55 protein-coding genes (2 of these 55 cut by a window edge) are annotated in these 54986 nt (G+C 68.8%); 34 read left to right on the plus strand and 21 right to left on the minus strand.

All coding sequences use genetic code 11. The features are described from left to right. Window positions 1–899, minus strand: the 5' portion of a protein-coding gene (locus tag RQG82_RS04045; protein ID WP_311257852.1) for a D-arabinono-1,4-lactone oxidase. The gene continues 361 nt to the left of window position 1, outside the view; only the first 899 of its 1260 coding nucleotides appear in the window; it begins with the start codon at window positions 897–899; its stop codon lies off the left edge, out of view. 78 nt (window positions 900–977) lie between these two features. Here RQG82_RS04045 and RQG82_RS04050 point away from each other — a divergent pair, with 78 nt between their 5' ends. The 5 genes from RQG82_RS04050 to RQG82_RS04070 all read left to right on the plus strand — a co-directional run bounded on the left by RQG82_RS04050 (window position 978) and on the right by RQG82_RS04070 (window position 6943). Beyond that, window positions 978–2024 (plus strand): LacI family DNA-binding transcriptional regulator, encoded by a 1047-nt coding sequence (locus tag RQG82_RS04050; RefSeq protein ID WP_311257853.1) that lies wholly within the window; start codon window positions 978–980, stop codon window positions 2022–2024. A 146-nt stretch (window positions 2025–2170) separates the two neighbouring features. After that, window positions 2171–3508 carry an extracellular solute-binding protein gene (locus tag RQG82_RS04055; RefSeq protein WP_311257854.1) on the plus strand — a complete coding sequence of 446 codons (1338 nt, stop codon included), beginning with the start codon at window positions 2171–2173 and terminating at the stop codon, window positions 3506–3508. Then, a complete protein-coding gene (locus RQG82_RS04060; protein WP_311257855.1) occupies window positions 3505–4455 on the plus strand; it encodes a sugar ABC transporter permease in 951 nt (316 codons plus the stop codon). Before RQG82_RS04055 ends, RQG82_RS04060 begins: the two co-directional genes overlap by 4 nt. Continuing rightward, window positions 4455–5360 carry a carbohydrate ABC transporter permease gene (locus tag RQG82_RS04065; protein ID WP_311257856.1) on the plus strand — a complete coding sequence of 302 codons (906 nt, stop codon included), beginning with the start codon at window positions 4455–4457 and terminating at the stop codon, window positions 5358–5360. Before RQG82_RS04060 ends, RQG82_RS04065 begins: the two co-directional genes overlap by 1 nt. Window positions 5361–5419: 59 nt before the next feature. After that, window positions 5420–6943, plus strand: coding sequence for an alpha-N-arabinofuranosidase (locus tag RQG82_RS04070; RefSeq protein WP_311257857.1), 1524 nt, complete (start codon window positions 5420–5422; stop codon window positions 6941–6943). A gap of 193 nt (window positions 6944–7136) precedes the next feature. Here RQG82_RS04070 and RQG82_RS04075 read toward each other — a convergent pair whose 3' ends face one another. After that, window positions 7137–9290, minus strand: coding sequence for a S1 family peptidase (locus RQG82_RS04075; protein ID WP_311257858.1), 2154 nt, complete (start codon window positions 9288–9290; stop codon window positions 7137–7139). Between the two features lie 340 nt (window positions 9291–9630). On the opposite strand from RQG82_RS04075, the gene RQG82_RS04080 reads away from it, so the two are divergent. Next, window positions 9631–10056, plus strand: a complete 426-nt coding sequence (locus RQG82_RS04080; protein WP_311257859.1) for an META domain-containing protein — start codon at window positions 9631–9633, stop codon at window positions 10054–10056. 75 nt (window positions 10057–10131) lie between these two features. Here the strand turns inward: RQG82_RS04080 and RQG82_RS04085 are convergent, their stop codons facing one another. From RQG82_RS04085 to RQG82_RS04105, 5 genes are all read right to left on the minus strand, one after another. Continuing rightward, window positions 10132–11265: a bifunctional 2-methylcitrate synthase/citrate synthase gene (locus RQG82_RS04085; RefSeq protein ID WP_311257860.1), complete on the minus strand. Its 1134-nt coding sequence runs from the start codon at window positions 11263–11265 to the stop codon at window positions 10132–10134. A 2-nt stretch (window positions 11266–11267) separates the two neighbouring features. Then, complete coding sequence (prpB, locus tag RQG82_RS04090; RefSeq protein WP_311257861.1) at window positions 11268–12170, minus strand: methylisocitrate lyase; 903 nt, start codon at window positions 12168–12170, stop codon at window positions 11268–11270. After that, the gene (locus tag RQG82_RS04095) at window positions 12170–13696 is read right to left on the minus strand and encodes an MmgE/PrpD family protein (protein WP_311257862.1); all 1527 of its coding nucleotides are present in this window, start codon (window positions 13694–13696) and stop codon (window positions 12170–12172) included. Before RQG82_RS04095 ends, prpB begins: the two co-directional genes overlap by 1 nt. Beyond that, window positions 13693–14361, minus strand: a complete 669-nt coding sequence (locus tag RQG82_RS04100) for a GntR family transcriptional regulator (protein ID WP_311257863.1) — start codon at window positions 14359–14361, stop codon at window positions 13693–13695. The genes RQG82_RS04095 and RQG82_RS04100 overlap by 4 nt, the downstream gene beginning before the upstream one ends. A gap of 307 nt (window positions 14362–14668) precedes the next feature. Then, window positions 14669–15649 carry an EamA family transporter gene (locus RQG82_RS04105; protein ID WP_311257864.1) on the minus strand — a complete coding sequence of 327 codons (981 nt, stop codon included), beginning with the start codon at window positions 15647–15649 and terminating at the stop codon, window positions 14669–14671. A gap of 39 nt (window positions 15650–15688) precedes the next feature. Between RQG82_RS04105 and RQG82_RS04110 the strand changes: the two genes are divergently transcribed. From RQG82_RS04110 to RQG82_RS04145, 8 genes are all read left to right on the plus strand, one after another. Beyond that, window positions 15689–16225 (plus strand): CGNR zinc finger domain-containing protein, encoded by a 537-nt coding sequence (locus RQG82_RS04110; protein WP_311257865.1) that lies wholly within the window; start codon window positions 15689–15691, stop codon window positions 16223–16225. Window positions 16226–16270: 45 nt separating this feature from the next. Next, entirely contained in the window at window positions 16271–17254 is a 984-nt protein-coding gene (locus tag RQG82_RS04115) for an acetylxylan esterase (RefSeq protein ID WP_311257866.1), read from the plus strand. A 147-nt stretch (window positions 17255–17401) separates the two neighbouring features. Next, on the plus strand, window positions 17402–17992 hold the full coding sequence (locus RQG82_RS04120) for a glucose-6-phosphate isomerase family protein (protein WP_311257867.1): 591 nt from the start codon (window positions 17402–17404) through the stop codon (window positions 17990–17992). A 9-nt stretch (window positions 17993–18001) separates the two neighbouring features. Beyond that, complete coding sequence (xylB, locus tag RQG82_RS04125) at window positions 18002–19504, plus strand: xylulokinase (RefSeq protein ID WP_311257868.1); 1503 nt, start codon at window positions 18002–18004, stop codon at window positions 19502–19504. Continuing rightward, window positions 19504–20460 (plus strand): NAD(P)-dependent oxidoreductase, encoded by a 957-nt coding sequence (locus RQG82_RS04130; RefSeq protein WP_311257869.1) that lies wholly within the window; start codon window positions 19504–19506, stop codon window positions 20458–20460. Before xylB ends, RQG82_RS04130 begins: the two co-directional genes overlap by 1 nt. A gap of 9 nt (window positions 20461–20469) precedes the next feature. Beyond that, the gene (locus RQG82_RS04135; RefSeq protein WP_311257870.1) at window positions 20470–21420 is read left to right on the plus strand and encodes a shikimate dehydrogenase; all 951 of its coding nucleotides are present in this window, start codon (window positions 20470–20472) and stop codon (window positions 21418–21420) included. After that, entirely contained in the window at window positions 21420–22388 is a 969-nt protein-coding gene (locus tag RQG82_RS04140; protein WP_311257871.1) for an aryldialkylphosphatase, read from the plus strand. Before RQG82_RS04135 ends, RQG82_RS04140 begins: the two co-directional genes overlap by 1 nt. Window positions 22389–22413: 25 nt before the next feature. Beyond that, complete coding sequence (locus RQG82_RS04145; protein WP_311257872.1) at window positions 22414–22710, plus strand: putative quinol monooxygenase; 297 nt, start codon at window positions 22414–22416, stop codon at window positions 22708–22710. A gap of 63 nt (window positions 22711–22773) precedes the next feature. Here the strand turns inward: RQG82_RS04145 and RQG82_RS04150 are convergent, their stop codons facing one another. From RQG82_RS04150 to RQG82_RS04165, 4 genes are all read right to left on the minus strand, one after another. Beyond that, the gene (locus RQG82_RS04150) at window positions 22774–23775 is read right to left on the minus strand and encodes an ABC transporter substrate-binding protein (RefSeq protein WP_311257873.1); all 1002 of its coding nucleotides are present in this window, start codon (window positions 23773–23775) and stop codon (window positions 22774–22776) included. Between the two features lie 44 nt (window positions 23776–23819). Next, on the minus strand, window positions 23820–24854 hold the full coding sequence (locus RQG82_RS04155) for an ABC transporter permease (RefSeq protein WP_311257874.1): 1035 nt from the start codon (window positions 24852–24854) through the stop codon (window positions 23820–23822). Then, window positions 24854–26356 carry a sugar ABC transporter ATP-binding protein gene (locus RQG82_RS04160; protein WP_311257875.1) on the minus strand — a complete coding sequence of 501 codons (1503 nt, stop codon included), beginning with the start codon at window positions 26354–26356 and terminating at the stop codon, window positions 24854–24856. Before RQG82_RS04160 ends, RQG82_RS04155 begins: the two co-directional genes overlap by 1 nt. Window positions 26357–26557: 201 nt before the next feature. Beyond that, window positions 26558–27427 (minus strand): sugar phosphate isomerase/epimerase family protein, encoded by an 870-nt coding sequence (locus tag RQG82_RS04165; protein ID WP_311257876.1) that lies wholly within the window; start codon window positions 27425–27427, stop codon window positions 26558–26560. A 224-nt stretch (window positions 27428–27651) separates the two neighbouring features. Here RQG82_RS04165 and RQG82_RS04170 point away from each other — a divergent pair, with 224 nt between their 5' ends. Further along, window positions 27652–28653: a LacI family DNA-binding transcriptional regulator gene (locus RQG82_RS04170; protein WP_311257877.1), complete on the plus strand. Its 1002-nt coding sequence runs from the start codon at window positions 27652–27654 to the stop codon at window positions 28651–28653. Between the two features lie 28 nt (window positions 28654–28681). Here the strand turns inward: RQG82_RS04170 and RQG82_RS04175 are convergent, their stop codons facing one another. Further along, window positions 28682–29662 carry an aldo/keto reductase gene (locus RQG82_RS04175; RefSeq protein WP_311257878.1) on the minus strand — a complete coding sequence of 327 codons (981 nt, stop codon included), beginning with the start codon at window positions 29660–29662 and terminating at the stop codon, window positions 28682–28684. Next, window positions 29649–30944, minus strand: a complete 1296-nt coding sequence (locus RQG82_RS04180) for an L-fuconate dehydratase (RefSeq protein WP_311257879.1) — start codon at window positions 30942–30944, stop codon at window positions 29649–29651. The genes RQG82_RS04175 and RQG82_RS04180 overlap by 14 nt, the downstream gene beginning before the upstream one ends. A 134-nt stretch (window positions 30945–31078) precedes the next feature. On the opposite strand from RQG82_RS04180, the gene RQG82_RS04185 reads away from it, so the two are divergent. Continuing rightward, the gene (locus RQG82_RS04185) at window positions 31079–31939 is read left to right on the plus strand and encodes a fumarylacetoacetate hydrolase family protein (protein ID WP_311257880.1); all 861 of its coding nucleotides are present in this window, start codon (window positions 31079–31081) and stop codon (window positions 31937–31939) included. Further along, window positions 31921–32694 carry an SDR family oxidoreductase gene (locus RQG82_RS04190; protein ID WP_311257881.1) on the plus strand — a complete coding sequence of 258 codons (774 nt, stop codon included), beginning with the start codon at window positions 31921–31923 and terminating at the stop codon, window positions 32692–32694. Before RQG82_RS04185 ends, RQG82_RS04190 begins: the two co-directional genes overlap by 19 nt. Before the next feature lie 129 nt (window positions 32695–32823). On the opposite strand, the gene RQG82_RS04195 is transcribed toward RQG82_RS04190, so the two are convergent. Then, entirely contained in the window at window positions 32824–33804 is a 981-nt protein-coding gene (locus RQG82_RS04195; protein ID WP_311257882.1) for an amidohydrolase family protein, read from the minus strand. A gap of 46 nt (window positions 33805–33850) precedes the next feature. Here RQG82_RS04195 and RQG82_RS04200 point away from each other — a divergent pair, with 46 nt between their 5' ends. After that, window positions 33851–34528, plus strand: a complete 678-nt coding sequence (locus RQG82_RS04200) for a FadR/GntR family transcriptional regulator (RefSeq protein WP_311257883.1) — start codon at window positions 33851–33853, stop codon at window positions 34526–34528. Between the two features lie 12 nt (window positions 34529–34540). Here RQG82_RS04200 and RQG82_RS04205 read toward each other — a convergent pair whose 3' ends face one another. After that, window positions 34541–35203, minus strand: coding sequence for a transaldolase family protein (locus RQG82_RS04205; RefSeq protein WP_311257884.1), 663 nt, complete (start codon window positions 35201–35203; stop codon window positions 34541–34543). A gap of 107 nt (window positions 35204–35310) precedes the next feature. On the opposite strand from RQG82_RS04205, the gene RQG82_RS04210 reads away from it, so the two are divergent. From RQG82_RS04210 to RQG82_RS04240, 7 genes are all read left to right on the plus strand, one after another. Then, complete coding sequence (locus tag RQG82_RS04210) at window positions 35311–36261, plus strand: ribokinase (protein ID WP_311257885.1); 951 nt, start codon at window positions 35311–35313, stop codon at window positions 36259–36261. Between the two features lie 18 nt (window positions 36262–36279). Beyond that, on the plus strand, window positions 36280–36684 hold the full coding sequence (gene rbsD, locus RQG82_RS04215) for a D-ribose pyranase (RefSeq protein ID WP_042541360.1): 405 nt from the start codon (window positions 36280–36282) through the stop codon (window positions 36682–36684). A gap of 1 nt (window position 36685) precedes the next feature. Then, window positions 36686–37489, plus strand: a complete 804-nt coding sequence (locus RQG82_RS04220; RefSeq protein ID WP_311257886.1) for a GntR family transcriptional regulator — start codon at window positions 36686–36688, stop codon at window positions 37487–37489. Window positions 37490–37565: 76 nt separating this feature from the next. Next, window positions 37566–38441 (plus strand): hypothetical protein, encoded by an 876-nt coding sequence (locus RQG82_RS04225; protein ID WP_311257887.1) that lies wholly within the window; start codon window positions 37566–37568, stop codon window positions 38439–38441. A gap of 20 nt (window positions 38442–38461) precedes the next feature. Then, window positions 38462–39520: a PLP-dependent cysteine synthase family protein gene (locus RQG82_RS04230; protein WP_311257888.1), complete on the plus strand. Its 1059-nt coding sequence runs from the start codon at window positions 38462–38464 to the stop codon at window positions 39518–39520. 108 nt (window positions 39521–39628) lie between these two features. Further along, the gene (locus RQG82_RS04235; protein ID WP_311257889.1) at window positions 39629–40144 is read left to right on the plus strand and encodes an ACT domain-containing protein; all 516 of its coding nucleotides are present in this window, start codon (window positions 39629–39631) and stop codon (window positions 40142–40144) included. Window positions 40145–40154: 10 nt separating this feature from the next. Then, on the plus strand, window positions 40155–40598 hold the full coding sequence (locus tag RQG82_RS04240) for a GNAT family N-acetyltransferase (RefSeq protein WP_311257890.1): 444 nt from the start codon (window positions 40155–40157) through the stop codon (window positions 40596–40598). 30 nt (window positions 40599–40628) lie between these two features. Here the strand turns inward: RQG82_RS04240 and RQG82_RS04245 are convergent, their stop codons facing one another. After that, complete coding sequence (locus RQG82_RS04245; RefSeq protein WP_311257891.1) at window positions 40629–41342, minus strand: FCD domain-containing protein; 714 nt, start codon at window positions 41340–41342, stop codon at window positions 40629–40631. Between the two features lie 164 nt (window positions 41343–41506). Here RQG82_RS04245 and RQG82_RS04250 point away from each other — a divergent pair, with 164 nt between their 5' ends. The 4 genes from RQG82_RS04250 to RQG82_RS04265 all read left to right on the plus strand — a co-directional run bounded on the left by RQG82_RS04250 (window position 41507) and on the right by RQG82_RS04265 (window position 45998). Then, the gene (locus RQG82_RS04250; RefSeq protein ID WP_311257892.1) at window positions 41507–42742 is read left to right on the plus strand and encodes an aminotransferase class V-fold PLP-dependent enzyme; all 1236 of its coding nucleotides are present in this window, start codon (window positions 41507–41509) and stop codon (window positions 42740–42742) included. 86 nt (window positions 42743–42828) lie between these two features. Further along, entirely contained in the window at window positions 42829–44142 is a 1314-nt protein-coding gene (locus tag RQG82_RS04255; RefSeq protein ID WP_311257893.1) for a sugar ABC transporter substrate-binding protein, read from the plus strand. Between the two features lie 3 nt (window positions 44143–44145). Beyond that, the gene (locus tag RQG82_RS04260) at window positions 44146–45096 is read left to right on the plus strand and encodes a sugar ABC transporter permease (RefSeq protein WP_311257894.1); all 951 of its coding nucleotides are present in this window, start codon (window positions 44146–44148) and stop codon (window positions 45094–45096) included. Then, a complete protein-coding gene (locus RQG82_RS04265; RefSeq protein WP_311257895.1) occupies window positions 45093–45998 on the plus strand; it encodes a carbohydrate ABC transporter permease in 906 nt (301 codons plus the stop codon). Before RQG82_RS04260 ends, RQG82_RS04265 begins: the two co-directional genes overlap by 4 nt. A 62-nt stretch (window positions 45999–46060) precedes the next feature. On the opposite strand, the gene RQG82_RS04270 is transcribed toward RQG82_RS04265, so the two are convergent. Next, window positions 46061–47074, minus strand: a complete 1014-nt coding sequence (locus RQG82_RS04270; RefSeq protein ID WP_311257896.1) for an aldo/keto reductase family protein — start codon at window positions 47072–47074, stop codon at window positions 46061–46063. 117 nt (window positions 47075–47191) lie between these two features. Beyond that, window positions 47192–48658, minus strand: coding sequence for a PLP-dependent aminotransferase family protein (locus RQG82_RS04275; RefSeq protein WP_311257897.1), 1467 nt, complete (start codon window positions 48656–48658; stop codon window positions 47192–47194). A gap of 52 nt (window positions 48659–48710) precedes the next feature. On the opposite strand from RQG82_RS04275, the gene RQG82_RS04280 reads away from it, so the two are divergent. Then, on the plus strand, window positions 48711–49046 hold the full coding sequence (locus tag RQG82_RS04280) for a hypothetical protein (protein WP_311257898.1): 336 nt from the start codon (window positions 48711–48713) through the stop codon (window positions 49044–49046). Between the two features lie 17 nt (window positions 49047–49063). Here RQG82_RS04280 and RQG82_RS04285 read toward each other — a convergent pair whose 3' ends face one another. Beyond that, a complete protein-coding gene (locus RQG82_RS04285) occupies window positions 49064–50701 on the minus strand; it encodes a DUF4407 domain-containing protein (protein ID WP_311257899.1) in 1638 nt (545 codons plus the stop codon). Between the two features lie 88 nt (window positions 50702–50789). Next, a complete protein-coding gene (locus RQG82_RS04290) occupies window positions 50790–51359 on the minus strand; it encodes a TetR/AcrR family transcriptional regulator (protein ID WP_311257900.1) in 570 nt (189 codons plus the stop codon). Between the two features lie 66 nt (window positions 51360–51425). On the opposite strand from RQG82_RS04290, the gene RQG82_RS04295 reads away from it, so the two are divergent. Beyond that, complete coding sequence (locus tag RQG82_RS04295; protein WP_311257901.1) at window positions 51426–52067, plus strand: NAD(P)H-dependent oxidoreductase; 642 nt, start codon at window positions 51426–51428, stop codon at window positions 52065–52067. On the opposite strand, the gene rlmN is transcribed toward RQG82_RS04295, so the two are convergent. Beyond that, window positions 52016–53305 carry a 23S rRNA (adenine(2503)-C(2))-methyltransferase RlmN gene (rlmN, locus tag RQG82_RS04300; protein ID WP_311257902.1) on the minus strand — a complete coding sequence of 430 codons (1290 nt, stop codon included), beginning with the start codon at window positions 53303–53305 and terminating at the stop codon, window positions 52016–52018. The two genes, RQG82_RS04295 and rlmN, sit on opposite strands and share 52 nt — an antisense overlap. Before the next feature lie 70 nt (window positions 53306–53375). Here rlmN and RQG82_RS04305 point away from each other — a divergent pair, with 70 nt between their 5' ends. The 3 genes in view from RQG82_RS04305 to RQG82_RS04315 are tightly spaced (at most 53 nt apart) and all read left to right on the plus strand, a layout consistent with a single transcriptional unit that may run on beyond the window. Continuing rightward, a complete protein-coding gene (locus tag RQG82_RS04305) occupies window positions 53376–53930 on the plus strand; it encodes a ribosomal protein L7/L12 (RefSeq protein ID WP_311257903.1) in 555 nt (184 codons plus the stop codon). Window positions 53931–53983: 53 nt separating this feature from the next. Then, entirely contained in the window at window positions 53984–54622 is a 639-nt protein-coding gene (locus tag RQG82_RS04310) for a bifunctional 4-hydroxy-2-oxoglutarate aldolase/2-dehydro-3-deoxy-phosphogluconate aldolase (RefSeq protein WP_311257904.1), read from the plus strand. Window position 54623: 1 nt separating this feature from the next. After that, window positions 54624–54986: the beginning of a sulfite exporter TauE/SafE family protein gene (locus tag RQG82_RS04315; RefSeq protein ID WP_311257905.1), read on the plus strand. The gene runs 387 nt beyond the window's last position; 363 of the gene's 750 nt are visible here — the first part of the coding sequence; its start codon is at window positions 54624–54626; its stop codon lies beyond the right edge, outside the window.

The following is a 54986-nucleotide window of genomic DNA, read 5'->3' on the forward strand; positions in this document are numbered from 1 at the left end:
TCAGCGCGGGGCACGAGGTATTCGCTCTGGATCTCGGCACCGGCCGACGGCGTGAACTCGAGCTTGAAGTGCGCGAGGCGCTCGAACCACGGCCCCGGCTCACCGAGCTGCTCGGTGCAGGCGACAGGATCGACGCCGATGATCGGATGCCGCTTGGCGGTCGCCGGCTCCGCCCCCAATCGGGCGAAGAGGTCGTCACGGGCGAGCTCCCGGGCCTCGGGCTGGCGCTGCTTGACCCAGATCTGGTCGGCGAAGTCGGTGTGCTCCCAGCGCGAGAAGATGCTGACGCTCGTGCCGATGCTCGTCACCTCGTCGAAGTCGGCGAGGATCGCATCCCACGACGGATGCTCGAACACGTGCTGTGCCACCTCGTAGGTGGGCTCGACATCGAGCGTGACGTCGACGACCGCACCCAGCGCACCGAGGCTGACGACCGCGCCGTCGAAGTCGTCGTCACCGCGGGCGAGGGTGCGCGTCTCCCCCGCCGGGGTGATGATCGTCAGCGCGCGCACCGCCGAGGCCAGCGAGCCGATCGCGTCACCCGAGCCGTGCGTGCCGGTCGCGACCGCGCCGGCGATCGAGATGTGGGGCAGCGAGGCGAGGTTCGCGAGGGCGAGCCCCTCGGCGTCGAGCAGCGGAGCGAGGTCGCCGTAGCGCAGCCCACCCGAGACGCGCACCGCGTCGCGCGCCTCGTTCACCTCGAACACCACGGGCAGCCGATCGAGGGCGATGAGCAGGCCGTCGGTGTCGGCGATGTCGTTGAAGCAGTGCCTCGATCCGAGGATGCGCACTGCTCCGCCCCGGCCGAGCAGATGCCGCAGCTCGTCGATCGAGCCGGGGTGCTCGACGGCGGATGCGCGGTAGGTGAGGTTGCCTGCCCAGTTGCGTTCGATGGTCATCGGGCCATAGTAGCCAGCGAGTGCGGACACACGACGATGCGGTGGGCTCACGGGCGAGGCGATGGATAGGCTGACCGGATGACAGCGATGCCGCCGCCGCGCGCGACGATGAAGGACGTCGCCGCACTCGCGGGCGTCTCACCCAAGACGGTCTCGAACGTCGTCACCGGCACCGTCGCCGTGCGCGAGGAGACCAAGCTCAGGGTCGAGGCCGCGATGACGCAGCTCGACTTCGTGCCGAACCTCAACGCCCGAGGACTCCGCAAGGGCCGCTCGGGCATCATCGCCGTCGCCCTGCCCGACCTCGCGACCGCGTTCTCGGCCGAGCTCATGCACCGCATCGTCGACGCCGCGCATGATCGCGGCCTCGCCGTGCAGATCGAGGAGACCGCGACCGACCCCGAACGCGAGAGGGAGCTCGTCTCCCGGGCTCGCGCGCACCTGGTCGACGGACTGATCCTGAACCCCATCCGCCTCGAGGACAGCGTGCTGAAGTACGCCGACCGGCTGCCCCCTCTCGTCGTGCTCGGCGAGGTGGAGCAGAACAGGGCCGACCATGTGCGCATCGACAGCCGCCGAGCCGCGGCCGATGTGACCAGGCACGTGCTGTCGCGCGGAGCGACGCGCATCGCCGTGATCGGCGCCGACGACGACCCGTCGGTCGCGACCGCGACGGGCCGTCTGCGACTCGAGGGCGTGCACGACGCGCTTCGGGAGGCCGGCATCCCCCGTGACACCGCCTTGGAGATCAATCCGATGCCGTGGTCGATGACGGGTGGGGCGGATGGCGTGCAGACGCTGTTCCGGCGTGGCGTGGCGTTCGACGCGATCATCGCCTTCACCGACTCGCTCGCGCTCGGAGCGCTGCACGCCCTGCACGATCAGGGCGTGAGCGTGCCGGACGACGTGATCGTGACGGGCTTCGACGACGTCGAGTTCTCGCGCTACACGTCTCCGTCGCTCACGACGATCGCCTTCGACCGCCGCGCGTTCGCCGATGCGGCGCTCACCCTGCTCGAGTCGCGCATGGATGACCGCTCCACCCCGCCGCGGGCTCTCACTCTCTCGCACCATCTGCTCGAGCGCGACAGCACGCGGGGCCGCCCGCGCGGCCACCGCCCCTGACGCGCACCGCCTGACGCGCTCCCCCGCGCAGCATCAGCCCCGGTCGCCCTCGCGTCGCGCGGGCTCCGGCACTTCGCTCTTGCGCCGTCGATTACATCGATGTAATGATGAGTCCCGACCCCGCCCGCTGTCACGAAGGAGTGACGATGACGCCCCCGCTCGATCTGTCTCGGCGGCAGTTCCTGACTGCCGCCTCCGTCACGGCCGCCGCCGCGCTGCTCGCCGGCTGCGCCCCCGGCACCGTCCCCGGCTCGAACGCCACCACCCTGCAGTTCTGGCATCTGCTCTCGGGCGGCGACGGCGTGACGATGTCGCAGTTGCTCGACACCGCGAACGCGGCGCAGAGCGACTACCGCATCCGCCCCACCGTGCTCGCCTGGGGCACCCCGTACTACACGAAGCTCGCCATGGCTGGCGCCGGTGGGCGGGCTCCGGACGTCGCGATCATGCACGCGACGCGCACGGTCGGCTGGGCACCCGGCGGCCTGCTCGACACCTGGGACCTCGACCGACTCGCAGACCTCGGCGTCGACGCCTCGACGTTCCCGAAGCCGATCTGGGAGAAGGGTTTCGTCGGCGAGAACATGTACAGCATCGCGCTCGACGCGCATCCGTTCGTCGCGATGTTCAACACCGACATCTGCGACGCCGCCGGTGTGCTCGACAGCGACGGACGCCTGCAGGAGACCTCGTCTCCTGACGAGTTCCTCGACCAGCTGCGCGCCATCGGCGGCCAGGCCGAGGGGCACGCGCTCTCGTACGGCTACCTCGGCGACGGCGCCCAGATGTGGCGCCTCTTCTACACGTTCTACTCCCAGCACGGCACTGCGATGGAGCTGCCGGCCGGCGGCAAGGCCGTGATCGACAAGGATGCCGCGGTCGAGTCTCTGACCCTCATGCGCACCCTCCTCGACGGAGAGATCGCCCTCGCCCAGGCCGACTACGGCAGCGCGGTGGCCGAGTTCGCCACCGGCAAGAGCGGGATGCTGTTCACCGGCGTCTGGGAGCTGCGCACCATGCAGGCGGCCGAGCTGCCCCTGGATGCGACGATGATCCCCACGCTGTTCGGCACACCGGCGGTCTACGCCGACTCGCACTCGTTCGTGCTGCCGCATCAGACCAACGCCGATCCCGCGAAGCGCGACCTGACCTACCGGTTCGTCGCCGACATGCTCAAGGGCTCGTTCGGCTGGGCCGAGGCCGGGCACATCCCCGCATTCCTCCCGGTCACCGAGTCGCCCGAGTACGCCGACCTGATTCCCCAGGCCCACTACGCCGAAGCCGCGCAGCACGTGGTCTACGACCCCACCGCGTGGTTCACCGGCTCAGGGTCGAACTTCCAGGCCGAGTTCGGCGCCGCCGTGCAGGGAGTGCTGCTCTCGGGCGACGACCCCGCCGCGGCCATCGACCGGTTCGAGGCTCGCGTCAACACGCTCCTCCGACAGCCCAACCCGGCCGACCCCGAGGGGACGTTCGCATCATGACCACCGCAACGGACTCCACACGCACCATCGTCACCGGCTCGAAGTCGGCGGTGCCCGCTCGACGCGCCGGCTCCCGCAACCGCGAGCAGCTCATCAGCTGGGCGTTCCTCGCTCCCTTCCTTCTCGCGTTCGTGCTCTTCCTCGCCTGGCCGATCGTGCACGGCATCATCCTCAGCTTCACCGACCAGTCGCTCACCGGGGCGGGCGGCTCGTTCATCGGCTTCGCGAACTACGCCGAGGCGCTCACCGATCCCAAGATGTGGCAGTCGATGGGCAACACGGTGTGGTTCACACTGTTGTCGACCGTGCCGCTCGTCGTGATCGCGCTGCTCATGGCGGCGCTCGTCGACCGCGGCATCCCCGGTCAGTGGCTGTGGCGGCTGTCGTTCTTCATGCCGTATCTGCTCGCCTCGACCGTGATCTCGCAGATCTGGGTCTGGATCTTCAACCCGCAGATCGGCGCGGCCAACAACATCCTCGAGTTCTTCGGCCTCGAGCCGCTCGCCTGGCTGCAGAACCCCGACACCAACATGCTGTCGATCGTCATCGCCACCATCTGGTGGACGGTCGGATTCAACTTCCTGCTCTACCTCGCCGCCATGCAGAACATCCCGCCTCAGCAGTACGAGGCGGCATCGCTCGACGGCGCAGGCCCGTGGCGCCAGTTCTGGTCGATCACGCTCCCCCAGCTGGGGCCGGCGACCGTGCTGATCCTGATCCTGCAGATCCTGGCATCGCTGAAGCTGTTCGATCAGGCTTACCAGATGCTCGGCGGGGTGGCGAGTGACACCACCCGCTCGATCGTCCAGTACATCTACGAGGCCGGCTTCGTCAGCTACCGATTCGGCTACTCGGCCGCGATCTCCTACGTGTTCTTCGCTCTCATCGTCATCATCGGCGTCGCGCAGGCTCTGATCATGCGCAGCCGGAAGGAGTCGCAGCTGTGATGTCCACCGCCACACTCACCGAGACCATCACCACGACCAAGCCGGCGCGCGCCCGTCGCTCGCACCTGCCGGGTCAGAGGCCGTTCGGTGCGCTGCGCATCAGCGCCCTCGTCGTCCTGATCGTCCTCGCGATCGGCTGGCTGCTGCCGTTCCTCTGGGCGATCGCCACGGCCTTCAAGACCGAGACGGATGCCGCCAGCGGCGACCCGTCGTGGATCGGCGCCTCGGGGCCGACGATCGAAGCGTTCACGGCGATCCTGTCGCAGGGCAACGTCTACACCTGGGCGTTCAACAGCCTGTGGACGTCGGTCGCGGTGACCCTGATCACCCTGACGATCTCGGCGCTGGCCGCCTATGCGTTCTCGCGGCTCGACTTCACCGGCCGCAAGTGGCTGTTCGTCGTCATCATCGCCTCGATCGTCGTGCCGCCGCAGGTGCTGATCATCCCGCTGTTCTACGAGATGCTCGCATTCAACATGATCGACACCTACTGGGGTCTGATCCTGCCGCAGGTCGTCGCCCCGGCGATGGTGTTCATCCTCAAGCGCTTCTTCGACGCCATCCCGATCGAGCTCGAAGACGCGGCCCGCGTCGACGGCGCCAGCCGCCTGCGCATCTTCTGGTCGATCGTGCTGCCGCTGTCGCGGCCGATCCTGGCATCCGTCGCGATCTTCGTCTTCATCGGTGCGTGGAACAACTTCCTCTGGCCGTTCCTCGTCATCAACGACACCACCCTGATGACGCTGCCGGTCGGCCTGCAGACGGTCATCAGCGCCTACGGAGTGCAGTACGCGCAGGTGATGGCTCAGGCCGTGCTCGCCGCGCTGCCCCTGATCATCGTGTTCATCATCTTCCAGAAGCAGATCGTCAAGGGCGTCGCGACCAGCGGCTTCGGCGGTCAGTAATCCCCCACCCGGCCCCCACCCGGCCCCACCCGGCTCGAGAGCCAGAACCTAGGAGAGCAATGTCTCAGGCCCGCATCACCATCGATCGCGACTTCACCATCGCCGACGTCCCCCGGAGGCTCTTCGGGTCGTTCGTCGAGCACATGGGGCGCTGCGTGTACACCGGCATCTACGAGCCGGGGCACCCGCAGGCCGACGAGCGCGGCTTCCGTCAGGACGTTCTCGCCCTGGTGAAGGAGATGGGTCCGACCGTCGTCCGCTACCCCGGCGGCAACTTCGTCTCCGGCTACCGCTGGGAAGACGGAGTGGGCCCGGTCGAAGACCGCCCCGTGCGCATCGACGGCGCGTGGCACACCATCGAGACCAACGCGTTCGGACTGCACGAGTTCATGGACTGGGCGAAGGAAGCCGACGTCGAGGTCATGGAGGCCATCAACCTCGGCACCCGCGGCGTCGAAGAGGCGCGGTCTCTCGTCGAGTACGCGAACCACCCGAGCGGCACCTACTGGTCTGACCTGCGTCGCAAGAACGGCGCCGAGAAGCCGTTCGACATCAAGCTGTGGTGCCTGGGCAACGAGCTCGACGGCCCGTGGCAGATCGGCGGCAAGACCGCGACCGAGTACGGTCGCCTCGCGCAGGAGTCGGCCAAGGCCATGAAGCTCGTCGACCCGACGATCGAGCTCGTCGCGGTCGGTTCGTCTGCACGGTCGATGCCGACGTTCGGCACGTGGGAGCACACGGTGCTCACGCACGCCTACGACGAGGTCGACTTCGTATCGATGCACGCCTATTACCAGGAGCACGACGGCGACGCCGAGTCGTTCCTCGCCGAGTCGGTCGACATGGATGCGTTCATCGACGGCGTCATCGCGACGATCGACGCCGTCAAGGCCGCAGGCAAGCACACCAAGCAGGTCGACATCTCGTTCGACGAGTGGAACGTGTGGGATCAGGTGAAGTACAACGACGTCGAGGCCGGCGAGGTCGCGAAGTCGGGCTGGCGGGAGCATCCTCGTCTGATCGAAGACACCTACAACGTGACGGATGCCGTCGTCGTGGGCACGCTGCTCAACAGCCTGCTGCGGCACGGCGACCGCGTGAAGATCGCCAACCAGGCGCAGCTCGTCAATGTGATCGCGCCGATCCGCTCGGAGGAGAACGGTCCGGCCTGGCGCCAGACGAGCTTCTGGCCGTTCGAGCGCATGGCTCGTCTCGCGAAGGGTCGCATCCTGCGCCTCGCGGTGTCGGCTCCGCAGATCGAGACGAAGCGCTACGGCGGCGTCGACTCGGTCGATGCGGCCGCGACGTGGGACGAGGAGACCGGACGCGTCGTCGTGTTCGTCGCCAACCGCTCGCTCGACGAGGAGAGCGACCTGACCGTCGAGCTGCGCGGCCTCACCGGGCTGCGCGTCGTCAACGCCGAGACGCTGACGATCCCCGAGGGCGGCGACCGCCACACCTCGAACCTCGAGACCACGCAGGATGCCGTGCACATGGTGCCGCTGGCCGCAGCCGAGGTCGTCGACGGCGCGGTGCGCGCGACGCTTCCGCCGCTGTCGTGGTCGGTGATCGAACTCGCCTGAGGCTCGCCTCGACACAAGAAGGCCCGGCATCGGATTCCGATGTCGGGCCTTCTGCTGTGCCCACGGCATCCGCTCGCCTGCGCGCGTGGCGCCCCCGCAGACGCGAAGAAGCCCGGTATCGATCGATACCGGGCTTCTCGGTGAGGGGTTCACGGCCGGGGCCGGTCACACCCTCAAGAGGTGATCAGCGTGTTCAGCTCTCGATGAGCTGGCGACGACGGACGACCAGCAGCAGTCCACCCGACAGCAGCGCGAGCGCGATGGCTCCGGCCGAGAGCGGGACGAGCAGGTCGGAACCTGTCGCGGCGAGTCCACCGTCACCGGGTGCCGCTGCACCGCCACCGCCACCGCCACCACCGACGACCGGTGCGGCGAGGACTGCGAACGCCAGGTCGGTCGGAGCCGACGAGACGCCGTCGATGACCTGCGTGGCCGACACCGTGTAGGTGCCCGGCTCGAGAGCCGCATCGAACGCGACGCTCCATGCACCGTCCTCGACCGTTGCCGTGAACGTACCGCTCGCTGCGGCGAAGGCGCCCGCGAGGGCCGCCGTGTTCGCCGTAGCCGGCTCAGCGCCGTTGAGCTTCACCGTGACGGTCGCGCCGTCGATGCCCGTGCCGGCGAGACCAGCAGGGCCGTCGTTGTGGGCGAACTCTGCACCGTTCGTGACCGAGGTCACGGCCGGCGAGACGGGGCGGACGGCGAACAGTGCAGTGGCCTCAGGCGAGACCTCGCCGTCGCGGGTCTGCGTCACGACGACGCTGTGCTCGCCGTACTCGAAGCTGAGTCCGTCGACGGTCCAGGAACCGTCTGCGGCGACCTCGGTCGTGCCGAGCACGTCATCGGTCTCAGCGTCCGTCACCGTGATGGTGGTGGTCGGCAGGCCGGTGCCGCTGATCGCGGTGACGGTCTCGGTGACCGTCGTGCCGTCAGCCGGCGAGGTGATGACCGGTGCGACGAGCGGAGCAGGCACGACGGTCAGGTCGATCGTCGTGCTGCCGGAGGTGCTGAGGCCGTTGCGCGCGGTGACCGTGATGGACTGCGCACCGAGCTCGACGGGTCCGACGAACGAGAAGGCGCCGTCCGTGACGGCGACCGTCTGGTCTTCGCCGAAGCCGCTGACCGTGACCTCGGTCGCTCCGGGAGCGGTTCCGGTGACGGTCGTTCCGGGCTGCACCTCTGCGCCATCGGTCGGGCTGGTGATGACCGGCGCGTCGATGTCGAGTGCGACCTCGTAGCCACCGGTCTTGGGGAGAGCCGCGGTGAGCGATGCAGACCAGGTCCACTGCTCGACGCCAGGCGACGCCTCGATGCCGCCGGAGATCAGTCCGACCGCGGTGTTGCCCTGGATGACAGCTCCACCCGAGTCGCCCGGGCCGGCCACGGTGTTGCTCGAGAAGCCCTGCACCCAGCGGTCCTCGATCTTCGACCAACCGTCCACGATGTCGTTGCCATCGATCGCACCGGTCGTGAAACCGGTCGTGCGGCCGCTCTTCGATACGGCGCCAGGAACGGCGGCGCCGACTGCCTTGACCGAAACTCCGCTGTCTGCGAGCGAGTCGTAAGCCTCGGTGGCCGTGGTCCAGTCGGTGACGAACGGGAGCGGGTTGGTACCCGGAACGACGTCGATCACCGAGATGTCGGTCGCGTTCGTGTCGCCGTCCGAGCCGGGCGCATTGTCCGTGCTGCCGAACTGAGCGAACCCGAAGGTGCCGAGGACCTCGGGCGTCGCGGGCAGCTCGTCGTCGCCGCCGGCTGCGGGCTGCTCGCTCGGGACGCTCCAGAGGGTTCCGGCCATCGGGCGATTGGTGTCATCGAACGCGCAGTGCCCTGCGCTGAGCAGCGCAGGCGTACGGTCGGGGCTCCATGCGGCGAACCCGACGGAGCAGTTGTAGAGGAAGTCGTCCTGGTCGACGATCAGGTATCCCTGTCCACCGACGATGTCACCCTCGGCGAACGCCTTCGGAGTGCCTCCGAGCGTCACGACAGTAGACGCCGAGATCTCGGCCTCTGCGGCGAAGGCCTCGATGGACGCGTCATCAGTCGCGCCGTCTTCGGAGACGAGCGTGATCTCCTCGCCCTCCGCGGTCGTGCCCTTGGCCACGAACTCGACGCCGTGGTCGGCGGCCGTGTCGGCGATCTCCACGAGGTCGGCCGGCGGAGCATCCTCGACGGGTGCTTCCTCAGCCGGGGCCTGGGTCTCCGACGTCGCGGTCGGAGAGGGAGTCGGGGTGGGCTCTGCGCCATCCTCGGCGTAGGCCGGTCCCGCCACGAGCAGGCCCGAGAGGGCGATCGTCGTCGCGGCGGTCATCGCGAGTGCGCGCCGCCCTGTCACTCTGTGCTTCATGTGATGTATGTCCTTGCTGGTCACGGATCGTCAGTCAGTTTCAGAATCGGCTGTGCGCATGGAGCACAGAACCGGTCGCCTCCCGGTGGAGGCGTGAACTACGACGCTGGCCCCCCGACAAGCAGGATCCTGTTCGTCGGGACGAACAGGGATCTCAAGAAGAGTACCCAGTAAATCCACAGAATGGGGAAATTGTTTACCGGAATTTTACCCCTTGACCGGGACGTACTCTGTGCGATAAGCGCGCACGCGTTCCTCTGTCGGAGACGACGACCCGGTCGGTATCCGCCGCATCGAGGTTGCGATTGCGTTCGCAGGCGGCACCGTTAGCATGGCCAGCATGAGCACCCACCGCAGAGCACGAAACGTCGTCGGCCTCGCGATTCTGGGAGCCTTCGCCCTGATGGGCGCGGCCTGCGCGACGGGTGCCCCGAGTGGCGCGCCGACCTCGAGCAGCGACCCGAGCGACGACGCCGTCATCGAGAAGCTCGTCGGACTTTGGGGCGAGGATGCGAAAGGCCAGCCGCACCTCGAGTTCACCGCCGAGGGCGAGGTGCACGGCAGCGACGGCTGCAACGGCATCACGACGACCTACTCGGTGAACGGCGACCGCGTCGACCTCGCCAGGTTCGCCTCGACGCTGAAGGCATGCCAGGGCGTCGACGACTGGATGCGGGGCATCCGCGCCGTCGAGATCGACGGCGACGTCCTCGTGATCAAAGATGCGTCGGGCGCCGAACTCGGAAACCTCACGCGCGCGAGCTGATCGCGCTCGCCTCGGCTATGGCGGCATCCGACCCGACGTCGGCCCGGGTGCACTGACCCGGGCCGACGTCGCCGGTCAGTCCTGCACGTGGCGCTCGTCGACCCCGTCGTAGAGCGACAGCGGGCGGATCAGGGCGTTGGCCCCGGCCTGCTCGATCACGTGCGCGGTCCACCCGGTCACGCGCGCCGCGACGAACAGCGGCGTGAACGTGAGGGTGTCGAAGCCGATCAGGTTGTAGGCAGGGCCCGACGGGTAGTCGAGGTTCGGGTAGATGCCCTTGCGCGCGACGAACTCCGATTCGAGCGCGTCGTACAGCTCTGCCACCTCGGCGCGGTCGTAGTGCTCGACGAGCGTGTCGAGAGCGGCCTTCATGGTGGGCACACGAGAGTCGCCGCTCTTGTAGACGCGATGGCCGAAGCCCATGATCTTGCGCTTCTCGGCCAGGGCCGCATCGAGCCAGGGCACCACGTTCGATGCCTCGCCGATCTCGTCGAAGATGTGCAGCACGGCCTCGTTGGCACCGCCGTGCAGCGGCCCCTTGAGTGCGCCGATGGCACCGACGACGGCTGAGTACAGGTCGCTGAGCGTCGACGTGATCACGCGGGCCGTGAAGGTCGAGGCGTTGAACGAGTGCTCGGCATACAGGATCATCGAGCGATTGAACGCATCGACGACCACCGGATCGGGCTCTTCGCCGAACGTCATCCAGAGAAAGTTCGCCGAATAGTCGAGGTCGTCTCGCGGCTCGACGAGCGGCTCGCCCCGGCGACGACGCTGACCGTAGGCGACGATCGCCGGCAGAGCCGCGAACAGACGGATGCTGCGCTCGAGGTTCTGTTCGGGGCTGCCGCCGGCATCCAGCACCGATCCACCCGCGTTCGGGTCGGAGGCGCCGATGAGGCTGACGGCCGTGCGCACCTCGTCCATCGGGTGGGCCTCGAGGGGCACCAGGTCGATCGTCGTCTTGACGTTGTCGGCGAGCGCGCGGTGCTCGCGCTCGGTCGCGCGGAACGCGGCGAGCTGTGCGGCGTCCGGCAGCTCTCCGTGCCAGAGCAGGTATGCGACCGCCTCGAAGGGCTGCGTCGCCGCCAGCTCCTGCACGGGGTAGCCGCGATAGAGCAGGCTGTTCGTCTCGGGGTTCACCTTCGAGATCGCGGTCGTGTCGACGACGACCCCAGCGAGGCCCTTCTTGATGTCCGGCTCGGTCATGCTCACTCCTTCGTGACGGTGAAGCCTGCGACGCCCGAGTCGAACTGCTTGTAGGACTCGTAGTCGATCAGGTCGTAGAGATCTGCACGGTGCTGCATCTCACCCAGCTTCGAGGTGAGGTGCCCCTCCTCGCCCAGCGTATCGAGCGCGCGGCCCGCCGCGCCCATCGCGATGCGCAGCAGCGACACGGGCCAGATGACCATGTTGACGCCGGCATCCCGCAGCTGGTCGACCGAGAACAGGTCGCTCTTGCCGAACTCGGTCATGTTGGCGAGGATCGGCACGTCGAGCGCGTTCGCCATCGCCTCGAACTCGGCGAGCGTGCGCATCGCCTCGGGGAACACAGCGTCGGCCCCCGCATCCACCAGCGCCTTGGCGCGGTCGATCGCAGAGTCGAGCCCCTCGACCGCGCGGATGTCGGTGCGGGCCATGATCAGGAAGTTCGGGTCGCGACGCGCGTCGGCCGCTGCACGGATGCGGCGGATCGCGGTGCTCTCATCGACGACGCTCTTGCCGTCGAGGTGACCGCAGCGCTTCGGGTTGATCTGATCTTCGATGTGCGTGCCGGCGAGGCCTGCATCCTCGAGCTCCTGGATCGTGCGGGCGACGTTCATCGGCTCGCCGAAGCCGGTGTCGGCGTCGACGATCGCGGGGATGTCGGTCATGCGCGCGATCTGCTTCGCCCGCCCGGCGACCTCGGTCAGAGTGGTGAGGCCGATGTCGGGCACGCCGAGGTCGGCAGACAGCACCGCGCCCGAGATATAGACCCCGTCGAAGCCCTTCTGCTCGATCAGGCGGGCGCTCAGCGGGTTGAACGCTCCGGGAAAGCGCAGCAGCTCGCCGCTCGCGAGGCGTTCACGGAACAGGCGGCGCTTCTCGGCCGGGGTGACGTGCGAATACAGCATCAGAACAGCCCCTTCGGGGCGTCCGCGCCCTCGAGCAGACCGGGCCGCGCGATGATCGACAGCTCGCCGACCTCGGCGGCCGTCAGCTCGGGCAGACGCTGCACGAGCTCGAGGAAGCGCTCGATCTCGGACGCCTCGAGCACGGGCTCGGCGAGCAGACGGAACTTCGCGATGTAGTTGTCGCGGGCGAACGGACGCGCGCCGAGCGGATGCGCGTCGGCGACGGCGATCTCGTCGACCACGGTCGTGCCGTCGGTCAGGCGGAACTCCACGCGACCGCCGAACGCCTTCACGTCGGGGTCTTCCGAGTGGTAGCGGCGCGTCCACTCGGCATCCTCGGCCGTGGTGATCTTGTGCCACAGCGCGACGGTGTCTTCTCGACCGGCACGCTCGGGAGCGTAGGAGTCGACGTGGTGCCAGCCGCCGTCCTGCAGCGCGACGGCGAAGATGTACGGGATCGAATGGTCGAGCGTCTCGCGCGAGGCCGTCGGGTCGTACTTCTGCGGGTCGTTCGCGCCTGAGCCGATCACGTAGTGCGTGTGGTGGCTGGTGTGCAGCACGATGGCGTCGATGTTCGCGGGGTCGCGCAGCGCCGGATTCTCGGTGCCCAGCTTGCGGGCGAGGTCGATCCACGCCTGCGCCTGGTACTCGGCCGAGTGCTCTTTCGTGTACGAGTCGAGGATCGCGCGCTTCGCCTCGCCCGCGGCGGGCAGCGGCACCTCGTAGGCGGCATCCTTGCCGTCGAGCATCCAGGCGATCACGCCGTCTTCGCCCTCGTAGATCGGGGCCGGGCTGGTCTGGCCGCGCATCGCCCGGTCGACCGCCTCGACGGCGAGCTTGCCCGCGAAGGCCGGGGCATGCGCCTTCCAGGTCGAGATCTCGCCCTTGCGGCTCTGGCGGGTGGCGGTGGTGGTGTGCAGCCCCTGGCCCACGGCCTGGTAGATCGTCTCGACGTCGAGGCCCAGCAGGGTGCCGATGCCGGCGGCGGCCGACGGCCCGAGGTGGGCGACGTGGTCGATCTTGTGCTTGTGCAGGCAGATCGCGCGCACGAGGTCCATCTGGATCTCGTAGCCCGTCGCGATGCCGCGCAGCAGCGCGCGGCCGTCGGCCTGGACATGCTGGGCGACGGCGAGGATCGGCGGGATGTTGTCACCGGGGTGCGAGTACTCCGCAGCGAGGAACGTGTCGTGGTAGTCGAGCTCGCGCACGGCAACGCCGTTGGCCCACGCCGCCCATTCGGGGCTCGTGCGGTGGTCGAGAGCGGCGCCGAACACCGTGGCGCCGATGCCGCCGGTCGAGACGGGGTGGCTGAACGCCTGGGCGCGGGCGGCGTTGATCGGCCCGCGGGTGAGGGATGCCGCGGCGACCGACGCGTTGTCGATGATGCGGTTGATGATCATGTCGGCGACGTCCTGCTCGACCTCGACCGGATCGGCGGCGACCTCGGCGATCTTCCAGGCGAGCTGGTCTTCGCGGGCGAGGTTCTCTTCGCTGCGGTGGACGCGGACGTGGTGGGTGACGGTCATTTCGCACCTTCCGGGTTGGCTGTCAGGGAGTCGAGGATGCCGGTGAGCGCATTGTGCAGGTGCACGTGCGTGGCATGGGCGGCGAGGTCGCCGTCTCGGGCGGCGAGCGCCGCGGCGATCGTGCGGTGCTCCGCGGCGGAGGCGGCGAGGCGGGCAGGTTTGTCGCGGGCCATGCGTCGCACCCGCACGAGGTGGGTGCGCACGGTGCGCAGCGCCGAGGCGATGTAGTCGTTGTCGACCGCATTGTCGAGGGCAGCGTCGAAACGTGCGATGAGCGCGTAATAGGCGTCGCGCCCTTCGACGGCGGCGAGGTCGACGTGCGCGAACTCCTCGGCGAGGGCCGCGAAGAGGGCGGCATCGCCCCGGCGGGCGGCGAGGCGGGCGGAGGTCTCCTCCAGTGCGCGGCGGATCTCGAACAGCGCGCGGATGTCGTCGGCATCCAGGTCGGCGACCACCGTGACGCGCGGAGACTGCTGCACGACCAGGCCGTCGGCCGCGAGGCGCCGCAGTGCTTCGCGCATCGGTGTGCGACTGATGCCGAGGCGGGCGGCCTGCTCGACCTCGCCGAGCACGAAGCCGGCGGGAAGGGCGCCCGACTGGATCTCCTCCAGCAGCGTCGCGTGGGCTCGATCGCTCGCACTGATGCGATCGGCGACGGAGCTCATGCCCTCAGTGTATACATAAATCCGGCGCTTTGCGCCTGGGGTTCCATTTCGACCGCTTCACGTATACATAGAGCACGGACGGGTCGAATGCCACGGCGACGCGGGCGCGCACCCTTCCCGCCTTTCCCTCCACGCGGTGCGGGGTCAGCTCTCTCGGGTGCGGGGTCAGAACTGCATCCGCCCGTCGATGCGGGGTCAAAAGTGCACCCGCTCTCGGGTGCGGGGTCAAAAGTGCACCCGAAACGGCACCCTGGGATGCGGTTTTGACCCCGCCCGAGTGAGGGGGTCAGGACGCGGGCACGACGACCTACCGCTGCGGCGACCGCACGGCCTCCGGAATCGGCTCGATGAACTCGGCGGGGCGAGGCTCGCCGAGCTTCACGACCACCACGCCGACCAGCACGAGCGCTCCGCCGAGGGCCTGCAGCAGATCGGGAAGCTGCCCGAGCAGCAGCCAGCCGAACAGCAGTGCGGCGACGACCTCGGAGAGCGCGACGAAGGATGCCAGGCGCGAGCCCAGCATCCGGGTCGATGCGATGCCGAGCACGTAGGCGAGTGCGGTCGCGATGAGGCCGATCGCGAGCACCGGCACGAACCACGGCACGGTGCCGAATCGGTAGGTGATGTCGTCGGTCGTCCAGGCGATGGGCAGGATGCCGACGAGGCCCGCGATCGTCAGCGCGACAGCGCCGAGCAGCAGCCCTCCCCCGGCGAGCGCGATCGGAGGCAAGCCCGTGTCGGCCTTGGCGGAGAGCAGGAAGTACGTCGCGGCGCCGACCATCGCGGCGAGCGCCCACAGGATGCCGGCGACGTTGACCTCGGCTCCGGTGATGATGTCGAGCATCAGCACCAGGCCGACGAAGGCGATGGCCGCTCCGATCACACTGCGGCGACTCGGGCGTTCGCCCCGGCGGAGCCACAGCCAGAGGATGACGGCGATCGGCGCCGTGTATTCGATGAGCAGCGCGAGGCCGACGTCCATGACGGCGACGGCCTGGAAATAGCAGAGCTGGGTGGCTGTGACCGCGAGGAGTCCGTAGGCGGCGACCATGCCCGCGTTCTTCCGGAGCACTCCCCACCGGCCCCGGAGCGAGATGATCGTCGGCACGAGCAGCACGAGAGCGGCGACCCAGACCCGCGCGGTCACTGCCGCACCGGGGGTCCATCCCGCGTCGATGAGCCCTCGAGCCCAAGCGCCCGACATGCCGAACGCGAAGGCCGCGCCGATAGCCAGCGGCAGACCGAACCGCACGCCCGGCGCGCTGATGTCATTTGCAACCTTGCTCATGACAGGTGACGCTACTCGCGCAGGATGTAAGGTGTCAACATGAACTTCACCGATGACACGGAAGAGGCTCTGCGCTCCGCCGTCTGGCTCGTGAACTCGGCGGAGGAACCCGAGACGCTCGAGACTCTCGCCGACTACGAGGCTTTCCTCGCGGACTTCCCCTACTCGGGTCGCCTCGACCGCGACGAGGCCGAGCTCGCGTCTCTGCGAAACCTGCGCTCGCGCCTGCGCACCATGCTTCTCGCGCCCCGAGACGAGATGGCCGAGCACGTCAACGCCACCCTCGCCGAGGCGCATCTCGCGCCGAGGCTGGTGCGCCATGACGGAGTCGACTGGCACCTGCACGCCGTCGCGGACGACCGCCCGCTGGCCGAACGCGTGCTGATCGAGACCGCCATGGCGCTGATCGACGTCATCCGCGCCGATGAGGGGTCGCGCATCTCCATCTGCGCCGACGACACCTGCGAGGCACTCGCCCTCGATCTCTCTCGCAACCGCTCCAAGCGCTTCTGTTCGACGACCTGCACGAACCGCAATGCGGTGGCCGCGTATCGCGCGCGGCGCGCGCACGCCTGAACCACGGCGCGCCCTCCTGATCCCGGCAGGTAGCCTCGGTGACCGATGCCCTCGTTTCCCGCCCTCTCCGACTCGTGGTTCGCCGACGCCGAGTTCGATGCCAGCTACGGCCACACGCTGAGCTCGCTCCGCGCGATCGCTCCGATCGCCGCACCCGGCGGTTTCGCCGAGCGATGGCAGAGCTGGCGCGAGCAGGCGAAGACGATGGATGCCGCACCCGCCGTGCTGTCCTCCGAGACCGCGCACGGCCGACGGGTCTCGGTCATCGAGCATGCAGGAGTCGACGGCACGCGCCTGCGGGCCTGGCTCGTCGAGCCTCTCTCCTCCCCGGCGCGCGTCGGCGTCGTGCACGGTCACGGCTACGGCGGGCGCGGTGCGGTCGATCTGGCCAGGGTGCCCGACGACGCGGCCGCGATCTTCCCCGTCGCCCGCGGGCTGCCCACGCTGAACGCGGGCATCGGCGCCCCCGAGCCCCAGGCCGAGCATGTGGTGGCCGGGATCGAGAGCACGGACTCCTACGTGCTGGGTCTCTGCGCCCGCGACCTCTGGATGGCGGCGGACGCCCTCGGCACCCTCGTCGGATCCCTGCCGCTCTACTACGTCGGCGAGAGCTTCGGCGGTGGCATCGGCGCGTTGGCCCTGCCGTGGGACGACCGTTTCATCGGAGCGACGCTCATCGTGCCGAGCTTCGGGCAATACGACGAACGCCTGGCCGTGCAGTGCCTCGGCAGCGGCGAGACCGTGCGCGGCTACGTCGCCGCGCACCCCGAGGCCCGCGACGTGCTGCGCCTGTTCGACGCCTCCTCGGCCCTCGGCTTCGCCCGCGTCCCGGTGCGTGTCGAGGCGGCGCTGTGGGATCCGTACGTGCCGCCGCAGGGACAGTTCGGGGTCGCGAACGCGGCCCGGATGCTCGAACTCGCAGTCCTCCCGGCAGGCCATGCGGGGCATCCGGGGCTGGAGAAGGTGACGGCCGAGGCGATCGCCGGCAGCCGTGCTCACCTCGCACGCGCGCTGCGCGCAGCATCCTGAGATCCGCACCCGCACCCGCCCACACCCGCCCACACTCGCGCTCGCCACCCCGCGCATCCGAGCACTGGACGCAACCTGTCATCACAGGTACACTCAACTTGTTATTACAGGTTGCGCAGCGCCGCAGCACCCGTACAAGGAGCACCGATGCCCCAGTTCCACACGCCCCCGATCTCGCCGATGGCGATCGCGTTCGACGCCGAGAAGCTCACGCTCTCGCCCGAGGGTCCCACCCTCACGCGCCGCATGTCGGATCTCGAGGGCCTGTTCCTCGACGGGGATGCGTGGGCCGCAGCATCCGCCGGCGACAACCCGGTCGTGTACACGGTGACGAGCTCGCCCGTGCCCGAGGTCGACCGCGAGCTGCCGCAGTCGATCACGACGATCATGCCCGGCGACACGTCGGGTGAGCTCTGGATGACCAAGGGGCACCAGCATCCGAACCACCAGGGCGAGATCTATCTCGCACTGAAGGGCCGCGGCGGTCTGCTGATGTTCGACGGCGAGCGCACCGAGTGGCTCGACATGCTTCCGGGCACCATCGGCTACATCCCGCCCGGATGGGCGCACCGCTCGGTGAACACGGGCGACGAGCCGTATGCGTTCCTCGCCGTCTACCCCGGCGGTGCCGGCCACGACTACGGCTGGGTGCTCGAGCACGGCATGGGCTCGCGCGCCTACCGCTCGGCCGCGGGCGTCGACCTGCGCCCCTATTCCGCGACCCCCTCGGCGGGATAGGGGCCCAGCATGCTGATCGCGCACGACCTCGGCACCACCGGAAACAAGGCGTCCCTGCACCACGACGACGGGCGCCTGGTGACCTCGGTCACTGTGCCCTACCCCGCGCACTTCGCCACCGGCGGCATCGCCGAGCAAGACCCCGCCGACTGGTGGGATGCCGTCGTCTCGGCGACCCGGCAGCTGATGTCTCGGGCGGGCATCGCCCCCGAGACTGTCGGCGGCCTGGTCGTGAGCGGCCAGATGATGGGCACCGTGCTGCTCGACGCGCACGGCGAGCCGGTGCGACCGGCGATCATCTGGGCAGACACGCGCTCAGGCGCGCAGACCCGCGCGCTCGAAGAGCGCCTCGGCGCCGAGGACGCGTATCGCGTGCTCGGCCACCGCCTTAACCCGACCTACTCGATCGAGAAGATCATGTGGGTGCGCGACAACGAACCCGACGTCTGGGCGCGAGTGCGCCACTTCTGCGTCGCCAAGGACTACATCGTCTACCGGCTCACCGGGCGTCTCGCGACCGAGCGCTCCGACGCCTCGGGCACGAACGCCTACGACCAGCTGCGCGGCACCTGGTCGGCCGAGGTTCTCACGGCAGCGGGACTCGACGCCGCGCTCTTCCCCGAGATCCTCGAGTCGACGACCGTCGCCGGAGCCCTCACGACCGAGTCGGCCGATGCCCTCGGCCTGTCGGCATCCGTCCGCGTGGTCATGGGCGGCGGCGACGGCCCTCTCGCTGCGGTGGGCTCGGGCATCGTCGCCCCCGAAGACGGCGCCTACGTGTGCCTGGGCACGTCGTCGTGGATCTCGTTCGCCAGCCTCACCCCGCTGCACGACCCGCAGATGCGCACCATGACCTTCGACAACGTCGTGCCCGGTTCGTTCGTGCCGACCGCCACCATGCAGGCCGGAGGAGCGTCGGTGCAGTGGATCGCCGAGGCGCTCTCGCCCGACCCCGCGCACCCCGACACCGCGCGCCTCACGGCAGAGGCCGGCGGCGACCTCGACACGGAAGACCTCTACTTCCTGCCCTACCTCCTCGGCGAGCGCTCGCCACTGTGGGACCCGCACGCCCGCGGCGCCTTCGTCGGCATCGGGCGGCACCACACCCGTGCGCACCTCACGCGCGCCGTGCTCGAGGGCGTGGCGTACAACCTGCTCACCTGCATACAGGCCTTCCGCGAATCCGGAGCCGCGATCGACCGCATCGACGCGGTCGGCGGCGGGGCGCAGAGCGACGCCTGGCTCGGCATCCTCGCCGACGTGTGGGGTGTGCCGATCCGCCGACGCACCATCGTCGAAGAGGCCAACAGCCTCGGCGCGGCGGTCACGGGTGCGGTCGGCCTCGGTCTCGCCGACTTCTCGGCGGCGCGGGCGCTCAGCGAGGTCACGGCGGAGTTCACGCCAGATGCCGGTCGTCACGCGATCCACGCCCGGCGGCACGCCCGATTCGTCGACGCCTACGCGGCACTCGAGCCGTGGTTCGCCGCCGCGCCGCCGGCCGAGGATCTCTGATGGGCGTTATCCTCGCCACGAGTCGCTCGTTCTCGGACGGCGATCTCGACCTCGTCGGGCGGGCCAGGGCCGCAGGTCACGAGGTCGTCCGCGGCCCCGCGCACCACGGTCTCGCCGAGCTCGCACCGCTGCTGGCGGCCGCCGAGGGCTGGGTCGCGGGCACGGGCCCCGTGACCGACGATCACCTCGCCGCCGCACCGAACCTCAGGATCGTCGCCCGCTACGGCGTCGGCACCGAGGCCGTCGACCTCGATGCGGCGCGGCGACGCGGCATCCCCGTGACCAACACCCCGGGTGCGAATGCGGATGCCGTAGCCGACCACGCCCTCGGACTCATGCTCGCGGCACTGCGGTTCATCCCCGACGGCGACCGCCGCGTGCGAGCGGGCGACTGGGGCGTGCGCCGCGGACGCGAGCTCGGTGCTGCGACGGTCGGCATCGTGGGCTTCGGACGCATCGGCCAGGGCGTCGCCCGGCGCCTGAGCGGTTTCGGCTCGAGAGTGCTCGCGGCCGATCCCTTCCTCCCGGCCGACGTCATCGTCGGGGGCGGCGCCGAGCCGACCGACGTCGATGAGCTGTTCCGATCGGCCGACCTCATCACCCTGCACGCCCCCGGCGGGCGGACGCTCGTCGATGCGGCGCGCCTCGACAGCATCCGCCCCGGCCTGATCCTGGTGAACACCGCGCGCCCCGACCTCGTCGACGAGGAGGCCGTCGCGGCCGCTCTGCGCGACGGCCGTCTCGGTGCATACGCCGCCGACACCCTGCACGGCGACACCGCGGCGAGCGCGAGCCCGCTGCTCGCCGACGACCTCGCCGATCGGGTGACGATCACCCCGCACCTCGGCGCCCAGACGACGCAGGCCGTCGACAACATGGGCTCGCTCTCGCTCGACGATGTGCTCGCCGTGCTCGCGGGGCGCTCCCCCGCCCACCCCGTCTCACCCCGACCCTGAAGGACGACCATGACCATCACCGAGACGCCTGCGACCACCATTACGACCGGCGGCTACATGGGCTTCGTCGGCGTCAGCACCGGCTCATCGTCGATCATGAAGGTGTTCCCGAAATGGGCCGAGGTGCTCGGCCTCCCCACCGAGAACCTCATCGGGCACGACCTGCCGATGGATGCCACCCCCGCGCAGTATGTGGCGATGGTCGAGCAGATCCGCGACGACCCGAATCACCGGGGCGCTCTTGTGACCACCCACAAGATGAACGTCTTCGCCGCGGCATCCGACCTCTTCGACGAGCTCGACCCGTTCGCAGTGTCGTGCTCCGAGATCTCGAGCATCTCGAAGCGGGGGGATCGTCTGATCGGCCGCGCCAAGGATCCCCTCACGGTCGACCTCGCGCTGAACGACTTCCTCCCCGCCGACCACTTCGCCCGCACGGGAGCAGAGGTCGTGATCCTCGGCGCGGGTGGCTCCGGCACGGCCCTCAGCTGGGCGCTGGCGGAGCGGGCGGATGCTCCGGCGCGGATCACCGTGACCGCTCGAGACGACGACAAGCTCGCCCACCTGCGCGAGGTGCACCGCCAGCACGGCACTCCCGACGGGCTGATCTCTTACGTGCGCACCGACACGGTGCAGGATGCGGCAGCACTCGTCGCTGCGGCGCCGGCGGGGTCGCTGATCGTGAACGCCACGGGCCTGGGCAAGGACCGCCCCGGCTCTCCGCTGCCCGACGACGTCGCGTTCCCTACCGACGCATGGGTGTGGGAGTTCAACTACCGCGGGTCGCTGGAGTTCCTGCACCAGGCGCATGCGCAGCAGGCCGAGCGGGGTCTGCACGTGATCGACGGATGGCGGTACTTCATCCACGGCTGGTCGCAGGTCGTCGCCGACGTGTTCGAGATAGACCTCACCCCCGAGATCGTCGAGCGGCTCGCCGAGGCTGCCGAGTCGGTGCGCTGATGCCCGGCATCCGCACTGTGCTCGGCGACATCGACCCGGCGCAGCTCGGGCCGACGAACTATCACGAGCATCTGTTCCAGGTCTCACCGCTGCTCGCCGGCGACGAGCTCGACGACGAGGATCTCTCGGGTCGGGAGGCGGCGCTGCTGAAAGCCAGTGGCTTCGCCTCGATGGTCGATGCCACCCCGTTCGGCCTCGGCCGCGACCCCGAGGGAGTCGCGCGCATCAGCGCGGGCACCGGGATGCATGTCGTCGCGACGACGGGGCGGCACCGCGAGGCGCACTACGGCGCGGATCACCCTCTGCAGGTGTGGAGCGTCGAGCGCCTCGCCGAGCTGTTCGTCTCCGAGGTGACGCGCGGCATGGTCGTCGACGATGCACTGGTGTTCGAGACGCCCGTCGTCGCCCGTGCGGCAGCGCCCGATGGCACCCCGGTGCGCGCCGGGATGCTCAAGGCGGGGGTCGGATACTGGAGCATCAGCCCCTTCGAGCGCACGACGCTGCTCGCAGTCGCCGAGGCTCACCGAGCCACCGGAGCCCCGGTGATGGTGCACCTGGAGTTCTGCACCGCCGCCCATGAGGTGCTCGATCTGCTCGAGGCCGAGGGTGCGGCATCCGATCGCGTCGTGCTCGCGCACGCCGACCGCGACCCTGACGCAGGGCTGCACGCCTCACTCGCCGAACGCGGCGCCTACCTGGGATACGACGGCTTCGCCCGCCCGCGCACGAGGTCGGATGCCGAACTGCTCGCCCTGACCGAGCGGGTCGTCGAGCTCGGCGCCGGCGACCGGGTGCTTCTCGGCGGCGACGTCGCCCGTCGAACTCGGTACATCTCCTACGGCGGACTGCCAGGACTCGCCTATCTCGGCGAGCGCTGCATCCCGCGGTTGCGCTCGGCGGTGGGCGAGGATGCAGTCGAGAGGATGCTGGTCGCGAACCCCGCGCGCCTGCTCACCCTGTCGTCTTGATCCCCCATCTCCGAGGAGCACTCCCATGACCGAGCCCACGATCCTGCACGCGATCTTCACCGCGCGCCCCGAGCAGGGCGACAACGTCGCCGCACTGCTGCGCGACTTCGCCGAGATCGTGCGGGCAGAAGAGGGCAACGTCGTGTTCGATGCCACTCGACTCGTCGACGACCCCGACCGCTTCTTCGTCTACGAGGTCTACCGCGACGAGGCCGCCTTCCAGGAGCACCTCGCCGCTCCCGCAGGAGTGCCGTTCAACGAGGCGCTGCAGCAGCTCATCGTCGAGCCCTCGTCGATCCTGACGTTCCTGCGCCGCGTCTGACGCACTCCGCAACGCAGAGAAGCCCCCCGCCCGAAGGCGAGGGGCTTCTGCGATCTCAGCGGGTCACTCGTAGAGGACGGCTGCGATCTTCTCATCCTCGAGGTTCGTGCTGTCGTACCAGTACGAACCGGTGTCGTAGAACTCGTCGACGGTGTCGCCGTTGGCTGCGTCGTACGCTGCCTGGACGACCTGTGCGCCGATGCCGATCGGGTCCTGCGTGATGGCGCCGGCCATCGTGCCGTCCTTGATCGCGTTGATCTGGGCGGCTCCCGAGTCGAATCCGACGATCGTGATCTTGCCCTTCTCGAGACCGAGCTCGTTCACGGCGTTCACGACGCCGATGGCCGAGCCCTCGTTGGTGCCGTAGATGCCCTTGAGGTCGGGGTGCGCGGCGACCAGCGTCTTGGCGATGTCAGCCGACTTCAGGTGGTCGCCGTCTCCGTACTGGATGTCGACGATCTCGATGTCGGGGAAGTCGGCTTCGATCTTCTCGACGAATCCGTCACGACGCTCGACACCGGTCGAGTTGATCTGCGAGTGGCCGACGATCGCGACCTCGCCCTCGCCGCCGATCAGCTCTGCCATGTGCTCTGCGGCGAGCGCGCCGGCGACCTTGCTGTCGGTCGCTGCCAGGCTGAGTCCGACGTCGCCGTTGCAGGGGGCGTCGAAGTAGACGACAGGGATGTCCTTCGACTTCGCCTGCTCGAGCGGTGCGACGCAGGCCTCGGGGTCCAGCGCGGCGTACGCGATGGCATCCGGGTTCTTGTCGATGGCGCTGGTGAGCATCTCGAGCTGCTGGGCGATCTCGGTCTCGGCGGCGGGGCCTTCGAACGTGATCTTCACGCCGAGCTCGTCTGCCTTCTCCTGAGCGCCCTGCTTGACGGCCTGCCAGAACTGGTGCTGGAAGCCCTTCGAGACGAGTGCGATGTACATCTCACCGTCACCGCTCGATCCGTCTGCGCCGCCGCCTTCTTCGATGACGTCACCGCCGCCTGCGCACCCCGCGAAGACGAGGGCGGATGCGGCCACGAGTGCCGCGAATGCGGTCTTCTTGCCGAATTTCATGGAAACTCCATTGTTCTCTGTGGTGGTGGGTAGGGATGGATGAGTCAGGTGCGCTGGCGGTTGCGCAGCGAGTCGAGGAACACGGCCAGCAGCACGACGACACCGACGACGATGTTCTGCCACTCCGACTGGATCGACATGATGCGCAGGCCGTTGACGAGCACGCTCATGATGAGTGCGCCGATGACGGTGCCGAGGATGGATCCTCGTCCGCCGAGCAGCGAGGTGCCGCCGATGATCACCGCGGCGATCGCCTGCAGCTCGTAGCCGGTGCCGATCTGCGGCTGCGCCGAGTCGAGACGGGCGGCGATCACAATGCCCGCGATGCCGGTGAAGGCGCCGGCGAACATGTAGATGAGGATCGTCCAGCGGCGGGTGTTGACGCCGGACAGGCGGGTCGCCTCCTCGTTCGAGCCGATCGCGAAGGTGTACCGACCGAGCAGCGTCTTCGACAGCACGAGGAAGGCGACGATCGCGAGAGCCGCCGTGATCAGCACCGCGTTCGGGATGCCGGGGATGATCACGCCGAGCGCGATCTTCTTGAAGTCCGGAGCCGAGGTCGAGAAGTAGATCGGGGCGACGTTCGAGATCACGAGGGCGAGACCGCCGGCGATCATCATCATCGCAAGCGTCGCGATGAACGGCGGAAGCCGGAGGAACGTGATGTTCACACCGTTCACCAGGCCCATCAGCACACCGGTCAGGATGCCGCCGATCACGCCGACCCAGACCGGAAGGCCCATGTTGGTGACGATGACACCCGTCATCACGGCGCACAGCGCCATGCCGGTTCCGATCGACAGGTCGATGCCGCCGGTGATGATGACGAAGGTGGTGCCGAGGGCGAGGATGCCGATGACCGCCGTCGACAGCAGCACCGTGGCGATGTTGCTGAAGGTGAAGAAGTTGGGGCTGGCGATCGAGAAGAACAGCACCAGCACGATCAGCGTGCCGAAGGCGAGCGACTGCTGGAGCTGGCGCTTCAGGAACGCTCCGACGTCGCGCTTGTCGGTGTTCTCATCGAGCGCGGTCTGGATGATCGTCGTCGTAGACGATCCGGGCTGCTGCGGAGCGCTCATCAGTCTTCCTCTCCGTGGGCTGCGAGTTGCATGATCTTCTCCTGGCTGGCTTCCTCGTTGCGGAGGGTGCCGGTGACGCGTCCGTTCGCGAAGACCGCGATGCGGTTCGCGACGCGGAGGATCTCCGGCAGTTCCGACGAGATGACGATGATGGATTTGCCCTGGTCAGCGAGCTGCTGCATCAGGCGATAGATCTCTTCCTTCGCGCCGACGTCGATGCCTCGCGTCGGCTCGTCGAAGATGAGGATGTCGCAGTCGCGCATCAGCCACCGGGCGATGACGACCTTCTGCTGGTTGCCGCCCGAGAGCAGCTTCACGACCTGGTTCACCGAGGGCGTCTTGACCCTCAGCTGCTCGACGTACTCCTTGGTGCGGTTCTTCGCCTTGCTGTCGCCCATCCAGCCGATGCCGTTGGCATACGAGCCGAGCGAGGCGAGCACGGTGTTGAAGGTGACGTCCTGTTCGAGCATCAGGCCGAGGAGCTTGCGGTCCTCCGAGAGGTATCCGAGGCCGTGCTTGACGGCATCCGCGGGCTGGCTGATGCGAACGGGCTGCCCGCTGATGGCGATCGTGCCGCTGTCGCGGTGGTCGGCGCCGATGATGGCCCGCGCGGTCTCGGTGCGCCCGGCGCCCATGAGTCCGGCGAAGCCGAGGATCTCGCCCCGGTGCAGCTGGAACGACACGTCTTTCAGCAGGCTCTTGGTCGAGAGCCCCTGCACATCGAGCACGATCGGATCGTTGGCATGCTCGCGGGCCTGCGGGCGCGTTCCCTCGTCGATCACACGGCCGACCATCATCTCGATGATCTTCGGGATGCTCACCTCGGATTTATCCAGTGATCCGATGTATGTGCCGTCTCGCAGCACCGTGACCCGGTCGGCGAGGCGCCGCAGCTCGTCCATGCGGTGCGAGATGTAGACGATGCCGGTGCCCGACGCCCGCAGCTGCTCGATGAGCACGAAGAGGGTCTCGGTCTCGGAGTCGGTGAGCGCCGACGTCGGCTCATCCATGATGAGCACCTTGGCGTTGAACGAGAGCGCCTTGGCGATCTCGACCATCTGCTGCTCGGCCACGGTGAGTTCGCCGACGAGCTGCCTCGGGTTCAGCCGGATGCCGAGGCGATCGAGCAGTTCGGCGGTCTGCGTGTTGAGCTTGCGCTCCGACAGGAAGGGCCCCGTGGTGGGCTCGCGACCCACGTAGATGTTCTGCGCCACGGTGAGGTCGGGCATCAGGTTGAGTTCCTGATGGATGATCGTGATGCCGAGCTGCTGCGCCTGCAGCGGGCTCGTGAGTTCGACCTCCTGGCCCTCGAACGTGATCGTGCCCTCGTCCTTGGTGTAAATCCCCGAGAGGATCTTCATCAGAGTCGACTTGCCCGCGCCGTTCTCGCCCACGAGCACCAGCACTTCGCCGGCCCGCACCTCGAGGTGCACGTCCTTGAGAGCCTGCACACCGGGGAATCCCTTGCTGATCCCCTCGACTCTGAGAATGGGGTCACTCATGTGCTCACCTGCTTCCTTGAAGGTCGTAATGCGATATTCCAGTCGGGCCTGGAAACATCGGATCAATTCTGCGGCCTGCGCCCCACCCTGCGCAAGTTGTATCTAAATGTAACTAAGACTTCTTCGGATGGGAAGACCTGTAATAACAAGTTGGCAACAGGTCTGAGTCTCGTCGGAACTGCGCTGCGTCGGCGCAGCCGCTCAGTGCAGTCGGATCGAGTCGACCGCGACGAGCTTGTCGCGGATGTAGGCGTTGGCGTGCGCGCCGAGCTCGACGTTGTCGGTCCACAGGTTGCGCCAGATGCCGAGCATCCGGCTGAGGTCCGGAGCCACCACCGCCGACGAGAACGACTCGAACACGATCGGCCCGTCGTAGCCGATGCGCCCCAGCGCCTTGAAGAAGTTGTCGAAGTCGACCGTTCCGGTGCCGAGATAGCCGCGGTGGCTCTCACCGATGTGCACATAGCGGAGGGCGGGTGCCGCGTCGAGGACCGGCGCGAACATATCCGACTCCTCGATGTTCATGTGGTACGTGTCGAGGTGGATGCCGAGGTTCGGCCGGTCGACTTCAGCGAGGTAGGCGAGCGCCTGCCGCGCGGTGTTCAGCACGTTGGTCTCATAGCGGTTCACGACCTCGAGCGAGACCGAGATGCCGCGCTCGGCGGCATGATCGGCGATGCGGGCGATGGTGCGGCGGCTGCTCTCGAGCCCTTCGGGCGTCACCGGGTCCATGTACTTCTGCATCGCGCTGTAGATCACTCCGCAGAAGTGCTGGCCGCCGAGATCGGCGAGCACGTCGACAGCCTTGAGCAGCAGCGACTCCCCCGCGGCGACGATCGCCGGGTCGGAGCTGGTCACGTCGGTGGATCCTGACAGACCGAGCGAGGCACTGACGGCGAGGTCGTGCTCCTCCAGCGCATCCTTCGCGGCGGCGACATCGAACGTGAACGGATCCATGAGCGGGAATTCGATCAGGTCGAAGCCCGCCGCCTTCGTCTTCTCCACAGAGAGTCGGATGCCGTCGGCATCGAAGTGTCCGGTCCAGACGAGCCCGTGGCATCCGATGTTCATGAGACCTCTCGGAGACGGGTGTGGGGCACCATCGCCTCTAGGATTTGGCACGTGCCAAGTCCGCGTTCAGGTCACGGTACGCGGCATCGCCCGGCGCTGTCAAGAACTTTCTTGGCACGTGCCAATCGCTCCGCTACTGTGGACTCGCCGGTGCTGCGCGGGCGAGCAGTCACGCTCGCACGATCGCGCACGGCGCAGTCGCATCGCAGTCGACAGGGAGCTTCATGCCAGCCAGCGTCAAAGACGTCGCCGCCCTCGCCGGGGTCTCCTCCTCGACCGTCTCGAACTACCTCAACCACCCGCACGTTCTGGGCGAGGCGAGTGCGGCGAAGGTCAGAGACGCGATCGAGCAGCTCGGCTACGTGCCGAACGAGTCGGCGCGGCAGCTGCGGGCGGGGTCGAGCAAGGCGCTCGCGCTGATCCTTCTCGACGCCTGGCTGCCCTACTTCCACGAGCTCTCGCGAGGCGTGGAGGACGTCGCCCGCGAGGAGGGCTGGTCGCTGTTCTTCAGCAACAGCAACCGCGACGCCTCTCTCGAGCGACGCAACATCGACATGTTCGAGGCACACCGCGTGCAGGGCATCGTGATCTACCCGCTCGAAGACGTGGTGCCCCGGCTCGAGCAGCTCGCCGACCGCGGCATCCGCTCGGTGGTGGTCGGGCCCATCCCCGACTCTCCGACCGTCGGATCCGTGCTCTTCGACGACCGCGGCGGCGGGCGTCTCGCCGGTGAGCACCTGCTGGCGATCGGACGCCGCCGCATCCTGTTCCTCGGGGCGCCGAGCGTCAGTCAGTCGAACGACCGGCTGCAGGGTCTGCGCGATGCCGTCGTCGACACGGACGCCGCGGTCGAGGTGTTCGACGTGCCGCATCTCACGACCGAGGACGGCCTCGAGATCGCCGAGCGGATCCTCGCGCTCCCTGCAGCCGAGCGGCCCGACGCGATCTTCGCGGCGAACGACATGGTGTCGATCGGCGTGATGACCCAGCTGCTGCGTCACGGCATCCGCGTGCCCGAGGACATCGCCCTGGTCGGATTCGACGACGTCGCTCAGGCGCATCAGAGCGTCGTGCCGTTGACGAGCGTGCGTCAGCCCGGATACGAGATCGGCCGCGCCGCGGGCGCCGCGCTGATCCGCCAGCTCGCCGACCCCACAGCCGGTCTGCCCGCACCCACGCCTTTCGCCGCCGAGCTCGTGGTGCGCGAGTCGACCATCGGCCGCTGAGTCCGCTGAGTCAGTTGAGTCCGCTGAGTCAGCCCGGAATCAACCCCTCCGCCGCAAGCTCAGCCCACAGCGCCCCCGGGATCTCGAGCGCCGCGTACTCGGCATTCTGCCGAAGCTGCGCCGGCCGGCTCCCGCCCACGACGACCGACTTCACGAGATTGGACTGCAGCGGGAACTGGATGGCCGCAGCGGGCAGCGGCACATCATGGTCGGCGCACACGCGGGCGATGCGCAGCAGCCGCTCCCACAGCTCGTCGGGCAGCTGGCCGTACTCGTACCGACCGTCGCGGCGCGGCTCGCTCGAGGCCAGCAGGCCTGAGTTGAACACGGATGCCGCGACGATGCCGGTGCCCGTCTCGCGACAGGCGGGCAGCACGTCGGCCGCAGCCGGCTGCTCGAGCAGCGTGTAGCGACCGGCGACCATGATCAGGTCGAGGTCGGCCGAGCGGACGGATGCGGCGAGCGCGTCCGACACCATCGAGCCGATCCCGACCGCGGCGACCTGGCCATCGGCTCGCAGCTGTTCGAGTGCCGGCAGCGCCTCGGCGAGCGCGAGGTCGAGGTCATGACGCTCGGGGTCGTGCAGGTACAGCAGGTCGATCCGCTCGATGCCGAGCCGCTCGCGCGACTCATCGAGGCTGGTGCGGATCCCCGAAGCCGAGAAGTCCCACACTCGCTGCAGGTCGTCGGGCACATGGAAGTCGTTCGCGGTGTCGAGGCCGCCGTCGTGGTCGGGGTTCGGTCGCAGCAGCCGACCGACCTTCGTCGACAGCACGTAGTCGCCCCGCGGCTTGGTCTGCAGGAACGCGCCCAGGCGTCGCTCCGAGAGCCCGAGCCCGTAGTGCGGAGCCGTGTCGAAGTAGCGGATGCCGCTGTCCCACGCCGCCTCCAGGATCGCCCACGACTCGTCGTCGCTGAGCGGCCGGAACAGGTTGCCGACGTTGGCCGCGCCGTACCCGAGAGCGGGCATCCCGAGAGCAGGAGCCGACAGCGTCTCAGATCCCGACATGCTGTCCCTTCCACGTGTAGGCGGCGATGCTGTCTGCCTTCATCTCCATGCCCGAGCCTGCCGCGGTCGGCGCCATGTACGAGCCGCCCTGGATGTCGGTCGGGATCACGAAGTGCTCGTGCAGGTGGTCGACGAACTCGATCATGCGTCCATCACGCGTGCCGGTGACGGCGACGAAGTCGAACATAGACAGGTGCTGCACGGCCTCGCACAGGCCGACGCCACCGGCGTGCGGGCAGACGGGCACTCCGAACTTCGCCGCGAGCAGCAGGTTGGCGATGTTCTCGTTGACACCCGCGACGCGCACCGCGTCGATCTGCATGACCGAGATCGCGTCGGCCTGCAGCAGCTGCTTGAAGATCACCCGGTTCTGCGCGTGCTCGCCGGTGGCGACCCTGATCGGCGCCACACCTCTCGCGATCTCGGCGTGACCGAGCACGTCGTCAGGACTCGTGGGCTCCTCGATCCACGCGGGGTGGAACTCGGCGAGCGCGTTCACCCACTCGATCGCCTCCGACACCTCCCAGCGCTGGTTCGCATCGATCGCGATCGGGAAGTCGGGTCCGCAGACCTCGCGGGCCTTGCGGAACCTACGGATGTCGTCGTCGAGGTCAGCCCCGACCTTGAGCTTGATCTGGGTGAAGCCGTCGGTCATCGCCTCGCGGGCGAGGCGCTCGAGCTTCTCGTCGGAGTACCCCAGCCACCCCGGGCTCGTCGTGTATCCGGGGTACCCGGTGGCGAGCAGCTCGCGCTCCCGCTCGATGCGGCCCGGCTCTGCGGCACGCAGGATCTCGAGCGCATCCTCGCGCGTGAGCGCATTGGTGAGGTAGCGGAAGTCGACGAGGTCGACCAGCTCCTCCGGTGTCATCCGGGCGAGCAGCTGCCAGAGCGGCAGACCGGCACGCTTCGCCTTGATGTCCCACAGCGCGTTGATGACCGCGCCGATGGCCATGTGCATGACGCCCTTCTCAGGGCCGAGCCAGCGCAGCTGCGAGTCGCCGATGATGTCGCGGAACGTCGTGCCCATGTCGTCGAGCAGCGGCTCGATCTCGCGACCGACGAGGTGCCCGGCGAGCGCGTCGATCGCGGCGACCTGCACGTCGTTGCCCCGGCCGATGGTGAAGACGAAGGCGTGGCCGTCGATGTCGTCCTCGGCATCCGTGCGCACGATCACGTACGCGGCCGAGTAGTCGGGGTCGGGGTTCATGGCATCCGATCCGTCCAGACTCAGCGACGTGGGGAAGCGGATGTCGGTCGTGTCGAGGGCGACGATGCGGCTCACGGGGTCCTCTCGTGCACGGGGTGGGGATTCGTGCAGATCTCTTGGAGTGTAAACATCCGATGTCTATACTGTCAACGAGACGGGCCGCGATGATGCGCCCCCGCAACACCGAATCCTCAGTGATCAGGAGAGACATGAAGTTCGCACGGCTAGGCACTCCCGGCGCCGAGATCCCCGTCCTCGTCGAAGGCGAGCGCTACCTCGATCTGAGGTCGGTGACATCCGATGTGAACGGAGACTTCCTCGCCTCCGACTTCCGCGCTCGCGTCGAGGCCGCTCGCGCCGCGGACGAGCTGCCTGTGCTCGACGATGCCGCAGCGCTGCGCATCGGTGCGCCGATCGCCCGCCCGAGCGCCGTCATCTGCATCGGTCAGAACTATGCGGCGCACGCGCGCGAGTCGGGCTCCGAGCCGCCGACCGTGCCGATCCTGTTCCTGAAGACGCCGAACACGGTCGTCGGCCCGAACGATGCGGTCACGATCCCCCGGGGCAGCGAGAAGACCGACTGGGAGGTCGAGCTCGGCATCGTCATCGGCGCTCGCGCCGCCTACCTGGATTCACCCGAGGATGCCGACGCGCACATCGCCGGCTACGTCACCGCGAACGACGTCTCGGAGCGCGCCTTCCAGATGGAGGTGTCGGGAGGCCAGTGGTCGAAGGGCAAGATCGCGCCCGGGTTCAACCCGACCGGTCCGTGGCTGGTCACCCCCGACGAGGTCGACGTCGACGACCTGCGGCTGCGCAGCTGGGTCAACGGCGAAGCGCGACAGGATTCGAACACGAACGACATGATCTTCGACGTGCGCGTGATCGTGCACCACCTGTCGCAGTACGTCACTCTCGAGCCCGGCGACCTGATCCTCACCGGCACCCCGCAGGGCGTCGCGTTCGGGGGCAGATTCCCGTACCTGAAGGCGGGCGACGTGGTCGAGATCGAGATCGAAGGACTCGGGCACCAGCGCCAGGAGTTCGTGGCATGGGAGGCACAGAAGTGACCAAGGCACTCGACGGACTCGTCGCGATCGTCACCGGCGGAGCATCCGGAATCGGCGCAGCCGTCGCCGCCCGACTGCACGACGACGGCGCTCAGATCGCCGTGCTCGACCGCGACACCGCAGGAGCGGACGCCGCATTCGCCGCGTTCACAGCCGACGTGTCGGACCGCGCATCGGTGGATGCCGCCGTGGCAGCCGTCGCCGAGAAGTTCGGCCGCATCGACATCGTCGTCAACAACGCCGGAGTCGGCGCGCAGGGCGACATCAGCGCGAACGATGACGACGAGTGGGCGCGAGTGCTCTCGATCAACGTCACCGGCATCGCCCGCGTCACATCGGCAGCACTGCCCTGGCTCAAGAGGTCGCCCCACGCGGCGGTGTGCAACACGGCATCCATCGCCTCGACGACCGGCCTGCCGCAGCGTGCTCTCTACAGCGCATCGAAGGGCGCCGTCTCGGCTCTGACGCGCGCCATGGCCGCCGATCATCTGCGCGACGGCATCCGCGTCAACGCCGTGAACCCCGGCACGGCCGACACCCCCTGGGTCGGACGACTGCTCGACTCGGCCGCCGACCCGGCAGCCGAACGCGCCGCTCTCGAGGCCCGCCAGCCGCACGGTCGTCTGGTCTCGCCCGACGAGGTCGCGGCGGCTGTCGCCTACCTCGTGAGCCCCGCCGCGGGTTCGACCACCGGCACGTTCATCGAGGTCGACGGCGGCATGGCGCAGTTGCGCCTCCGCCCCGTCGGCGGCTGACCCGGGTCGGGCTCCACCCCGGTCCCGGACAGCACAGCAGGCCCCGCTTCGCACACGATCCTCGGCAGTTCGTGTGCTGTTCGGGGCTATGTGTGCACGCCGTGACAGCCGGGGCGCGAGGAGCGCCCGCTACTCGCGATCGCCCCGCAGCCACCGCAGGAAACCGCGACGAGGTCGCTCCTCCCGAGCATCCTCGCGCGGGGGCCTGGCGCCGACGCGGTAGAACTCCTCGGCATTGCGCCACATGATGGCGTCGACGTCGTGGCTGCGGAGCTCGGCCCAGCCGGCCACGGCATCCGCCCACCGGCTGCGTGCCGTGGGCTGGTACATCGGGGATCCGTCTTCGTTCGCGTACGGGTCGTCGGCCTCGGCGGGGCCGATGACCGAGACGGGCCAGTCGCTGCCCCACATGAGCCGCTCGACCCCGAAGGCGTCGGCCGCGGCATCGAGGAACGGATGCAGCTGCTCAGCCGACCAGTCGCCCCCGGCCTCTGCCGGAAGCCCCGACAGCTTGCACCACACGTTCGGATGCCGTGCGAGATCGTCGAGATCGCGCACCCATTCCATCGTCGGCGCCGCCGGAGCATCCGCCGTGCCGACCGTCGGCTTGCCGAGGTGATCGAGCACCACCCGCAGCTCGGGCACCGCTCCCGCGAGGCGCGCGATCTCGGGAAGCTGGGATGCACGGATGCAGGCGTCGAAGGCCCACCCGTGCGCGGCGACCTCGCGGGCACCGGTCACGAAGGCGGCCGACACTGCGAGGCCGTCGGGCTCGCCCTGCAGGATGTGACGCACGCCGATCACGAGCGGCTCGGCCGCAAGGCCTTCGAGGTGGGCGGTGGTGTCGGTGCCGCGATCGAGGCGCGCGCCGGCGACGATTCCGACCACGCCGATGCGGGCGGCCAGACCCGCCACCCAGCGCACCTCGTCGAGGAAGTCGTCTTCGATGGTCTCGGCCTGCACGAAGACCGCCCGCTCCGAGGTCGCGCGACCTATTCGCGCGTGCTCGATCTCGGTCTCACCGAACAGCCAGCCGAGCGGTCCTTCGAGCCAGGTGTAGTGCAGAAGCTCGGGATCCCAGAGGTGCAGGTGCGAATCGAGTACGCGCATGCCCCCATCCTGCCGCAGACATCCGATGAATGGCTAGGATGACGCCATGGCAGTGACTGACGACGCGATCGAGAAGATCAAGGCGATGATCGTGTCGGGCGAGCTCGCCCCCGGCGATCGACTCCCTCCCGAGAAGGAGCTGTCCGAGCGGCTCGGCCTGTCGCGCAACTCGATGCGCGAGGCGGTGAAGGCGCTCGAGGTGATCCGGGTTCTCGACGTGCGCCGCGGCGACGGCACCTATGTCACCAGCCTCGAACCCCACCTGCTGCTCGAGGCGATCTCGTTCGTGGTCGACATGCACGACGACGATTCGATGCTCGAGATCTTCGCGGTGCGACGGATGCTCGAGTCTCAGGCGACCGGCCTCGCGGCCACCCTCGGCACCGACGAGGCGATCGCCGACCTCGAACGCGAGGTCGAGTCCATCGATCCGACGGTCAGCATCGAGGAGCTCGTCGAGCACGACATCCGCTTCCACCGCGAGATCGTCGGCATGGCGGGCAACGCCTATCTCGCGAGCCTCATCGAGCACCTGAGCAGCCAGACCGTGCGCGCCCGCGTGTGGCGGGGGCTCACCGAGGGCGGAGCCGTCGAGCGCACCCTCTCGGAGCATCGGGCCATCGCCGAGGCGATCGCCCGGCACGACTCGGGTCTCGCCACCTCGCTCGCCACCGCGCACATCGCCGGCGTCGAGCGGTGGCTGCGCCAGGCGGCATCCGCCTGAGAACAGCAGGCGTCAGGCGCCGAGTCGCCCCATCGCGGCGTCGAACTCGGCGGCCGAGCTGTCGCTGACGTCGTGGAACAGCATCTGCTCGATCACGTCGGGCGCCGCGGTGAAGTACGGCACCCCCGCGAGCCGCAGGCCGGTGATGTCGTCGGGTGATCGCAGGCTCGCGGCGAGCACGTTCGAGTCGCTCCCCTCGCACATCTCCTGCATCCGGGCGATCACGGCGTCGCCGTCGATGCCGGCATCCCGCATCCGTCCGAGGTAGGGAGCGATGTACTGCGCTCCGATCGAGGCGCACGCCAGCGCCTGGGCGACCGAGTACACGGCCGTGACGAGAACGGTCGCGCCCTCGCGCACCAGAGCGGATGCCGCGGCGAAGCCCTCGCGCGTGGCGGGCACCTTCACGACCACCCGGTCGCCGAGTGCCCGGATGCCCTCGGCGTTGCGCAGGAATGATGCGGTGTCGCCGCCCCACGTCTGGAAGAAGATCTCGCGAGCGCCCTCGCCTGACCAGCGGGCGTAGAGGTCGGGGATCTCGGCGGCGGTGCGGCCACCGCGCTCGAGGATCGTCGGGTTGGTGGTGACGCCGTGCACGACGCCCCCCGCGAGGAGAGACGAGACGCGGTCGACGTCTGCGCTGTCGACATAGAGACGGGGGGCCAGCGCGGTCATCGGGTCTCCTTGTGCACAACCTGTCGTTACAGGTTCGGATTCGGCTAATGTAATGACAGCCGCGGAGGATGTCAAAGCACCCCGCATCGACGACGATCAGGAGTGCCATGACAGCCGCCACCTCGCCCGATCGCACCGGCGTCGTCATCGTCGGCAGTGTGACCGCAGACGTGACGACCTTCTCGACCCGGCTCCCGGCCCGCGGCGAGACCATCCTGGGCGACGAGTTCACCCTCATGCTCGGCGGCAAGGGCGCCAATCAGGCCGTCGCGGCCGGACGCTCCGGAGCCCGCACGAGCTTCGTCGGATGCGTCGGAGACGACCTCTTCCACGACCTCGTCGTCGACGGGCTGAGCGAAGCCGGCGTCGACCTCGCGCACCTCCGCACCGTGCCCGGCCCGACGGGCATCGCGCACATCCGCGTCGACGCCTCGGCGCAGAACGACATCGTCATGGTGCCGCTCGCCAACGCCTCCCTCAGCACCGAGCAGATCGACTCGGCGCTCACGGCCCTCGCGCCGACAACGTCGGTGCTGCTCACCCAGCTCGAGACCCCGTCGGCACTCACCGCGCACATCACGTCACGCGGACGCGAGCACGGCATGACCGTCATCCTCGACCCGGCACCCGCCGCTCCGCTCGACGACGCGGTGTGGGCGAACATCGACATCGTGACCCCGAACGAGACCGAGGCATCGGTGCTCAGCGGCATCGAAGTGACCGACGCCGCCTCGGCCGCGCTCGCGGGCCGGTGGTTCCTCGACCGCGGCGTCGGCGCCGCCGTGATCACGCTCGCCGGTCAAGGCTCGTGCGTCGTGACGGCGGCCGGAGCATCCGTCATCCCGCCCTTCCCGGTCGAGGCCGTCGACACCACCGCGGCCGGCGACGCCTACGCCGGGTATCTCGGTGCGGCACTGGCGAACGGCCTGGAGCTGACGGATGCCGTGCGCATCGCCACCGCGGCCGGCGCCCTCGCCGTCACGAAGCAGGGCGCCTCACCGAGCCTGCCGCTGCGGGCAGAGGTCGAGGCGTTCCTGGCCGCACGAGAAGCCCACTGACACCCCCGAGGAGACATCATGCGCAAGACAGCGACGACGATCAACCCCGCGCTCTCGCGCGTGATCAGCGAGACCGGGCACACCGACCTGCTGGTGGTGACCGATGCGGGGCTGCCGATTCCCCCGGGGTCGGAGCGCATCGACCTCGCCTACCGGCCGGGTGCTCCGGCGTTCTTCGATGTGCTCGACACCGTGCTCGCCGAGCTCGTCGTCGAGGGCGCGACCGTCTCTGCGGAGGTGGCCGAGAAGAGCCCCGAGGTGCTGGCCGCGCTGCGCGAGCGCTTCGCCGATCAGGATTTCGAGATCGAGCTCATCCCGCACGTCGAGTTCAAGAAGCTGACGCACTCGGCGCGCGCGTTCGTGCGCTCGGGCGAGTTCACCCCGTATGCGAATGTGATCCTGCACGCAGGGGTGGCGTACTGACATGAACGACACGATCGACCGCCACTCCGCGGCACCCATGTACGACCAGCTTCGTCAGCTGATCGTCGACGGCATCTCGAGAGACGGCCTGCAGCCGGGCGACCCGCTGCCCGGCGAGCACCGCCTGTGCGAGCGCTACGGCATCTCACGCACCGTCGTGCGCCAGGCGCTCGCCCAGCTCGAGCACGAGGGGCTCGTCGAGCGGGTCAAGGGCAAGGGTACGTTCGTGTCGCGCCCCCGCACGAGCGAGAGCCTCGTGCACACGCTGGTCGGCCTGTACGACGACGTCGAGCGCCGGGGCGGGCACGTGCACAGCGACGTGCTGCGGCACGAGCAGACGCTGGCCGACGACGAGATCGCGGCGGCCCTCGAGGTCGAGGTCGGCGCACCGGTCGTGGTGCTCGACCGCCTCCGCCACGTCGACGGCGAGCCCTGGTCGCTCTCCACGACCTGGATGCCGGATGCCGTCGGCGGCGTCACCCTCGGCGTCGACCTGTCGGAGCGATCCCTGTATCGCCTGCTCGCCGATCACGACATCGTGGCGACCAGCGGCGTCCGCTCGGCCGAGGCGACGGTGGCGACCCACGAGCAGGCGCAGCATCTCGGTGTGAGTGCCGGCTCGGCCCTGCTGCGGCTGCGCAGCGTGAGCCGCGCCGCCGACGGCATCCCGATCGAGTACTTCGTGGCCCACCACCGCGGCGACCGCTCGCGCTTCGAGTTCCAGCTGCAGCAGGAGCAGTCGCAGGCGTCGCTGCTGCACGTCGACGACGCCGGCAGCGCCTCGCGGGCCGGCACGGTTCGCTAGCCGAGTTCGCCGAGGCCGCTAGCCTGGCAGCGGAGCACGCGTCGCACCGGGCGACGCGAGCAGGGGGGCAGACACGATGGTCGACGACGCGCACGCGCAGGGCTCTGAGCCCGAACCGGTCATCCCGCCGCCTCCGCCCGCAGCTCCGGTCGATCACTCGTCGGTCCCGCTGGCACCGCCCCTGAGCGGGCCGCCCGCGCCTCCCGCACCGCCGCTTCCCCCGTACGCCGCGGCTCCGCAACCGGGCCAATACCCGCAGCAGCAGCAGGGGCCCTATCCACCCCAGCAGCCGGGCCAGTACCCGCCGCAGCAGCCGGCCGCGTATCCGCCGCAGTACCCGGCAGGCCAGCAGCCTTCCGCTCCCTACGGCGCGGCGTATCCGTACCCCTCTGCACCCCCGAGCCCTCGCTCGCGCTCGGGCAGAAACGTCGGCATCGTGATCGCGGCGGTCGTGGTGTTCGTGCTGATCGTCATCGTCGGAGTCGGCGTGGCCCTGAGCCTGCTTCTGAGTTCGCGCGAGCCGGTCGCCGCGCCCATGCCGTCCGCGACGGCCGCAGCTCCCAACGCGCCCTCCGACTCCCCGACCACCGAGCAGCCGCCGTCCGACGACTCGGGTGACGCCGATGCCTCCGGAATAGCCGACGTCCTCCAGGCGAAGATCGACGAGTACAAGCAGCTGCGCGACAGCGGGGCACTGTGGAAGAGCATCCCCGACACCGAGTTCAACCGCACCGCCGTCTCGGCCTTCCTCTACTTCCTCACCGACATGAAGGTCGCGACGATCTGGGGTGTCGACGAGGCGCAGGCACAGGAGTACGAGGAGCGGATGACGATGCTCGAAGAGCGTCTGCTCGCTGAGCAGCCGCTCGGCGACGACATCCAGATCACCCTCGAGGACGAGGTCTTCACCTACGACGGCGAGACGGGCGAGGGCGGATACACCCCCAGGTAGAGGAGCGTTACGCTCGAAGGATGAGCGACTGGACCAGCACCGCGATCGCCCTGCTGGAAGCCGACGCGAACCGCAGTGCCGACACGCACCTGCACCTGTTCCCGCTGCCGCCCGAGTGGGGCATCGATCTGTACCTGAAGGACGAGTCGGTGCACCCCACCGGGTCGCTCAAGCACCGTCTCGCGCGCTCGCTGCTCCTGTACGGACTCGTCAACGGCCGCATCACGGAGCACTCGACACTGGTCGAGTCGTCGAGCGGATCCACCGCCGTCTCAGAGGCGTACTTCGCCCGGATGCTGGGGCTGCCGTTCGTCACCGTCGTGCCGCGCTCGACCAGCCAGGAGAAGATCGACCTCATCGAGTTCTACGGTGGACGCTGCCACTTCGTCGACCGCGCGGAGGACATGTCTCCCGAGGCCCAGCGCCTCGCGTCCGAATGCCACGGGCACTACCTCGACCAGTTCACGTTCGCCGAGCGGGCGACCGACTGGCGCGGCAACAACAACATCGCCGAGAGCGTGTTCAGCCAGCTGTCGCAGGAGCGGCATCCGATCCCCCGCTGGATCGTCGTGGGCGCGGGCACCGGCGGCACGAGCGCGACCTTCGGCCGCTATGTGAAGTACCGCCGCCACGAGACCCAGATCGCCGTGGTCGACCCCGAGGGTTCGGCGTTCTACGACGGCTGGGCCGGCACGGTCGATCCGCCCGTCGGGCGCCCCAGCCGCATCGAGGGCATCGGCCGACCGCGCGTCGAGGCCTCGTTCGTGCCCAGCGTGATCGACGAGATGATCCGCGTGCCTGATGCGGGGTCGATCGCCGCGATCCGGATGCTGCGCGAGCGCACCCTGCACCTCGCCGGCGGCTCGACCGGCACCAACCTGTACGGTGCCTTCCAGCTGATCGCCCGCATGCGCGCCGCGGGCGAGACCGGCAGCATCGTCACCCTCATCTGCGACAGCGGCATCCGCTACGCCGGCACGTACTTCAACGACGAGTGGGTCGCACAGCAGGGCTGGGACCTCGCCCCGCACCGCGCCCGCCTCGACCACTTCCTCGACACCGGCGACTGGGTCGACTGACAGCGCGGTTCACAATTCAGCACGAACACCCCGGACCGGCTGCCGGGCCGCGGTCTTCAGGCGCTTTCTGAGCGATGCTGCTGAATCGTGAACGGCTACGCTGGCCGCATGACTACTCTCATCCTCACTGTCGCGGGTGCCGATCGTCCGGGTCTCGTCGCGGCGGTCGCCAATGTCGTCGATGCCCACGGTGGCAACTGGGAGAACAGCTCGCTGGCCGAGCTCGCCGGAACCTTCGCCGGCGTGATCGAAGTCTCGGTCGCTCCTGAGCGCGCCGACGATCTGCAGACGGCTCTGCGCGGGCTGCAGGGTCAGGGGCTGCTGACGCTCGCAGTTCTGACCGGCGCGCCGGCCGAGTCGGATGCCGACGATCAGATGCTCGAGATCCGCGTGCTCGGCAACGACCGCTCCGGCATCGTCCGCGAGGTGTCGAACGTGCTGAGCGCGCATGACCTGAGCATCGAAGAGCTGGCGACCGAGACCCGGGATGCTGCGATGGCCGGCGGCCGCCTGTTCGAGGCGTCCGTGATCGCACGGGTTCCCGAGTCGGTCGACCTCGACGCCCTGCGCCGTGACCTCGAACGCATCGCCGCCGAGATCCAGGTCGACATCACCCTCGCCTGACACGTCACCCATGGCCGACGGAATCACCATCTCGATCGCGGACCGCCTCACAGCGGATGACCTTCGCCGGATCGAGGCACTTCTCCCTCAGCTCTCGGCGACCGCTCGATTCGACGCGGAACGGGTGCTCTCGTTGCTCCAGGCGCAGAACACCGACCTGTTCGTCGCGCGCGAGTCAGGCCGCATCGTGGGAATGGCCACCCTCGTGACGGCCCCGCTCATCACCGGATGGCACGGCAGCATCGAAGACGTCGTGGTCGATCAGAGCACCCGTGGACGAGGCATCGCACGCCTGCTGCTCGAAGCGATCATCGACGAGTCGCAACAGCGGGGGCTGCCGACACTCGACCTGACGTCCCGACCGTCTCGCGAATCGGCGTTGCGCCTCTACGAGTCCGTCGGCTTCGTCCGTCGCAACACGAATGTGCTGCGCTTCGCACCGCAGGGAGACTGAATCGAGGCGAGCATCGCGACCCCGCCGAACTCAGTCCGGCTCGACGGCCGACCCCTCGGCGACGATGTCGGTCTCGGTGTACCGCCGCACCCAGTACTCGGTCTGAGCCACATGAGCGGATGCCGCAGCCGACGCCGCAACCGGATCAGCCGCCGCGAGCCCGCGAAGAATAGCCCGGTGCCCCGCGTCCGAGTGCAGCTTGAGTTCGGCGGCGTCATCGGCATCCGGAATCCGATACGCCCGCGACCGTGAGCGCAGCACGTCGATGAGGCTCGTGAGGGCGTCGTTGCCGGCGACCTCCGAGATCGTCATGTGGAAGGCGTGGTCGAGGCGGGAGTGGTCTTCGAAGTCATCACTGGCCTCGATCTCGTCGAGCACGCCGCCGAGCGTCTCGATCGTCGCGGCATCGATGCGGGCCGCGGCGAGCGCCGCGGCATGCGGTTCGAGCACCCGGCGCAGCTCGGTCAGCTCGAGCACTCCGGCCATGGGCAGCAGCCCGACCGTCAGCGACAAGCTGCCGATGAGGTCGGCGGCGCGCAGTTCGCTGACATAGCTGCCAGACCCGTGGCGGGTCTCGAGCACCCCGAGTGCGGCCAGCATGCGGATGGCTTCGCGCAGCGATCCTCGCGAGACGCCCAGCGTCTCGCACAGCTCGCCCTCGCTGGGCAGACGGTCACCGGGGCGCAGTGCGCCGTCGGCGATCAGCGCACGCAGCCCGTGCAGGGCCGTATCCAAAGCACTCATCGTGATCCTCTCTGACACCGGCCACTCCCCTGCGAGTCTGTCGGACCCGCGCTCTTCATCAAATTCGTATGACAACTATGTTTCATCTTCACCTTTCCATAGCCATATCGGAACCTCTGTGGCAAAGTTGTGCAACAACTAGCCCGACGCACCGACGAGGACCGATGCCCGCACCACTCTTCCCCGCACCGCTCACGCTGAACTCCGGCATCCGAGCCCGTGATGCGTGGCCCCTCGATCCCGACGTGATCCACCTGAACCACGGCTCGTTCGGCGCTGTGCCCACCGCGGTCGTCGCGCAGCAGGATGCACTGCGGCGCCGAGCCGACCTCAGCCCGGTCGAGTGGTTCCCCCGCATCGCCGAGCGGGTGCGCGCGGCCCGCGAAGCCACCGCCCCGTTCCTCGGCGCCCACGCCGAAGACAGCGTCTTCGTTCCCAACGCCTCGGCCGCGGCCACCGTCGTCTACAACGCCATGCACCTCGAGCGCGGCGACGAGATCCTCGTCACCGACCAGGGCTACGGCGCGATCACGATGGGCGCGCAGCGCCTGGCCCGCCGCTTCGGAGCATCCGTCCGCGCCGTCGAGCTGCCGCTGCTGGCCTCCGACGACGAGGTCGTGCAGCGCTTCGCCGACGCGCTCACCCCGCACACCCGTCTGATCGTCGTCGACCAGATCACCTCGCCCACCGCCCGCATGCTGCCGACCCGCCGCATCGCCGAGCTCGCCGCCGAGCGCGGCATCCGCACGCTCGTCGACGGCGCACATGCCCCCGGGCTCGTGCCGGATGCCGCCGCGGTCGCCGGCGGTGACTGGTGGTTCGGCAACCTGCACAAGTGGCCCTGCGCCCCGCGCGGTTCGGCGCTGCTCGTCACGACCGCTCCCGACCGCGACGACCTCTGGCCGCTCATCGACTCGTGGTCCGCGAACGAGCCCTACCCCGAGCGCTTCGACACCCAGGGCACGATCGACGCGACGACCTATCTCGCCACCCCGGCATCGATCGAGTTCATCGAGGCCGAGTTCGGCTGGCACAACGCCCGCCGGGCCATGGCGCAGATGGCGGATGCCGGAGCCGAGATCATCGCCGAGGGCCTGCGCCCCTACGGCGACGAAGACCCCCTGACGCCGCTGCCCTCGCCCGTGCCGTCGATGCGGCTCGTGCGTCTGCCGCTCGGACTCGGCTCGACCCGCGAGGAGGCCGACGCTCTGCGCATGGACCTGCTCGACGAGACCGGCGTCGAGACCGCGTTCACCAGCTTCCGCGGCGTCGGCTACTTCCGCCTGTCGGCCCACCTCTACACCGAGGCATCCGACTTCGAAGCCTTCGTCGAGCGCTGCATCCCGCAGATCCTTCGCCGCGCCGGCATCCGCACCCCCGACTCGATCATCGTCTCCTGACCCGAACACCCGAACGCCTGCTCCACACATCACCCGACCCACCACCATCACCCGACCCACCACCATCACCAACTGAGAGGCACCTCGTGAAGAAGAACAGAATCTTGACGACCGCCGCGGGAATCGGCACCGTCGCCGCACTCGCGCTCACCGGCTGTTCCGCAAGCGGCGGCGACTCCGCCGACGGCACCGTCACCCTGCAGATGGTCGAGAGCCTGACCAACCCTGCACGCACCGACCTGCTCCGCGGACTCCTCGACGACTTCGAGAAGGAGAACCCTGACATCAAGGTCAAGCTGGTCTCGCCGCCCACCGAGCAGGCCGACGCGAAGATCCAGCAGATGCTGCAGTCGGGCAAGGGCGTCGACGTGCTCGAGGTCCGCGACATCACGGTCGGCCCCTTTGCGAACAACGGCTGGCTGCACGACATCTCGGGCGACCTCGAGAAGTGGGACGGCTGGGACGCCCTGACCGACAACGCGCAGGCCGCATCGGTGGCCACCGACGGCAAGAGCTACTTCGTGCCCTACGGCTTCTACGGTCTGTCGCTCTTCTACCGCACCGACCTGGTCGAAGAGGCGGGCTTCGACGGTCCTCCGCACAGCTGGAAGGATCTGCTCGAGCAGGCCAGCGCCATCCAGGACCCCTCGAACAACATCTACGGCTACGCGTTCCGTGGCGGTGCGAACGCGAACAGCAACGTGGTCGCCGCGATCGAGGCGTACACGATCGACGGCCTCGACGTCGATGACGCGTTCCTGATGGAGGACGGCTCGACGATCTTCGCCGCCCCCGAGGCGCAGGAGGCCGTCGACGACTACTTCGATCTGTTCAAGGAGGCCTCGCCGCCGTCCGCCGTCTCGTGGGGCTACCCCGAGATGGTCGCCGGCTTCACCAACGGCACCACGGCGTTCCTGCTGCAGGACCCCGAGGTCATCGCCACGGTGCAGGACTCGTCGCTGACCGAAGACCAGTGGGACACCGCTCCACTGCTCGTCGGGCCGTCCGGCAAGGCCGCGCAGCCGCTGGCCGTCGCCGGCTGGGGCGTCGCGGAGAACAGCGAGCACCAGGATGCCGCGGTCAAGCTCGTCGAGTTCCTCTCGTCGGCCGAACCAGCCACCGAGTTCGCCCAGGCCAACAGCCTCGTGCCGATCATCTCGGAGGCTGCGGATGACGAGTTCTACTCCTCGGGTCCGTGGACGAGCTACGTCACGATGACCGAAGACCCCGAGACGTACGTCAACGTGCAGCAGCCGCGTGGCGTGAGCTGGTGGACCGAGTGGATCCAGAAGTCCGACCAGGACGTGCAGAACGTGCTGCTCGGCAACATGTCGACCAGCGAGCTGCTCGAGTCGTGGGACGCCTTCTGGACCGAGAAGTACGCAGCGGAAAAGGGCTGATCCGTGACCCGGACCGCACTCGAAGGGGGCTCCGTCGGCACCGCCGGCGGGGCCTCCCCGTCATCCCGCCGGCGCCGCCCCTTCCGTGGCCGCCACGCGCTGACGCTGCTGGCCTTCATGGCCCCGGCGATCGTGTTCGTGTGCTGGTTCACCTACTGGCCCATGCTGCAGGGCGCACGCATGGCCTTCCACGACTGGAACCTGTGGGATCTCACCTCGACCCCCTGGGTGGGCTTCGACAACTTCGTGACCGTCTTCCAAGACCCGGCGTTCCCCATCGTCGCGTGGAACTCGGTGCTCTGGGTCGTCGGCTCACTCGTGCCGCAGCTCGTGATCGGCTTCCTGATCGCGCTCGCCCTGCGCAAGCGGTTCCGCTTCCGCGGGCTCTACCAGGCCCTCGTGTTCTTCCCCTGGGCGGTCTCGGGATTCCTGATCGGCATGCTGTTCCGCTGGATGTTCAACGCCGAGTTCGGCGTCGTGAACGACCTGCTCATGAAGGTCGGTCTGATCGACGCTCCGCTGCCCTGGCTGGCCGATCCGAAGCTCGCGATGTTCGCGGTCATCGTGGCCAACATCTGGTACGGCGTGACGTTCTTCGCGATCATGATCCTCGCAGCGCTCCAGTCGGTGCCTGACGAGATGCTCGAGGCCGCGAGCCTCGACGGTGCAGGCAAGGTGCGCCAGCTCTTCTCGATCATCATCCCGTACATCTCGATGACGCTGCTGCTGACGATCCTGCTGCGCATCATCTGGATCTTCAACTTCCCCGACATCATCTACGCGATGACCAACGGCGGGCCGGCGAACCAGACGCACATCATCACGACGTGGATGATCAACTACACCCAGCAGGGCAACTACGGCATCGCGAGTGCGATCGGACTCATCGTCGTCGCGTTCCTGTTCGTGTTCTGCGCGTTCTATCTGATGGCGATGCGGAAGGTGCAGCGATGACCATCACCGGCACAACAGTCACCGAGACCCGGCGTCTCACCGTTCCCGACATCGCGAAGGCGCCGCGACCTGCGCGCAAGGTGTCGGTCGGCGGCGTCGTGCGTGTGGTCGGGCTTCTGCTCTGGCTCGTCATCACGCTGTTCCCGCTGTACTGGATCGCACTGACATCGTTCAAATCGCCGGGCACGATCAACTCGTTCCCGATCGAGTACTGGCCGTCAGAGCCCTCGTTCGACAACTACGTCAGCCTGTTCGAGCAGAGCTCGTTCGGGGTGTTCCTCGGCAACTCCGCTCTCGTGGCGACGATCGCGGGCGCGGTCGCGACGCTGATCGCGCTGCTGAGCGCCTATGTGATCGCCCGCTTCGAGTTCCGCGGCAAGGGCACGGTGCTGGTCGCCTTCCTGCTGACGCAGATGATCCCGGCGTTCATCGCGCTGGGCCCGCTGTACTCGATGATGACCGACCTCGGCCTGGTCGACACCAAGCCCGGTCTGATCCTCGTGTACATCGCGGTCTGCATCCCGTTCTCCACCGTCATGCTGCGCGGGTTCTTCGAGAACGTCCCCGATGCCCTCGAAGAGGCGGCGATGATCGACGGATGCTCGCGCTTCGGCGCTCTGTTCCGGGTGCTCGTGCCGGTGATGACCCCCGGCATCATCGCCGCGTTCATCTTCAACTTCGTCAACTGCTGGAACGAGCTGTTCCTGTCGGTCGTGCTGATGAACACGGATGAGAACCGCACCGTGCCGTCGGCGCTGAACGGCTTCATCTCGACGTTCAACATCGACTGGGGTTCGATGTCGGCCGCGGCCGTGCTGACCATCCTGCCGACCATGGTGATGTTCGCTCTCGCGAGCCGCTGGATCGTGCAGGGCCTGACGGCCGGCGCCGTCAAGGAGTAAGCGCTCCCGCACACGACGAAGGCCGCCGTTCATCCCGAACGGCGGCCTTCGTCATGCGGCGGTCAGACCAGGCGCGCCTTCGGCGACACCGAGTAGGTGGCCTCGGCGTCGCGGTTGACCGTGTCGCCCAGCGCGGCGTCGATGGCCGCGAGGGTGTCGGCGTCGAGCGTCACACCCGAGGCCTTGACCGTCTCGGCCAGCTGCTCGGGGCGCGAGGCTCCGACGAGAGCGGCGGCGACGTTCGGGTTCTGCAGCACCCACGCGATCGCGAGCTGCGGCATCGACAGGCCCGCCTCTTCGGCGATCGGCTTGAGCTTCTGCACCGCGGTGAGGATGTCGTCCTGCAGGAAGCTCTTGATGAACTCCGAACCGCTGTGCGGGTCGGTCGCGCGCGAGCCCTCGGGCACCGGCTGGCCGGGCAGGTACTTGCCCGACAGCACGCCCTGCGCCATCGGCGACCAGACGATCTGCGAGATGCCGAGCTCTTCGGAGGCCGGCACGACCTTGCCCTCGATCACGCGGTGCAGCATCGAGTACTGCGGCTGGTTCGAGATGAGCTGCACGCCGAGCTGCTTCGCGAGCGCGTGGCCCTCCCGCAGCTGCTCGGCCGTCCACTCCGAGACGCCGATGTAGAGCGCCTTGCCCTGACGGACGACGTCGGCGAACGCCTGGAACGTCTCTTCCAGCGGGGTCTCGTAGTCGAAGCGGTGCGCCTGGTAGAGGTCGACGTAGTCGGTGCCGAGGCGCTTCAGCGAGCCGTTGATCGACTCGAGGATGTGCTTGCGGCTCAGTCCGGTGTCGTTCGGACCCTTGGGGCCGGTCGGGAAGTAGACCTTCGTGAAGATCTCGAGCCCCTCGCGGCGCTGTCCTTCGAGGGCCTTGCCGAGCACGACCTCCGCCGCGGTGTTGGCATACGTGTCTGCCGTGTCGAACGTGGTGATGCCGGCGTCGAGCGCCGCGTGCACCGTCTTGACGGCGGCGTCGTCGCCGACCTGCGATGCGTGGGTGACCCAGTTGCCATAGGTGATCTCAGAGACTTTGAGACCGCTGTTGCCGAGATAGCGATAGTTGACCATGCAACAACGCTACCCGCCGTCACCGACACCGGGGCCTGATCGCCGTGACCGGTCTCAGAACAGCAGGTGTCAGGAGATCGGCGCGGCAGCGTGCCGCCGTCTGCTCATGCGCCCGCGCTAGGGGCGGTCGCTGAGAGCATCCCGATACTCCTGCCACGCGACACCGAGCCGGCGCACACCCTCGGCGAGCACGTCGTCGGGCGCAGTGAACGGGATGCGGATGTGATCGTCGGGAAGGACGGATGCCGCGAACGCCGCGCTTCCGGCGATCGACACCCCGTGCACGGCCGCGATCCGGGCAAAAGCGCTGGCCGAACCCACCGGCAGGGTCACCCAGAGAGAGAGTCCGCCGCGCGGCTCGGCCCAGCGCCAGTCGGGCAGGTGCTCGGCCAGCAGCGACCGCACGAGTCGCAGACGCTCGCCGTGGATCCGGCTGGTCGCGGTCCGCAGGTCGACGGCCCTCGCGAGGAGGTCGAGTGCGAGGAGCTGACCAGGCACACTCGTCGACTGGTCAGCGAGCTGTCGTGCCGCGCGCAGCCTGCGCACCAGAACAGGGTCGGCCCGCAGCCAGCCGATCCTCAGCCCAGCCCACGCCCACTTCGACACCGACTCGACGACGATGATCGGCGCATCGGCGCGCTCCGCCGCCAGCGTCGGGGGCACGACGCCGTCGAACGAGATGCCCGCGACCACCCTGTCTTCGATGACGGGCACACCGTATTGCGCGGCCAGTTCGGCGACGCGATGTCGCGCGGCCGCAGGAAGTCTGGTGCCCGTGGGGTTCTGATGGTGGGGGTTGAGGGCGATCGCGACCGGGCGCAGCCGGGCGATCGCGACCTCGAGCGCATCGACATCGAGCCCGTCGTGCCCCATCGGGATGCCGTGCACCACGCCTCCGCGAAGACCGACCGAGTCGGTGACGCCCGGCCAGGTCACCTCCTCGGCGAGCACCACGTCGCCAGGCCCGACCAGCGCGTTGATCACGAGGCTGATCGCCTGCTGCGCACCGTGGGTGACCAGGATCTGCTCGCGCGTGGTCGGCGTCCCCTCCGCGCAGTACATGTCGGCGATCAGCTCGCGCAGCGCAGGCAGCCCGGCGGGGTCGGTCTCGGGGAGCAGCGCGAGCTCGAGCCGCGGCTGGTGTTCGCGGATCAGCTGGATGGCGAGATCGGAGAGCTGCGGCACCGTGCGCAGCAGATCGATCGTGTTCGGCGACGCCGAGAAGAGCGCTTCTCCGCGCCCTGGTCGCTGCACGGATGCGATCGCCGGCGCCGCGACTCCGGTGACACGCGTGCCGCTGCCCTGGCGGCGGTCGACGAGCCCGCGCTCGGCGAGGTCCGCGTAGGCTGCGACGACCGTCCCCCGAGACACCGCGCTCGCTGCGGCGAACGCCCGCTCCGCCGGAAGCCTGTCGCCCGCGCGCAGCTCGCCACCCGAGATGAGAGCGGCCACGCCCTCAGACAGCCGCGCCGCCAGAGTGCCCTCGCCCTGGGTCCATCGACCGAGTCGAGCGGCGAGACCCTCCGCCGACACCTCGCCCGCGCGCACGAGGGGCGCGACCCCATCGGCCGATCGCTGGGCCACTGGTCGACTATTGGCTCTGTCGATGACGCTCATGGCATCCAATTCTGGACCAATGACCCAGCCAATCGCCATCCAACGTCAAGATCTTGAACCAATCTCGCCCGAATGGACCATTCGAGAGCTCGTCGAATGGCTCTCGGAGGACTCCCGCCAGCACGACCCGGCGCTCCGCCGGTCGCTGATGCTCATCGAGACAGCGCTGACCGGTGCCACCTGGACGGGCGAGCCGTCGACGGTCGCGCTGATCCGCTCGCTCGCCGCCGCGGTGCGCACTCAGGGCGATCTGCAGATCGTCGACGTGCTCTCCCCGGCGTCACGGATAACGAGACCCGTCGAGCAGGTGCGGATCCGCGACCTCGCCGCACGCCTGCCGCGCCGCGTGGCCTGAGCCGGCAGACCGGAGCGTCAGACCCGGGGCTCGACCAGCTGCTCCTGCTCTTCGAGCGTCTGGGCCTGCGCACGCTTCTCCGCGAGCTCGCGCTCCTCGGCCTGCGCCCGCTCCTGCGCCACCTGAGCAGCCTCCTTGCGTTCCGCTCTGGTCTGCGGCTCGGCAGGCGAAGCATCCGCCTGGATCCCCTGCGACTGCACGGTCACGATCGCCGCTCGGTCGCGGAATCCCTCGGCCGTGACCTTGTCGAGTGCGACCTGCCTGCGGATCGCGGCGGCCTTCTCGTAGAGCGACGGGTCGCCGTACGACGTGAGCACCTTCACGAGCACAGGCAGCAGCTCGATCATGAAGAACAGCGCGGCGATCAGGATGTGCGCCCACAGGATCGTCGGCTCCTTCTCACTCAGCCGGTTGAGTCCGCTGATCTGGCTCAGCAGACCGATCGCTCCTGCGTTGCCGGATGCCACGGCCTCGGCCCGCGCGTTGTACGCGTCGAGCGCGGCGTCATAGCTGTCGCGCGCGGCAGGCAGCTGCGACTGCGCCTCCTCGCGGTTCTGCGTCTCCGACGTGCTGGTGTTCTCCTTGGCGGCGGTGCCGGCCGCGGCGAGCTCCTCGTTGGCGGTGCGCAGCTGCGCGGCGAGCGCATCGTAGGTCTGCTGCGCCTCGGCGAGCTGGGCCTCGGCGGCATCCGAGCTCGCGCCTTCGCCGTTCACGCCGGTGCAGCCGGGCACCGTGCCAGCGCCCTCACCCGTGAGCTCGCACTGGTAGAGGATGCGTGCCTGATCGATCACTGCCTGCTGGGCGGTCATCTTGGCGGTGAGATCGTCGACCGTGGCCTGAGCGGCGGATTCCGTCGCAGACGACGAGTCGGTGCCGGCGACGATGCCCGTCGCCGCCTGGTTCTCGAGTTCGGCGACGCGGTCGGATGCCGCATCCAACGCCTTCTTCTCGGGGCCCGTCTCCAGAGCCTCCTGGTCGGACTGCGCCTGCGTGATGTTCGTCGCCGCGACCTCGCGGGCGATGTCGTTGTGGAAGATCTGCAGCACGAGCGGCTCTGCGACGACGAAGCCGATGATCGCGGCCATGATCACACGCGGGATCGCGAGCCCGATGAGCTTCCAGACATTGCGCGTCGACGACATGGTCGAGGTCAGGAACCGGTCGAGGTTGAAGATGATCAGCGCCCAGACGACCGCCAGCGGCACGGCGAGCCAGATCGCGGCCTGCACTCCGGTGGTCAGCGCGAACAGCATCGAGATCGCCGAGACCAGTGCGGTGCCGGCGAGCACGAAGAACATCTGCACGAAACGAGGGGTCTCGCCGGGAACCCGGTCGAGGATCTCGCCTTCCGCTCCGCCGAGGATGGCGAGCTTGCGCAGTCGTGAACCAGGCACGCGTGGCGCGCGCTCGCGGGGCTGACGGCGGGGCTTCGGCTCGCGCACGGGCGGGGCGGATGCCGCGGCAGCCGGGTCCGCATCCGCTTCCTGCTCGCTCTCGCGCCGGGGGCCGACCGAATCCGGCGCCTGCAGATCGGCGCCGGTGGGCTCGTATGCACGCAGGAAGTCGAGGTCATCCGTGTCAGCGTTCGGGTCGCTGTCGAGGATGATCCGACCCTGCGAATCGAACCGTCCGGGGCGGTGAGCGGAATAGGGCATTCCGACAATCTACGAAAGGTCGCCTGTGGATAACGTGCACGAACCCTGTGTTTACGCCTCTGTGGGGCCACCCGCACCCGGCCGACGGTCAGCGCGGGAGCATGCGGGTGAGCGCATCGGCGCTCGCGGCGAGCGCGTCGTCAAGTGCGAAATGCCCGGCCGCGCAGAGCGTCGCGAGCCCGTTCACGAGGCCCCATACGCCGATGAGGCCGGTCTGCCCATCGAGTCCCGCGGCGACGGATGCGGCCCCCAGCAGCTCTTCGAGCTCGGTGATCAGCGGTGCCATGGTCTCGCTCGGTTCACCGGGGACGCAGACCGTGGGGTCATAGATCACGTCGAAGCCGTTCGGGTGCTCGACCGCGTAGCGGATGTATGCGGCGCCGCCCTCGATCACCGCGGACGCCGGGTCGGATGCCCCCTCGATCGCCACGCGCACCGCGGCGACGAGGTCGGCCATGCTCCGCTCGGCGAGCACCTTGAGCAGCCCACGGCGGTCGGAGAAGTGGTGGTACGGAGCGTTGTGGCTCACATCGGCGGCGCGGGCGACCTCGCGCAGGCTGATCTCCCCCGCAGGCTTCTCGGCGAGCAGCTGCATCGCCGCCGCCTCGAGGGCGTGGGCGAGGTCGCCGTGGTGATAGCCGGATCGCGAACTTGACACAAGCAACATTGTTGCCTATCTTGACAGTGTCCACCACTGCTTGACACTGTCAACATAGGAGTCCCCATGTCTTCCGCCCTGCTCATCGACGGCCACCCTGACGCCCGCTCCCTCGCCGCCGAGCTCGCCCGGCGCTACGCCGCAGCGCACGGAGACGCGCGCATCCTCGCCCTGCGCGATCTCCATTTCGATCCGTCATTGCGCTTCGGCTACCGCCAGCGCATGGAACTCGAGCCCGACCTGATCGACGCCAAGCGCGCCCTCGCCGAGGCCGCGACGGTCGTCGTGTTCACGCCGCTCTGGTGGGGGTCGGTGCCCGCGCTGCTCAAGGGGTTCTTCGATCGGGCGCTGCTGCCGCAGCAGGAGTACCGCTACTCGAAGCTCGGGCTGCCCGAGGGGCTGCTGCCCGCGCGCAACGGTCGGCTGTTTCTGCTCGCCGACACCCCGTGGTTCCTCACGCCGTTCACCGGGCTGCCGGCGCAGACGCACGTCGCCCGAGGGACGCTGCGTTTCTGCGGCGTCCGCTCGGTGCGCACGACCCGGATGCTGGGCGTCAAAGACGCGAGCCCCGAGCGCATCACCTCATGGCTCGACCGAGCCGAGTCACTCGGCCGCCGAGACGGCATCCGAGATCGGGCGAACGAGGCGGGCGGTTCTCAGGCCATCGCGGCGGACGCCGCTTCGTCCTCGGTCGTCGCGACGAGCTGACCGCACGCACCGTCGATCTCCTTGCCGCGGGTGTCGCGGAGGGTCGTCGGGATGCCGGCGTCGTTGAGCCTGCGCACGAACTCGTTCTGGGCCTCACGGGTCGACGAGGTCCAGATCGAGCCGGGGGTCGGGTTCAGCGGGATCGGGTTGACGTGCACCCAACCGCGGCCGCGCTCGTTCAGCTTGTCGGCGAGCAGGTCGGCACGCCAGGCGTGGTCGTTCATGTCCTTGATCAGCGCGTACTCGATCGAGACGCGGCGACCCGTCTTCTCGTAGTAATACCGGGCGGCATCGAGTGCCTCGTCGACCTTCCACCGCGAGTTCACCGGGATGAGCTCGTCGCGCAGGTGGTCGTCGGGAGCATGCAGCGACAGGGCGAAGGTCACCGGGATGCCCTCGTCGGCGAGCTTCTTGATCGCCGGCACGAGTCCGACCGTCGACACCGTGATGCCGCGGGCGCTCATGCCGAGGCCGTCGGGCTGCGGAGCGACCATCGACCGCACTGCATCCATGACGCGCTTGTAGTTGGCGAGTGGCTCACCCATGCCCATGAAGACGATGTTCGAGACGCGCTCCATCGAGTGGTCGTCGGACTTCTTGCCACCGAGTCCGCCTTCGGCGATCAGACGGTTGGCACGCACGATCTGCTCGATGATCTCGGCGGTCGACATGTTGCGCGTGAGACCGGCCTGGCCGGTGGCGCAGAACGGGCAGTTCATGCCGCATCCGGCCTGCGACGAGACGCACAGCGTGATGCGGCCGGGGTAGCGCATGAGCACCGACTCGACCAGGGCGCCGTCGTGCAGACGCCACAGGAACTTGATCGTGTCGCCCTTGTCCGTCTCCAGGCGACGCACCTCGGTGAGCAGCGGCGGCAGCATGCCGGCCACGAGCGACTCGCGGATGTCGGCGGGGAGGTCGGTCATCTCCGCGGCATCCGACGTGTAGTGGCGGAAGTAGTGGGTCGAGAGCTGCTTCGCCCGGAATCCGGGAAGGCCGAGTTCCTTGACCTTCTCGATGCGCTCGGCCGGCGTGAGGTCGGCGAGGTGCACCGGCGGCTTGCCGCGCTTGGGGCTCGCGAACTGCAGCAGCGGGCGCCCCTCGGCATCCTTCTGCTGGGTCCACCCCTCGGTCGCAGGGCGCACCTGCGCGACACCGGTGGACCGGACGGCCCCCGAACGGGACGACGCGGGTGCCGTGGCGGGGCGCGTCTCGCGCGTGCGGGGAGTCTCGGTCATACCTCCAGGGTACGCGGTGCCGGGTGGGAAGGCCCTGGGGCGGCGGCATGCGCATCCCTAGACTGAGCGAATGGACATCATCATCGCTGTCGGCGCGGTCATCGCAGCTGTCATCATCGGCGTGGTGATCGTCGGCGCAGCACTGCGATCGATGCGTCCCCAGGCTCCCGAGCCCCACGTGTTCACCCCCTCGCCGACGATGGCCCGATCGGTGGCCTCCACGTCGACGTCGACCGCCTCGGCGTCGCAGCTGACTCCCACGGCGATCGCCGAGATCGACCGGCTCGTCGCGTCGGGGCACAAGATCAACGCCATCAAGCTCTACCGCCAGCACACGGGCGTGCGCCTGCAGGAGGCGAAGGACCGGATCGACCACTGGTCGGTCAGCACCACGGCCCCGCAGCTCGCGGCCGTGTCGAACGCCTCGGCCGTGCACTCGTCGATCACGGCGACGCCGTCGTCGGTGCGCGGGGCGCTGCCGGCATCCGTCTCCTCCGAGGTCGACCGACTCGTGTCCGCCGACCAGAAGATCCAGGCGATCAAGCTCGTGAGGGAGCACACGGGCCTGAGCCTCAAGGAGTCGAAGGACCTCGTCGAGGCCTGGCCGCGCCCGCGTCAGTTGTAATTACAGGTTGCGGTCGGAGAGAATGGGACCGATCCCCCACTGAAGGAGCTCCGATGCCCGACCGTCTCTCCCGTGCCCGCGCCACCGGCGTCCTCGCCGTGCTCCGCGCGCCCTCTCCCGAGCTCGCGCTCGAGGCATCAGAGGCGATCATCCGCGGCGGCGTGACCGGCATCGAGGTCACGTTCTCGACACCGGACGCACCGGCCGTGATCCGCGAGCTCATCGCACGCCACGGCGACGCCGCCTACATCGGCGCCGGCACCGTCACCACCGCCGAGCAGGCCGCACTCGCCGCCGACGCCGGTGCGGAGTTCCTTGTCAGCCCCGGCACCCTCCCTGCGCTGACCCGTGCGATGCTCGACACCGATCGCGTCGTCATGACCGGCGCGATGACGCCCACCGAGGTCATGGGTGCGCTCGAGCTCGGCGTCGACGTGGTCAAGATCTTCCCCGCGTCGCTCGGCGGCCCCTCCTACCTCGGCGCACTCCGGGGCCCGTTCCCCGACGCCCCGCTGATGCCGACCGGCGGCGTCTGCCCCGACAACCTCGCCGACTGGTTCCGTGCCGGTGCCGTCGCTGTCGGCGCAGGCGGAGACCTGGCGAACGGCGCCTCTCTCGCCGCATCGGACTGGGCCGACATCGAGCAGCGCTCTGCTCGATTCGCCGCCGCACTCGCCGCCACCCGCAGCTGATGTGATCGAGCTCGCACCCCTCGCGTGGGCCGCGCTCGGCCTCGCCGCGGTCACGATCGGCATCTCGAAGACCGCGCTCCCGGGCGGCAGCATCCTGGCGATCGCCCTGTTCGCGACCGTGCTGCCCGCGCGCACGTCAACCGCCGCGATGCTCCTGCTGCTCATCGTCGGCGACGTGTTCGCGCTGATCACCTATCGCCGCCACGCGCACTGGCCGACCCTGCTGCGCCTGGCGCCGGCCGTGCTCGCAGGGCTCCTGGCGGGCTTCGCGTTCCTCGCGCTTGCGGGCGACGGCATCGTACGCCGCGCGATCGGCGTGATCCTGCTCGCGATGATCGCCGTCACGCTGTGGCGGCGCTGGCGA

This window comes from Microbacterium sp. WCS2018Hpa-9, from assembly GCF_031843745.1.
Taxonomy (GTDB): Bacteria; Actinomycetota; Actinomycetes; order Actinomycetales; family Microbacteriaceae; genus Microbacterium.

What these genes read in the sequence shown, in the direction of transcription:
- RQG82_RS04155 (WP_311257874.1), bottom strand. Translation starts at nt 24,854, where the DNA reads ATGAGCGCTCCGCAGCAGCCCGGATCGTCTACGACGACGATCATCCAG.
- RQG82_RS04210 (WP_311257885.1), top strand. Translation starts at nt 35,311, where the DNA reads ATGACAGCCGCCACCTCGCCCGATCGCACCGGCGTCGTCATCGTCGGC.
- rbsD (WP_042541360.1), top strand. Translation starts at nt 36,280, where the DNA reads ATGCGCAAGACAGCGACGACGATCAACCCCGCGCTCTCGCGCGTGATC.
- RQG82_RS04285 (WP_311257899.1), bottom strand. Translation starts at nt 50,701, where the DNA reads ATGCCCTATTCCGCTCACCGCCCCGGACGGTTCGATTCGCAGGGTCGG.
- RQG82_RS04115 (WP_311257866.1), top strand. Translation starts at nt 16,271, where the DNA reads ATGCCCTCGTTTCCCGCCCTCTCCGACTCGTGGTTCGCCGACGCCGAG.
- RQG82_RS04110 (WP_311257865.1), top strand. Translation starts at nt 15,689, where the DNA reads ATGAACTTCACCGATGACACGGAAGAGGCTCTGCGCTCCGCCGTCTGG.
- RQG82_RS04060 (WP_311257855.1), top strand. Translation starts at nt 3,505, where the DNA reads ATGACCACCGCAACGGACTCCACACGCACCATCGTCACCGGCTCGAAG.
- RQG82_RS04230 (WP_311257888.1), top strand. Translation starts at nt 38,462, where the DNA reads ATGAGCGACTGGACCAGCACCGCGATCGCCCTGCTGGAAGCCGACGCG.
- RQG82_RS04075 (WP_311257858.1), bottom strand. Translation starts at nt 9,290, where the DNA reads ATGAAGCACAGAGTGACAGGGCGGCGCGCACTCGCGATGACCGCCGCG.
- RQG82_RS04295 (WP_311257901.1), top strand. Translation starts at nt 51,426, where the DNA reads ATGTCTTCCGCCCTGCTCATCGACGGCCACCCTGACGCCCGCTCCCTC.
- RQG82_RS04160 (WP_311257875.1), bottom strand. Translation starts at nt 26,356, where the DNA reads ATGAGTGACCCCATTCTCAGAGTCGAGGGGATCAGCAAGGGATTCCCC.
- RQG82_RS04280 (WP_311257898.1), top strand. Translation starts at nt 48,711, where the DNA reads ATGACCCAGCCAATCGCCATCCAACGTCAAGATCTTGAACCAATCTCG.
- RQG82_RS04150 (WP_311257873.1), bottom strand. Translation starts at nt 23,775, where the DNA reads ATGAAATTCGGCAAGAAGACCGCATTCGCGGCACTCGTGGCCGCATCC.
- RQG82_RS04190 (WP_311257881.1), top strand. Translation starts at nt 31,921, where the DNA reads ATGGGAGGCACAGAAGTGACCAAGGCACTCGACGGACTCGTCGCGATC.
- RQG82_RS04135 (WP_311257870.1), top strand. Translation starts at nt 20,470, where the DNA reads ATGACCATCACCGAGACGCCTGCGACCACCATTACGACCGGCGGCTAC.
- RQG82_RS04130 (WP_311257869.1), top strand. Translation starts at nt 19,504, where the DNA reads ATGGGCGTTATCCTCGCCACGAGTCGCTCGTTCTCGGACGGCGATCTC.
- rlmN (WP_311257902.1), bottom strand. Translation starts at nt 53,305, where the DNA reads ATGACCGAGACTCCCCGCACGCGCGAGACGCGCCCCGCCACGGCACCC.
- RQG82_RS04070 (WP_311257857.1), top strand. Translation starts at nt 5,420, where the DNA reads ATGTCTCAGGCCCGCATCACCATCGATCGCGACTTCACCATCGCCGAC.
- prpB (WP_311257861.1), bottom strand. Translation starts at nt 12,170, where the DNA reads ATGCTGTATTCGCACGTCACCCCGGCCGAGAAGCGCCGCCTGTTCCGT.
- RQG82_RS04055 (WP_311257854.1), top strand. Translation starts at nt 2,171, where the DNA reads ATGACGCCCCCGCTCGATCTGTCTCGGCGGCAGTTCCTGACTGCCGCC.
- RQG82_RS04225 (WP_311257887.1), top strand. Translation starts at nt 37,566, where the DNA reads ATGGTCGACGACGCGCACGCGCAGGGCTCTGAGCCCGAACCGGTCATC.
- RQG82_RS04245 (WP_311257891.1), bottom strand. Translation starts at nt 41,342, where the DNA reads ATGAGTGCTTTGGATACGGCCCTGCACGGGCTGCGTGCGCTGATCGCC.
- RQG82_RS04085 (WP_311257860.1), bottom strand. Translation starts at nt 11,265, where the DNA reads ATGACCGAGCCGGACATCAAGAAGGGCCTCGCTGGGGTCGTCGTCGAC.
- RQG82_RS04165 (WP_311257876.1), bottom strand. Translation starts at nt 27,427, where the DNA reads ATGAACATCGGATGCCACGGGCTCGTCTGGACCGGACACTTCGATGCC.
- RQG82_RS04080 (WP_311257859.1), top strand. Translation starts at nt 9,631, where the DNA reads ATGAGCACCCACCGCAGAGCACGAAACGTCGTCGGCCTCGCGATTCTG.
- RQG82_RS04140 (WP_311257871.1), top strand. Translation starts at nt 21,420, where the DNA reads ATGCCCGGCATCCGCACTGTGCTCGGCGACATCGACCCGGCGCAGCTC.
- RQG82_RS04065 (WP_311257856.1), top strand. Translation starts at nt 4,455, where the DNA reads ATGTCCACCGCCACACTCACCGAGACCATCACCACGACCAAGCCGGCG.
- RQG82_RS04195 (WP_311257882.1), bottom strand. Translation starts at nt 33,804, where the DNA reads ATGCGCGTACTCGATTCGCACCTGCACCTCTGGGATCCCGAGCTTCTG.
- RQG82_RS04265 (WP_311257895.1), top strand. Translation starts at nt 45,093, where the DNA reads ATGACCATCACCGGCACAACAGTCACCGAGACCCGGCGTCTCACCGTT.
- RQG82_RS04100 (WP_311257863.1), bottom strand. Translation starts at nt 14,361, where the DNA reads ATGAGCTCCGTCGCCGATCGCATCAGTGCGAGCGATCGAGCCCACGCG.
- RQG82_RS04050 (WP_311257853.1), top strand. Translation starts at nt 978, where the DNA reads ATGACAGCGATGCCGCCGCCGCGCGCGACGATGAAGGACGTCGCCGCA.
- RQG82_RS04270 (WP_311257896.1), bottom strand. Translation starts at nt 47,074, where the DNA reads ATGGTCAACTATCGCTATCTCGGCAACAGCGGTCTCAAAGTCTCTGAG.
- RQG82_RS04240 (WP_311257890.1), top strand. Translation starts at nt 40,155, where the DNA reads ATGGCCGACGGAATCACCATCTCGATCGCGGACCGCCTCACAGCGGAT.
- RQG82_RS04145 (WP_311257872.1), top strand. Translation starts at nt 22,414, where the DNA reads ATGACCGAGCCCACGATCCTGCACGCGATCTTCACCGCGCGCCCCGAG.
- RQG82_RS04120 (WP_311257867.1), top strand. Translation starts at nt 17,402, where the DNA reads ATGCCCCAGTTCCACACGCCCCCGATCTCGCCGATGGCGATCGCGTTC.
- RQG82_RS04310 (WP_311257904.1), top strand. Translation starts at nt 53,984, where the DNA reads ATGCCCGACCGTCTCTCCCGTGCCCGCGCCACCGGCGTCCTCGCCGTG.
- RQG82_RS04305 (WP_311257903.1), top strand. Translation starts at nt 53,376, where the DNA reads ATGGACATCATCATCGCTGTCGGCGCGGTCATCGCAGCTGTCATCATC.
- RQG82_RS04170 (WP_311257877.1), top strand. Translation starts at nt 27,652, where the DNA reads ATGCCAGCCAGCGTCAAAGACGTCGCCGCCCTCGCCGGGGTCTCCTCC.
- RQG82_RS04250 (WP_311257892.1), top strand. Translation starts at nt 41,507, where the DNA reads ATGCCCGCACCACTCTTCCCCGCACCGCTCACGCTGAACTCCGGCATC.
- RQG82_RS04185 (WP_311257880.1), top strand. Translation starts at nt 31,079, where the DNA reads ATGAAGTTCGCACGGCTAGGCACTCCCGGCGCCGAGATCCCCGTCCTC.
- RQG82_RS04095 (WP_311257862.1), bottom strand. Translation starts at nt 13,696, where the DNA reads ATGACCGTCACCCACCACGTCCGCGTCCACCGCAGCGAAGAGAACCTC.
- RQG82_RS04175 (WP_311257878.1), bottom strand. Translation starts at nt 29,662, where the DNA reads ATGTCGGGATCTGAGACGCTGTCGGCTCCTGCTCTCGGGATGCCCGCT.
- RQG82_RS04200 (WP_311257883.1), top strand. Translation starts at nt 33,851, where the DNA reads ATGGCAGTGACTGACGACGCGATCGAGAAGATCAAGGCGATGATCGTG.
- xylB (WP_311257868.1), top strand. Translation starts at nt 18,002, where the DNA reads ATGCTGATCGCGCACGACCTCGGCACCACCGGAAACAAGGCGTCCCTG.
- RQG82_RS04220 (WP_311257886.1), top strand. Translation starts at nt 36,686, where the DNA reads ATGAACGACACGATCGACCGCCACTCCGCGGCACCCATGTACGACCAG.
- RQG82_RS04235 (WP_311257889.1), top strand. Translation starts at nt 39,629, where the DNA reads ATGACTACTCTCATCCTCACTGTCGCGGGTGCCGATCGTCCGGGTCTC.
- RQG82_RS04105 (WP_311257864.1), bottom strand. Translation starts at nt 15,649, where the DNA reads ATGAGCAAGGTTGCAAATGACATCAGCGCGCCGGGCGTGCGGTTCGGT.
- RQG82_RS04205 (WP_311257884.1), bottom strand. Translation starts at nt 35,203, where the DNA reads ATGACCGCGCTGGCCCCCCGTCTCTATGTCGACAGCGCAGACGTCGAC.